At 65.2% G+C, this 54,991-nt stretch carries 58 protein-coding genes and 1 tRNA gene (1 of these 59 cut by a window edge); 36 read left to right on the top strand and 23 right to left on the bottom strand.

What is annotated here, in order from left to right:
* The 6 genes from RXV90_RS00295 to RXV90_RS00270 all read left to right on the top strand — a co-directional run.
* On the top strand, positions 1-151 hold the 3' end of the coding sequence (locus RXV90_RS00295; protein ID WP_316646227.1) for a class II aldolase/adducin family protein. Its footprint begins 584 nt before the window's first position; 151 of the gene's 735 nt are visible here — the last part of the coding sequence; its start codon lies beyond the left edge, outside the window; its stop codon occupies positions 149-151.
* A 2-nt stretch (positions 152-153) separates the two neighbouring features.
* Positions 154-1,419 carry an MFS transporter gene (locus RXV90_RS00290; protein WP_316646226.1) on the top strand — a complete coding sequence of 422 codons (1,266 nt, stop codon included), beginning with the start codon at positions 154-156 and terminating at the stop codon, positions 1,417-1,419.
* Entirely contained in the window at positions 1,406-2,305 is a 900-nt protein-coding gene (locus tag RXV90_RS00285) for an EamA family transporter (protein WP_316646225.1), read from the top strand. Before RXV90_RS00290 ends, RXV90_RS00285 begins: the two co-directional genes overlap by 14 nt.
* A 235-nt stretch (positions 2,306-2,540) precedes the next feature.
* Positions 2,541-3,575 carry a Bug family tripartite tricarboxylate transporter substrate binding protein gene (locus RXV90_RS00280; protein WP_316646224.1) on the top strand — a complete coding sequence of 345 codons (1,035 nt, stop codon included), beginning with the start codon at positions 2,541-2,543 and terminating at the stop codon, positions 3,573-3,575.
* Between the two features lie 71 nt (positions 3,576-3,646).
* A complete protein-coding gene (locus RXV90_RS00275; RefSeq protein ID WP_316646223.1) occupies positions 3,647-5,161 on the top strand; it encodes a tripartite tricarboxylate transporter permease in 1,515 nt (504 codons plus the stop codon).
* Positions 5,151-5,696: a tripartite tricarboxylate transporter TctB family protein gene (locus tag RXV90_RS00270; RefSeq protein WP_316646222.1), complete on the top strand. Its 546-nt coding sequence runs from the start codon at positions 5,151-5,153 to the stop codon at positions 5,694-5,696. Before RXV90_RS00275 ends, RXV90_RS00270 begins: the two co-directional genes overlap by 11 nt.
* Before the next feature lie 9 nt (positions 5,697-5,705).
* Here the strand turns inward: RXV90_RS00270 and RXV90_RS00265 are convergent, their stop codons facing one another.
* Positions 5,706-7,496, bottom strand: a complete 1,791-nt coding sequence (locus tag RXV90_RS00265; protein ID WP_316646221.1) for a thiamine pyrophosphate-binding protein — start codon at positions 7,494-7,496, stop codon at positions 5,706-5,708.
* 174 nt (positions 7,497-7,670) lie between these two features.
* On the opposite strand from RXV90_RS00265, the gene RXV90_RS00260 reads away from it, so the two are divergent.
* From RXV90_RS00260 to RXV90_RS00230, 7 genes are all read left to right on the top strand, one after another.
* On the top strand, positions 7,671-8,879 hold the full coding sequence (locus tag RXV90_RS00260) for a cupin domain-containing protein (protein ID WP_316646220.1): 1,209 nt from the start codon (positions 7,671-7,673) through the stop codon (positions 8,877-8,879).
* Complete coding sequence (locus RXV90_RS00255; protein ID WP_316646219.1) at positions 8,876-10,354, top strand: ethanolamine ammonia-lyase reactivating factor EutA; 1,479 nt, start codon at positions 8,876-8,878, stop codon at positions 10,352-10,354. Before RXV90_RS00260 ends, RXV90_RS00255 begins: the two co-directional genes overlap by 4 nt.
* A gap of 2 nt (positions 10,355-10,356) precedes the next feature.
* A complete protein-coding gene (locus RXV90_RS00250) occupies positions 10,357-10,875 on the top strand; it encodes a hypothetical protein (protein WP_316646218.1) in 519 nt (172 codons plus the stop codon).
* Positions 10,876-10,906: 31 nt separating this feature from the next.
* Positions 10,907-11,863: a Bug family tripartite tricarboxylate transporter substrate binding protein gene (locus tag RXV90_RS00245; protein ID WP_316646217.1), complete on the top strand. Its 957-nt coding sequence runs from the start codon at positions 10,907-10,909 to the stop codon at positions 11,861-11,863.
* 62 nt (positions 11,864-11,925) lie between these two features.
* On the top strand, positions 11,926-13,443 hold the full coding sequence (locus RXV90_RS00240; RefSeq protein WP_316646216.1) for a tripartite tricarboxylate transporter permease: 1,518 nt from the start codon (positions 11,926-11,928) through the stop codon (positions 13,441-13,443).
* A complete protein-coding gene (locus RXV90_RS00235; protein WP_316646215.1) occupies positions 13,440-14,045 on the top strand; it encodes an SAM-dependent methyltransferase in 606 nt (201 codons plus the stop codon). Before RXV90_RS00240 ends, RXV90_RS00235 begins: the two co-directional genes overlap by 4 nt.
* Before the next feature lie 207 nt (positions 14,046-14,252).
* Positions 14,253-15,029 carry a VPLPA-CTERM sorting domain-containing protein gene (locus RXV90_RS00230; RefSeq protein ID WP_316646214.1) on the top strand — a complete coding sequence of 259 codons (777 nt, stop codon included), beginning with the start codon at positions 14,253-14,255 and terminating at the stop codon, positions 15,027-15,029.
* A 224-nt stretch (positions 15,030-15,253) separates the two neighbouring features.
* Here the strand turns inward: RXV90_RS00230 and RXV90_RS00225 are convergent, their stop codons facing one another.
* The 3 genes from RXV90_RS00225 to RXV90_RS00215 form a co-directional block, all read right to left on the bottom strand.
* A complete protein-coding gene (locus tag RXV90_RS00225) occupies positions 15,254-15,823 on the bottom strand; it encodes an EAL domain-containing protein (RefSeq protein WP_316646752.1) in 570 nt (189 codons plus the stop codon).
* Positions 15,824-15,853: 30 nt separating this feature from the next.
* Positions 15,854-16,138, bottom strand: coding sequence for a GGDEF domain-containing protein (locus RXV90_RS00220; RefSeq protein ID WP_316646213.1), 285 nt, complete (start codon positions 16,136-16,138; stop codon positions 15,854-15,856).
* A gap of 256 nt (positions 16,139-16,394) precedes the next feature.
* Complete coding sequence (locus RXV90_RS00215) at positions 16,395-16,721, bottom strand: non-heme iron oxygenase ferredoxin subunit (protein WP_316646212.1); 327 nt, start codon at positions 16,719-16,721, stop codon at positions 16,395-16,397.
* Positions 16,722-16,860: 139 nt separating this feature from the next.
* Between RXV90_RS00215 and RXV90_RS00210 the strand changes: the two genes are divergently transcribed.
* The 3 genes from RXV90_RS00210 to RXV90_RS00200 are packed head-to-tail and all read left to right on the top strand — an operon-like array spanning position 16,861 to position 19,083.
* Entirely contained in the window at positions 16,861-17,490 is a 630-nt protein-coding gene (locus RXV90_RS00210) for a cupin domain-containing protein (RefSeq protein ID WP_316646210.1), read from the top strand.
* Between the two features lies 1 nt (position 17,491).
* Positions 17,492-18,094, top strand: a complete 603-nt coding sequence (locus tag RXV90_RS00205) for a cupin domain-containing protein (RefSeq protein ID WP_316646209.1) — start codon at positions 17,492-17,494, stop codon at positions 18,092-18,094.
* Between the two features lie 20 nt (positions 18,095-18,114).
* Positions 18,115-19,083 (top strand): EamA family transporter, encoded by a 969-nt coding sequence (locus RXV90_RS00200; protein WP_316646207.1) that lies wholly within the window; start codon positions 18,115-18,117, stop codon positions 19,081-19,083.
* Positions 19,084-19,142: 59 nt separating this feature from the next.
* Here the strand turns inward: RXV90_RS00200 and RXV90_RS00195 are convergent, their stop codons facing one another.
* The 5 genes from RXV90_RS00195 to RXV90_RS00175 all read right to left on the bottom strand — a co-directional run bounded on the left by RXV90_RS00195 (position 19,143) and on the right by RXV90_RS00175 (position 23,408).
* A complete protein-coding gene (locus RXV90_RS00195; protein WP_316646206.1) occupies positions 19,143-19,373 on the bottom strand; it encodes a hypothetical protein in 231 nt (76 codons plus the stop codon).
* 103 nt (positions 19,374-19,476) lie between these two features.
* Positions 19,477-20,496 carry an amidohydrolase family protein gene (locus RXV90_RS00190; protein WP_316646205.1) on the bottom strand — a complete coding sequence of 340 codons (1,020 nt, stop codon included), beginning with the start codon at positions 20,494-20,496 and terminating at the stop codon, positions 19,477-19,479.
* Complete coding sequence (locus RXV90_RS00185; RefSeq protein WP_316646204.1) at positions 20,493-21,191, bottom strand: 4-carboxy-4-hydroxy-2-oxoadipate aldolase/oxaloacetate decarboxylase; 699 nt, start codon at positions 21,189-21,191, stop codon at positions 20,493-20,495. Before RXV90_RS00185 ends, RXV90_RS00190 begins: the two co-directional genes overlap by 4 nt.
* 12 nt (positions 21,192-21,203) lie before the next feature.
* Complete coding sequence (locus RXV90_RS00180; RefSeq protein ID WP_316646202.1) at positions 21,204-22,181, bottom strand: CobW family GTP-binding protein; 978 nt, start codon at positions 22,179-22,181, stop codon at positions 21,204-21,206.
* Positions 22,182-22,304: 123 nt separating this feature from the next.
* A complete protein-coding gene (locus RXV90_RS00175) occupies positions 22,305-23,408 on the bottom strand; it encodes a zinc-dependent alcohol dehydrogenase (protein ID WP_316646201.1) in 1,104 nt (367 codons plus the stop codon).
* A 117-nt stretch (positions 23,409-23,525) separates the two neighbouring features.
* On the opposite strand from RXV90_RS00175, the gene RXV90_RS00170 reads away from it, so the two are divergent.
* Together RXV90_RS00170 and RXV90_RS00165 are read left to right on the top strand one after the other, a co-directional pair.
* Complete coding sequence (locus RXV90_RS00170) at positions 23,526-23,819, top strand: hypothetical protein (protein ID WP_316646200.1); 294 nt, start codon at positions 23,526-23,528, stop codon at positions 23,817-23,819.
* Positions 23,820-23,829: 10 nt separating this feature from the next.
* Positions 23,830-24,771 carry a type 2 periplasmic-binding domain-containing protein gene (locus RXV90_RS00165; RefSeq protein ID WP_316646198.1) on the top strand — a complete coding sequence of 314 codons (942 nt, stop codon included), beginning with the start codon at positions 23,830-23,832 and terminating at the stop codon, positions 24,769-24,771.
* On the opposite strand, the gene RXV90_RS00160 is transcribed toward RXV90_RS00165, so the two are convergent.
* Genes RXV90_RS00160 through RXV90_RS00135 form a run of 6 tightly spaced genes read right to left on the bottom strand, consistent with a single transcriptional unit; the run spans position 24,768 to position 31,048 of the window.
* The gene (locus RXV90_RS00160) at positions 24,768-25,622 is read right to left on the bottom strand and encodes an alpha/beta fold hydrolase (protein ID WP_316646197.1); all 855 of its coding nucleotides are present in this window, start codon (positions 25,620-25,622) and stop codon (positions 24,768-24,770) included. The two genes, RXV90_RS00165 and RXV90_RS00160, sit on opposite strands and share 4 nt — an antisense overlap.
* 3 nt (positions 25,623-25,625) lie before the next feature.
* Positions 25,626-26,441 (bottom strand): 3-methyl-2-oxobutanoate hydroxymethyltransferase, encoded by an 816-nt coding sequence (locus tag RXV90_RS00155; RefSeq protein ID WP_316646196.1) that lies wholly within the window; start codon positions 26,439-26,441, stop codon positions 25,626-25,628.
* Positions 26,438-27,424, bottom strand: a complete 987-nt coding sequence (locus RXV90_RS00150) for a substrate-binding domain-containing protein (protein ID WP_316646194.1) — start codon at positions 27,422-27,424, stop codon at positions 26,438-26,440. Before RXV90_RS00150 ends, RXV90_RS00155 begins: the two co-directional genes overlap by 4 nt.
* Entirely contained in the window at positions 27,424-28,413 is a 990-nt protein-coding gene (locus RXV90_RS00145; RefSeq protein ID WP_316646193.1) for a 2Fe-2S iron-sulfur cluster-binding protein, read from the bottom strand. Before RXV90_RS00145 ends, RXV90_RS00150 begins: the two co-directional genes overlap by 1 nt.
* Positions 28,414-28,422: 9 nt before the next feature.
* Positions 28,423-29,415 carry an IclR family transcriptional regulator gene (locus RXV90_RS00140; protein ID WP_316646192.1) on the bottom strand — a complete coding sequence of 331 codons (993 nt, stop codon included), beginning with the start codon at positions 29,413-29,415 and terminating at the stop codon, positions 28,423-28,425.
* Positions 29,318-31,048 (bottom strand): ethanolamine ammonia-lyase reactivating factor EutA, encoded by a 1,731-nt coding sequence (locus tag RXV90_RS00135; RefSeq protein ID WP_316646191.1) that lies wholly within the window; start codon positions 31,046-31,048, stop codon positions 29,318-29,320. Before RXV90_RS00135 ends, RXV90_RS00140 begins: the two co-directional genes overlap by 98 nt.
* Positions 31,049-31,160: 112 nt before the next feature.
* Here RXV90_RS00135 and RXV90_RS00130 point away from each other — a divergent pair, with 112 nt between their 5' ends.
* The 8 genes from RXV90_RS00130 to RXV90_RS00095 are packed head-to-tail and all read left to right on the top strand — an operon-like array spanning position 31,161 to position 38,315.
* Positions 31,161-32,288 carry a cupin domain-containing protein gene (locus tag RXV90_RS00130; RefSeq protein ID WP_316646190.1) on the top strand — a complete coding sequence of 376 codons (1,128 nt, stop codon included), beginning with the start codon at positions 31,161-31,163 and terminating at the stop codon, positions 32,286-32,288.
* 15 nt (positions 32,289-32,303) lie between these two features.
* Positions 32,304-33,590, top strand: coding sequence for an aromatic ring-hydroxylating dioxygenase subunit alpha (locus RXV90_RS00125; RefSeq protein ID WP_316646188.1), 1,287 nt, complete (start codon positions 32,304-32,306; stop codon positions 33,588-33,590).
* Positions 33,591-33,594: 4 nt separating this feature from the next.
* Positions 33,595-34,179, top strand: coding sequence for a hypothetical protein (locus tag RXV90_RS00120; RefSeq protein WP_316646187.1), 585 nt, complete (start codon positions 33,595-33,597; stop codon positions 34,177-34,179).
* Entirely contained in the window at positions 34,176-34,964 is a 789-nt protein-coding gene (locus RXV90_RS00115; RefSeq protein ID WP_316646185.1) for a sulfite exporter TauE/SafE family protein, read from the top strand. Before RXV90_RS00120 ends, RXV90_RS00115 begins: the two co-directional genes overlap by 4 nt.
* A 15-nt stretch (positions 34,965-34,979) precedes the next feature.
* On the top strand, positions 34,980-35,399 hold the full coding sequence (locus RXV90_RS00110) for a hypothetical protein (RefSeq protein ID WP_316646184.1): 420 nt from the start codon (positions 34,980-34,982) through the stop codon (positions 35,397-35,399).
* 7 nt (positions 35,400-35,406) lie between these two features.
* A complete protein-coding gene (locus RXV90_RS00105) occupies positions 35,407-36,015 on the top strand; it encodes a hypothetical protein (protein WP_316646183.1) in 609 nt (202 codons plus the stop codon).
* A 1-nt stretch (position 36,016) separates the two neighbouring features.
* Entirely contained in the window at positions 36,017-36,526 is a 510-nt protein-coding gene (locus RXV90_RS00100) for a hypothetical protein (RefSeq protein ID WP_316646182.1), read from the top strand.
* 34 nt (positions 36,527-36,560) lie between these two features.
* The gene (locus RXV90_RS00095) at positions 36,561-38,315 is read left to right on the top strand and encodes a thiamine pyrophosphate-binding protein (protein ID WP_316646181.1); all 1,755 of its coding nucleotides are present in this window, start codon (positions 36,561-36,563) and stop codon (positions 38,313-38,315) included.
* 69 nt (positions 38,316-38,384) lie between these two features.
* Here RXV90_RS00095 and RXV90_RS00090 read toward each other — a convergent pair whose 3' ends face one another.
* The 3 genes from RXV90_RS00090 to RXV90_RS00080 all read right to left on the bottom strand — a co-directional run bounded on the left by RXV90_RS00090 (position 38,385) and on the right by RXV90_RS00080 (position 41,104).
* Positions 38,385-39,848 carry a Bug family tripartite tricarboxylate transporter substrate binding protein gene (locus RXV90_RS00090; protein ID WP_316646180.1) on the bottom strand — a complete coding sequence of 488 codons (1,464 nt, stop codon included), beginning with the start codon at positions 39,846-39,848 and terminating at the stop codon, positions 38,385-38,387.
* A gap of 72 nt (positions 39,849-39,920) precedes the next feature.
* A complete protein-coding gene (locus RXV90_RS00085; protein ID WP_316646179.1) occupies positions 39,921-40,514 on the bottom strand; it encodes a cupin domain-containing protein in 594 nt (197 codons plus the stop codon).
* A 14-nt stretch (positions 40,515-40,528) separates the two neighbouring features.
* Positions 40,529-41,104 (bottom strand): cupin domain-containing protein, encoded by a 576-nt coding sequence (locus tag RXV90_RS00080; RefSeq protein ID WP_316646178.1) that lies wholly within the window; start codon positions 41,102-41,104, stop codon positions 40,529-40,531.
* A 214-nt stretch (positions 41,105-41,318) separates the two neighbouring features.
* On the opposite strand from RXV90_RS00080, the gene RXV90_RS00075 reads away from it, so the two are divergent.
* Positions 41,319-41,777 (top strand): hypothetical protein, encoded by a 459-nt coding sequence (locus RXV90_RS00075; protein WP_316646177.1) that lies wholly within the window; start codon positions 41,319-41,321, stop codon positions 41,775-41,777.
* A gap of 184 nt (positions 41,778-41,961) precedes the next feature.
* Here the strand turns inward: RXV90_RS00075 and RXV90_RS00070 are convergent, their stop codons facing one another.
* Positions 41,962-42,825: an NAD(P)-dependent oxidoreductase gene (locus RXV90_RS00070; protein WP_316646176.1), complete on the bottom strand. Its 864-nt coding sequence runs from the start codon at positions 42,823-42,825 to the stop codon at positions 41,962-41,964.
* Positions 42,826-43,050: 225 nt separating this feature from the next.
* Here RXV90_RS00070 and RXV90_RS00065 point away from each other — a divergent pair, with 225 nt between their 5' ends.
* The 8 genes from RXV90_RS00065 to RXV90_RS00030 are packed head-to-tail and all read left to right on the top strand — an operon-like array spanning position 43,051 to position 50,819.
* Positions 43,051-44,565: a tripartite tricarboxylate transporter permease gene (locus RXV90_RS00065; RefSeq protein ID WP_316646175.1), complete on the top strand. Its 1,515-nt coding sequence runs from the start codon at positions 43,051-43,053 to the stop codon at positions 44,563-44,565.
* Complete coding sequence (locus RXV90_RS00060; protein ID WP_316646174.1) at positions 44,555-45,001, top strand: tripartite tricarboxylate transporter TctB family protein; 447 nt, start codon at positions 44,555-44,557, stop codon at positions 44,999-45,001. Before RXV90_RS00065 ends, RXV90_RS00060 begins: the two co-directional genes overlap by 11 nt.
* Positions 45,002-45,006: 5 nt before the next feature.
* Positions 45,007-46,098, top strand: a complete 1,092-nt coding sequence (locus RXV90_RS00055; RefSeq protein WP_316646173.1) for a hypothetical protein — start codon at positions 45,007-45,009, stop codon at positions 46,096-46,098.
* 1 nt (position 46,099) lies between these two features.
* Entirely contained in the window at positions 46,100-47,089 is a 990-nt protein-coding gene (locus RXV90_RS00050; protein WP_316646172.1) for a substrate-binding domain-containing protein, read from the top strand.
* The gene (locus tag RXV90_RS00045; protein ID WP_316646171.1) at positions 47,089-47,829 is read left to right on the top strand and encodes a class II aldolase/adducin family protein; all 741 of its coding nucleotides are present in this window, start codon (positions 47,089-47,091) and stop codon (positions 47,827-47,829) included. Before RXV90_RS00050 ends, RXV90_RS00045 begins: the two co-directional genes overlap by 1 nt.
* Before the next feature lies 1 nt (position 47,830).
* On the top strand, positions 47,831-48,496 hold the full coding sequence (locus RXV90_RS00040; RefSeq protein WP_316646170.1) for a class II aldolase/adducin family protein: 666 nt from the start codon (positions 47,831-47,833) through the stop codon (positions 48,494-48,496).
* Entirely contained in the window at positions 48,493-49,347 is an 855-nt protein-coding gene (locus RXV90_RS00035) for a shikimate dehydrogenase (RefSeq protein WP_316646169.1), read from the top strand. The genes RXV90_RS00040 and RXV90_RS00035 overlap by 4 nt, the downstream gene beginning before the upstream one ends.
* Before the next feature lie 11 nt (positions 49,348-49,358).
* Positions 49,359-50,819, top strand: coding sequence for an aldehyde dehydrogenase family protein (locus RXV90_RS00030; RefSeq protein WP_316646168.1), 1,461 nt, complete (start codon positions 49,359-49,361; stop codon positions 50,817-50,819).
* A gap of 18 nt (positions 50,820-50,837) precedes the next feature.
* On the opposite strand, the gene RXV90_RS00025 is transcribed toward RXV90_RS00030, so the two are convergent.
* Both RXV90_RS00025 and RXV90_RS00020 read right to left on the bottom strand, forming a co-directional pair.
* Positions 50,838-51,284, bottom strand: a complete 447-nt coding sequence (locus tag RXV90_RS00025; RefSeq protein WP_316646167.1) for a universal stress protein — start codon at positions 51,282-51,284, stop codon at positions 50,838-50,840.
* A 191-nt stretch (positions 51,285-51,475) separates the two neighbouring features.
* Positions 51,476-51,565: transfer RNA gene (locus RXV90_RS00020), tRNA-Ser, on the bottom strand.
* A gap of 132 nt (positions 51,566-51,697) precedes the next feature.
* On the opposite strand from RXV90_RS00020, the gene RXV90_RS00015 reads away from it, so the two are divergent.
* On the top strand, positions 51,698-52,528 hold the full coding sequence (locus RXV90_RS00015) for a DUF2059 domain-containing protein (protein ID WP_316646166.1): 831 nt from the start codon (positions 51,698-51,700) through the stop codon (positions 52,526-52,528).
* Between the two features lie 154 nt (positions 52,529-52,682).
* On the opposite strand, the gene RXV90_RS00010 is transcribed toward RXV90_RS00015, so the two are convergent.
* Both RXV90_RS00010 and RXV90_RS00005 read right to left on the bottom strand, forming a co-directional pair.
* The gene (locus RXV90_RS00010) at positions 52,683-53,801 is read right to left on the bottom strand and encodes an acyltransferase family protein (protein WP_316646165.1); all 1,119 of its coding nucleotides are present in this window, start codon (positions 53,799-53,801) and stop codon (positions 52,683-52,685) included.
* Positions 53,798-54,457 carry a sterol desaturase family protein gene (locus RXV90_RS00005; RefSeq protein WP_316646164.1) on the bottom strand — a complete coding sequence of 220 codons (660 nt, stop codon included), beginning with the start codon at positions 54,455-54,457 and terminating at the stop codon, positions 53,798-53,800. Before RXV90_RS00005 ends, RXV90_RS00010 begins: the two co-directional genes overlap by 4 nt.
* Between the last annotated feature and the right edge of the window lie 534 nt (positions 54,458-54,991).

Below are 54,991 nucleotides of genomic sequence, written 5' to 3'. Positions count from 1 at the left end.
GCAGCTGGGGCCGGTGAAGTTCCTCTCCGATGGCGAGATCGACCTGATCCAGTCGCGGCTAGGCGATGCGAAGCCCGGCGAGGGCTATGACCGGACCTGGCAATACTGGGCGCGGCGGGCCGGGATGGCCGGTGACGCCCCCGTGCCCTGAGCATGACGGAGCCCACCGCCCGGGGCGGGTTTGCCGCGTTCCGCGATCCCGGCTTTTCGGGGTATTTCGGCGCGCTGCTGGCGACAGGCTTTGCCGTGCAGATCCAGACCGTGGCCGTGGGCTGGCAGGTGTATGACCTGACGCGCGATCCGCTCGACCTCGGCCTGATCGGGTTGTCGCAGTTTCTGCCCGCCCTGCTTCTGGTCGTGGTGACGGGCACGGTGGCGGATCGCTATCCGCGCCGTGCGATCATGGGCATCTGCCTGTCGGTGATGGCGCTGGTGGCGACGGGACTGTTTCTTCTGGCGCGGAGCGGGAGCCCGCCGGTGCTTCAGATCTTCGCGCTGATCGCGCTGTTCGGGGCGGCGCGGGCCTTCTACAACCCCGCGCGGCAATCGATCATCGCCAATCTCGTGCCACCCGAGCGGCTTGCCGGGGCCGTGGCGCTGAATTCGAGCGCGAACCAGTTCGCGATGATCTGTGGCCCCGTGGCGGGCGGGTTGCTTTACGGGCTGGCGCCCGAGGCGGCCTATGGGGCGAGCCTTGGCCTGTTCGGTGTTGCGGCCGTGATGGTCGTGATGATCCCGAAACCCGCGCAGCGGATCACGAAGGCGCCCGCCACGCTGGAAACCCTGAGCGCGGGCTTCCGGTATATCTGGCGGGCGAAGGTGGTGCTTGGGGCGATTTCGCTCGATCTGTTCGCCGTGCTTCTGGGCGGGGCGATGGCGCTGTTGCCGGTCTATGCCCGCGATGTGCTGGAGATCGGGCCCACGGGGCTTGGCCTTCTGCGCGCGGCCCCCGCGATCGGGGCGATCGTGATCGGCGGCTGGCTGATCGCGCGGCCGATCACCGACAATGCGGGGCGGACGATGTTTGTGGCCGTGGCGGCCTTCGGGGCGTTCACGGCGCTCTTCGCGGTGTCGGAGATCGTCTGGATCTCGATCGTGGCGCTGGCCTGCATCGGGGCGGCGGACATGGTGAGCGTCTACGTCCGCAGCACGCTGATCCAGCTTTGGACGCCGGATGAGCTGCGCGGGCGGGTGAATGCCGTGAACCAGGTGTTCATCGGTGCGTCGAACGAGGTGGGCGCGTTTCGCGCGGGCACGATGGCGGCGCTGATCGGGCCGGTTGCGGCGGTGTTCATCGGAGGCGCGGGCGCGCTGGTGGTGGCGGGGCTCTGGCGGAAGCTGTTCCCCGAGCTTGCCGCGATCCGGCGGCTGGACGCGCCGGGCCGCGGGGCAGGGGAGGGGCAGGGTGTTTCTGGGTGAGATCCTGGCGCTTCTGTCGGCGCTGGCCTTCGCGCTGTTCAACGTCACGGTCAGCGCCACGTCGGGGTCGCGCGGTGACAAGGGGGTTCTGTTCTCGGTCATCGTGACGATCGGGTTTTCGGCCGCGGTGTTCCTGGTGCTGGAAGCCGGGCGCGCGCCGATCCCCACGGGCCCGGACACGTGGTGGGGGCTTGCGTTTTTCGCGGGCGCGGGCGTGTCCGCCATGGCGTTCGGGCGGTCGCTTGTCTTTTCGTCGATCCGGCGGCTGGGGCCGACGCGGGCCTCTGCCGTCAAGCGGCTTAACCCGTTCTTCTCGGTGGTGCTGGCCGCGCTGATCCTGGCCGAGCCCGTCACCGCCCTGGATGGCTGGGGACTTCTGGCGATCGCCTGCGCGTTTGCGCTTCTGGTGAGCGACAGCCTGCGGCGGGCCAACGCGGCGCAGGCGAGCGTGACGCCCCTGGCCTACGGGATCGGGGCCGCCGCGGCGCTGGCCTATGCGGTGGCCTATGTGGGCCGCAAGGCGGGGCTCGACCTCGTGGACGCCCCGGCGCTCGGGACGCTTGTGAGCGCGCTTGCGGGCTTCGCGGCCTTCGCGCTGCTCGCCCTCGTTTCGCCGGTTTACCGGGGGATGTTCCGCGGCGTGTTCCGCAATATCGACCGGCCGGTCCTGTTCTCGGCGATCCTCGTTTCCGTGGGCCAGATCCTGATGTTCGCCGCGCTCGCCCATGCCCCGGTGACGACGGTCGTGATGATCTCTTCCCTGGAGATCTTCTTTTCGCTGTTCCTGTCGTGGCTTGTCTTCGGCACGGAGCAGCGGCCGGGCCTGCCGGTTTTTCTGTCTGCCGCGCTGGCCGTTACGGGCGTTGTCCTGGTGGCCGCGGGGTAGGCCGCGGATGTAACCGTTCCTTTATACAGAACCGTGTCCCATTGACGGAAAGCCCCGTTCCGCCTAGCCTTTCATGACATCATTTCCGACGGAGCCGGGGAGGCGGCTGCCAGGACATGTGTGACAGGGAAATGCCGAATGGCAGAAAAGAGTGACCCCGCGACAACCGGGGCCCCCGGCGCCAAGACGAGCCGATGCCCCGGGCCGGACATTCGATGAACACTCGGGAGGTATCATGAGAAGAACGTTTCTGAAGACCGTCGCCGCAGCCGCGGGGCTTGCCGCGCTTGGCCTCGGCAGTGCCGCGTCGGCCCAGTCGGCGGCGGAGTTCTACAAGGACAACGTGATCAAGTGGATCGTGCCCTACGATCCCGGTGGAGGGTATGACGAATACAGCCGCATGCTCGCGCCCTATTTCGAGAAGTACACGGGCGCGCGCGTCGATATCGTGAACATGCCCGGATCGGGCGGCATGAAGGGCGCGGTGGAGATCTTCAACTCTCCGAATGACGGCACCTATATCGGCATCATCAACGGGTCGGCGATGGTGACGAACCAGCTGGCCCAGATCGAGGGCGCCAACTACAAGGTGGGCCAGTACGAATATCTTGGCCGGATGGTGGCTGACCCCCGCGTGATGGTCGTCAGCGCGCTGTCGGGCATCGAGAGCTTCGAAGACATGATGAACAATGGCCGTCCCGAGATCGTGGGCGCGACCGGGCTTGGCGGCTCGACCTATGTGGACGCCGTGATCATCGGTGACGCCTTCGGGATCGACCAGCGCGTGGTGCACGGCTTCGACCGGTCGGGCGACATCCGGACCGCGATGCTGAGGGGCGATGTGCAGGCGATGTGGGGCTCCCTCGGATCGGCGCTGAAGGGCATCGAATCGGGCGATCACAAGGTGATCCTACATGCCGAGAAGGAAGACCGGCCCGAGCTTGGCGGCGCGCCGTCGATCTATGATGTCGCCAAGACCACCGAGAATCCCGAGCGGGCGACGAAGATCCTGAGAAGCTGGGAAGCGCTGAACGCTGTGGGCCGCCCGGTGGCCGCGCCTCCGGGCATTCCGGAAGACCGGCTTGCGTTCCTGCGGGAAGCCTTCGCTGCGTCGATGAACGACGCTGAGTTCGTGAGCCAGATGGAAGAGGCCGGGCGCGACCTTCTTTACGCCTCGGGCGAGGAGATGTCCGAGATCGCCAAGGCCGCGACCGAGCTTGAGCCGGATATCGAAGCGCTGTTCGTCCGCGCGATCCGCGGCGAGATCTGACGGCACTTCGAAAGCATCACTGCCCCCGCCGGGCGACCGGCGGGGGTTTTTGAGGGGCAGGGCGCTTTCACATGACAGTCATCGAGGGGATGATCAGCGGCTTCGCGCAGTCGATCAGCTGGGCGGTGTTTCCCTATCTTTTCGTCGGGTCGATCTTCGGCCTGATCATCGGGGTGATCCCGGGGCTTTCGGGCCATTTCGCCATGGCGATGGCGGTGACGTTCCTCTACCAGATGGAACCCGCCGCGGGCATTGCCTTCATCCTGGGCGCCCATGCGACCGTGGCGCAGGGCGGCGGGCTGACCGCGATCCTGTTTTCCACGCCGGGCACGGGGCAGAACGCGGCGACGCTTCTTGACGGGCCGCCGATGCGCGACAAGGGCGAGGCGGGGATCGCCGTGGGCGCGGCGATGGCCGCCTGCTTCCTGGGCGCGACATTCGGGGCGGTGGTACTGGGGCTGCTGATCCCGGTGCTTCGGGAGGTGGTGCTGTTCTTCGGCCCGCCCGAAGTGTTCGTGCTGGCCTTTCTTGCGCTGACATTCGTGGCCGTTCTCGGAAAAGAGGACATGACGCGCAGCCTGATCGCCGCGCTTCTGGGCCTTCTGCTGGCGATGATCGGCGTGGACAACGTGACGAACACGCACCGCTTCACGCTGGGATCCGACCGGCTGGCCGACGGGTTGCAGCTTGTGCCCGTGATCCTTGGCCTCTTCGCGGTGGCGGAGATGATCGACCTCTGGGTGCGCGGCGGGTCGCTGGCGCGGGATGTGCCGAAGGCGCTGTCGGCCAAGGACACGCAGTTTCAGATCTTCAAGGGCATCGGGCTGGCGTTCAAGCACTGGTGGCTGGTGATGCGCTGTTCGGCGATCGGAACGACCATGGGGCTTATTCCCGGGCTGGGGTCTGCCCCGGCCTCGTTCGTGGCCTATGGCCATGCCAAGCAATCCTCGCCCGACCGGGACACCTTCGGCACGGGCAACGTGAAGGGCGTGATCGGGCCCGAGGCGTCGAATGACGCGGTGGAGGGTGGGGCGCTTGCCTCGACCATCGCCTTCGGCATTCCCGGCTCGTCCTCGATGGCGATCCTTCTGTCGGGGCTTTTCATCCTCGGCCTCGATACCGGGCCGCAGATGCTGAACCAGAATGTCGACATCATATTCGTGATGATCTTCACCATCATCATCGGCAACCTGATCGGCACGATCGTGGGCATGTTCCTCGTCAACCCGCTGAGCCGGGCAACGTCGATCCGGGCCTCGGTGATGGTGCCTGTCCTGATGGCGGTGATCGCCACGGGGGCCTTCGCCGGCGAACGCGCGATCTTCGATATCGGGGTTGCGGTGGTATTCGGCATCCTAGGCTACGTGATGAAGGTGCTGAACTACTCGCGCGCCGCGCTTCTGATCGGCTTCGTGCTTGGCTTCGCGGTGGAGAAGAACCTGTACCTCGCGCTGCTGCTCGACGGGCCGTTCTTCGTGATGCAGCCCATTCCGCTCGTCCTGATGCTGATCACCGTGGCGTTCCTCGCGTGGAACATCTGGGTGATCGTGCGCGACAAGAAGAAGGTGATCCCCGGTGCCAAGTGATCCCGAAACCACCCCGGAGGCCGCGGAGGCGGCCAAGACGCGGCATGGCAACATGTTCGCGCTGGAGATCTGTTTCCTGGCCTTCATCGCCGTGGTCACGGTGGCCGCGTTCTTCGAGGCGCTGACCTACAAGCTGGTGTCGTCGCGGACGCCCTTCGTCATCATGGTGCCGCTTCTGATCCTGATCGCGATCCATGCGCGGCGGCTGTGGCGGGTGCGCGAGGGGTTCGACCCGCGGGCGCGGATTGCCAAGGCGTTCGGCGGGCAGGTGGGGAATTTCAACAAGGTTCTGGGGATATCGACCTGGATGGTCGGGATGGTCCTGATGATCCTCGTTCTCGGCCACTATGCCGGCGTTTTCCTGTTCTGCGTGATCCTGATGCGGATGCTGGCGGGCGAGGAGTGGATGCTGACGGTTCTGACGGCGGCCGGGGTGACGCTGTTCATCTGGGGCGTCTTCGAATTCATCTTCGATATCAGCCTCTACCGGGGCCTGATCATCCGCTACTTCCTGGGCTTCCGGGATTTCGGATAGGGCGGCGTTTCAGCCGCCCTTCGTGGCGCGGCGGACCGCCTGCTCGCGGCCCTGTCGCGGATCGATCCAGACATCGATGAGGTAGGGGCGTCCGTCGCGAAGCGTGGCCGCCGCCTCTCTGACAGCCGCGCCGAGACCGGCCTGCGTCTTGATCGGGCCGGTCGCGTCGACGCCCTGGCCGCGGGCGAGCATGGCGATGTCGGGGGCGGGATCGTCGAGCCGCTGGCCCACCCAGGCGTTCGCCTCGTTGCGGCCGCGGCGGCGGGCCACGGCTTCCTGGTGCAGTTCGTCGTTGAAATACGAGCGGTTGTTGCCGACGACGATCAGCAGGGGCAGCCGGTACTTCGCCGCCGTCCAGAGCGCGGTGATGCCCATCAGCGTGTCGCCGTCCCCGAGCGTCGCGACGACGTGCCGGCCCGAGCCCTTCAGGGCGAGTGCGGCCCCGACGGCGAGGCCGGGGCCCGAGCCGATGCCGCCCCCGCCATCCTTGCCGAGGAAATCGAGCGGGCTGCGTTGCGGCCAGAGATCGTGGGGCCAGCTGCGGGACAGGGCGGGGAAGGTGACGGGCGTGTCGCCGAGTTCGGCCTTCAGCGCCGCGGCCACATCGCGCATGGTGAGCGCGTCGCCCGCCGCGGGCTTGGGCGCCGGGGCGGGCGGCAGGGCGGGCGCGGGTTTCGCCGGGCCGGGCAGGGCCGCGAGAAGATCCGCCACCACCGGATCGGCGGGGCAGAGAAATTCGATATCGACGGGCGGGAGGCCGAAATGTTCCTGTCCCCAGCCGCGGTGCAGATGGCTGTCGTCGCCTGCGTGGATCACCTTCGCCGGTACCGGGCCGTCGCCGAAGGCCTGCTTCAGGATGCCGCCCAGGTCGATCCAGCCGAGGCTCAGGATCACGTCGGTCCGGGTCAGGACCTCTGCCGCCATCGGGTTGAGCTTGTTGATCGGCGGCCCCGCATGGTTCGGGTGATCGCCCGGCACCATGGTGCCGGCCTTGAGATCCGACAGCATCGCCGCGCCGGTGCGTTCAGCGAGGGCCACGCGCGCCGCCATGGCCTCTTCCGTGCGCAGGCCGCGCCCGAAGAGGATCACCGGGTGCGTCGCGCCATCGAGAAGATGCGCGGCCTTTTCGATCAGGTCCGGGTCTGGCCGGGGCGGGGCTGGAGGCGCATGACGCGCGGCATCGGGCCAGGTCAGGTCGCCCTCGACCGGGGCCTCCTGCCAGCCCGCGTCGAGATTGATGTAGACCGGGGCCGCGGGGCTGGCATTGGTGAGCTTCCAGCCGCGGGCCATCGCCTCGATACAGGCCTGGGGCGAGCCCGGCTGATCATCCCACTTTGTGAAGTGACGGGTCAGCGCGCCCTGATCGAGCGTGGTGTGCAGCCAGTCGATCCAGGGCCGCCGCTGGGCCGCGTCGACCGGCCCGGTCGCCCCGAGGATGAGCATCGGTGCGCGATCGCCCCAGGCGTTGAACATCGCCATGGAGCCGTGCAGCAGGCCGACATTGGAATGAAGCGCGACGGTCATCGCGGTGCCGGCGACCTTGGCATACCCATGCGCGATGGCGACCGCGTGTTCCTCGTGCAGGCAAAGCAGCATCTCGGGCCGGTCGTTGCCGAGGTGGTTGACGAGGCTGTCGTGGAAGCCCCGGTAGCTCGCGCCTGGCGTCAGGGCGATGTAGGGCACGCCGAGGCGGCGCAGCATCGCCGCGGGCACGTCTGAGCCCCAGCCGATCCCCTCATCAAGCGGCCCTTCGACCGGTTCGGCCTTCCAGTTGTCCCGCGCGCCGCCATCCTCTGCCATGCCGGTCCTCCCCTTGCGCCCGTGTTTGACCGTGACAGTAGGGCGGGGGCACGGGCGCTGTCACAAGGCTGCGGCAAGCGTTCCGTCATGTGGAACTCCATTCCACGAAAGTTGACCTTCGGCGCGCCCTGCGACATGTTGTCGGGCACGAAAAAGAGGTCGGGGAGGAGATCCATGCCGCACGATATGGACGGCACAGTCCACTGGCACGAACCGAAGCGGGGCGAGCGGGCCGGGTATGGCAAGTTCGGGCAGCCCCTGTCGGATTACGACAAGTTCATGGAAAGCGAGGGGATCCCGATCTTCCGTGGGATCGGCATCCGCACCGTGCGTGACCTCGAACTGGCCGACTGGCCCCGGATGGGCGGGCGCGGCAGTTACATCCAGCTGCACGGCACCGAGGGCAAGTGGGGCCAGTACGTCGTCGAGGTGCCCGGTGCGGGCGCGCTGAATGTCGAGCGGCATCTTTATGAAGAGATCTATCTTGTCGCCGAAGGGCGCGGCACGACCGAGGTCTGGCTTGAAGAGGGCGGCAAGAAACACGTCTTCGAATGGCAGAAGGGATCGCTTTTCTCGATCCCGGTGAATGCCTATCACCGGATCGTAAATGCCACCGCCGAGCCTGCCCTTCTGATCGGGGGCACGACGCATCCCAACCTTCTGAACCTGATCGGGGATAACGAGTTTCTCCACAATTGCCCCTATGAAATGACGTCGCGGTTTTCCGGCTCGGAAGATTTCTACAAGTACAAGGAAGATCTTGAGCCTGATCCGATCCGGGGGCTGGCGATGCGGCGGACGAACCTTGTCCCCGACGTCGTGAATTGCGACCTGCCGCTCGACAACCGCCGCAGCCCCGGCTGGCGTCGGGTGGAGCCGTTCATGACCGGCAACAAGTTCTACCTCTGGCTGGGCCAGCACGAGACGGGCAAGTATTCGAAGGGCCATGCGCACAGTTCGGCGGCCGTGCTGATCTGTGTGAAGGGCAAGGGATACACCTATACCTGGCCCGAGCGCTGCGGGGTGAACCCCTGGAAGGACGGGCATGGCGACCAGGTGGAGCGCTGCGATTACGAGCAGTTCGGCATGGTGACGGCGGCGCCGGGGGGCGATCGCTGGTATCACCAGCATTTCAACTCGTCGGCAGAGCCGTTCCGCCTGACCGCGTGGTTCGGTCCGAACCATCCGACCCTCGTGACCGGCCTGCCGCCGGGCGCGAAGCAGATCGACTATACCGCGATGGATGTGACCGAAGGCGGCACGTCGATCCCCTACTGGATGGAGGACCCGAAGCTTCGGGCCGAGTTCGAGGCCCATATCGAGGCCAATGGCGGGGCGACGCGGATGGATCCGGCCCTGTACGAAAAACCGGCGGACCAGTGAACGCGGCGCTGCACCCCGACGAGCTTGATCCCGGCGGGCGGATCCACTTTTCCGGCGCGGACCGGTCGCTGATCGAGGAAGACCAGATCGAGCTGACGAGCATCGGCGTCGATATCGGATCGTCGACCTCGCATCTTCTGGTGTCGACGATCACGCTGGAGCGGCTTGATACGGCCTATGTGGTGACGGGGCGGGAGGTGCGGTTTGCCTCCGATATCCTGCTGACGCCCTATGCGGGGGACAACACGATCGATGCCGGGGTGCTGGGCGACTTCATTCACCGGCAATATGCGGCCGCCGGAATCCTGCCCGAGGATATCGACACGGGCGCGCTGATCCTGACAGGGGTGGCGGCGCGGCGGGCGAATGCGCGGGCGATCGGCGAGATCTTTGCTGCCGAGGCCGGGAAATTCGTGGCGGTGAGCGCGGGCGACGCGCTGGAAACGCTGATGGCCGCCCATGGATCGGGCGCAGTGGCCCTGTCTGAGCAGGGGGATGCGGTTCTCAACATCGATATCGGTGGGGGGACGACGAAGATCGCGCTGTGTGAGGGCGGCGAGATCGTTTCGCGTACGGCCGTGGATGCGGGCGCGCGGCTGATCGTGCTTGATGCCGGTGGGCGGATCGATCGGATGGAGCCTTACGGGGCCAAGCATCTTGCGGCGGCGGGTATCGCGGCTGGCGTTGGCGACGTGCTGAGCGATGAGGAACGCGCGGCGGTGGCGGCGGTGATGGCGGAGTGCATCATGGCCGCGGTCGGCGGGGCTGCAGTCGATGGGTTCATGCGGCTGCCGCCCCTTGGCCGCGCGGGTGCCGCGCGGGCGGTGTTTTCCGGCGGAGTGTCGGAATTCATCGCGGGGCAAAGGGAGGAGACGGGCGATCTTGGCCCCGACCTGGCGCGCGCCATCGCGGCGCGGGCGGAGGCAACTGGGCTGACGGTGGAGCCTGCGCGACAGGGGATCCGGGCCACGGTTGTGGGGGCGTCGCAATACACGGTGCAGGTCTCGGGTTCGACGATCTTTCTTGATCCCGAGGATGCGCTGCCCTTGAGGAACCTCGCGGTGATAGCGCCCGCGCTGGAGCTTGGCGACGAGATCGATGCCGATGCCGTGGCACGGGCGGTGCGCGAGGGTCTTGACCGGCTGGACCTCGGATCGGGGGAGACGCCGGTGGCCGCCGCGATCCCGTGGGAGGGTTCGGCGAGCTATGCGCGGCTTTCGGCGCTTGGGCGGGGCCTCGTTGCCGGGTTGAGGCCCGTGCTCGATGCCGGACACCCCTTGGTGATCGTGACCGACGGCGATATCGGCGGCCTGATCGGGATGCAGTGCCGGAGCGAGGAGGATGTGCCCGGCGCGATCATTTCGATTGACGGCATCGCGCTGTCGGAGTTCGACTTCATCGATATCGGCGAAGTTCTTCGCGCCACGGGCGCGGCGCCCGTCGTCGTGAAATCGCTTTTGTTCCCGGTGGAGTAGCCATGGCGCAGAGTGACATGTCCGAGGCCCCGCGCGCCGTCACGTCGATCTGGCCGCCCGTCGTGCTGCTGGTCTTCGCGGTGACGATGCTGGTGATTGCCTGGGGCTATCCGGCCGTGGCGGCGCGGTTTCCGGTGATGGTGTCGGTCGCGATGATCCTGCTGCTGATCCTCGATATCTGGAGCCGGACGCGCCTTCCCGGCGCGGCGGCCGTCGAGGCGTTCGGCGGCACCGGCTTCCGGCGGCGCGAGATGATGCACAACCCGAGTTTCGCGAACCAGGCCGAATGCATCGGCTGGATCGCGGGATCGTTCGCGCTGATGGCGACGGTGGGCATCCTCGCCGCTTCGCCGATCTTTGCCGCGGCCTATGTGCGGCTGCGCGGGAAGCGGAGCCTTGCGGTGGCCGGGGGTGTCGGCCTTGGCGTGCTGGCGTTCCAGATCGGTGTTTTCGAATGGGCCCTGGATTACGAGCTGTACCGGGGCCTTCTGTTCACAAAAGGAGGGGTTTCGGCGTGGTAGCGTCGGACAGGAACAACCAGGGAGGAAGACCATGAAGAAACTCTTTGCCACAGGGCTGGCCGCGGCAGCGCTGGCCGCATCGCCGGCGCTGGCCGATTTTCCGGAAGACGGGCCGATCAGCTTCGTCATCCCCTACAGCCCCGGCGGCGGGTTCGATACGATCGTGCGCCAGTTCGCCCCGGCGCTTGGCGAGGCGATGGGCGCGACGGTCGTGCCCGAGAACATTTCGGGCGCGGGCGGCACGCGGGGGGCGCAGTCTGTCTTCCGGGCCGACCCCGACGGCTACACGATCGGGATCTTCAATATTCCCGGTTTCACCGTGAACGAGGTTCTGGGCCGGGATCAGGGATTTGCCCTGTCGGAAGTGACATGGCTCGCGAACCTTGCGATCGCGCGCTATGCGCTGGCGGTGCCGGCGAGCAGCGATATCAACTCGGTCGAAGATCTGTGCGCCGGCGATGACCCGGTGAAATTCTCGGATACCGGCGCAACCTCGACCGCTTCGGTAACGACGCGGATCGCGATGTCGATCATCGGCTGCGATATCATCGACGTGACCGGGTATTCGGGTTCGAATGATGCGATGATCGCCGTAATCTCGGGCGAGGTGGACGCGACGATCAAGCCGATCTCGTCGCTGGCGAAATACCTTGAGGGTTCGGGCTCGGGCGATCTGAAGCTGATCCTGACCCTGTCGGCGGGCGAGCTTGTGGAGGGTGTGCAGAACGCCACCGATATCGGCTATCCGCAGCTTGCGAATTTCACGCTTGCGCGTGTGATCGGCGGCCCTCCGGGCATGCCCGCAGAGGTCGTTTCCGCACTTGAGGAAGGGCTGCGCGCCGCGGGCGAAAGCGAGGCCGTGACCTCCTGGGCCGAGGGCGCGGGCGTTGACCTCGAGTTCATGGGCGCGGCCGACACGACCGCGATGATGAACGAGCTGTCGACCTTCTATCAGCAATACGCCGACATCGTCGCCGTAGAGCAGTAAGGCAAGGCTGCGGCGCGCCGCGGAAGTTCGCGGCGCGCCGGCTTCGAGGGGCAGGCAGGCGCATGGGGCTTGACGCATTACTGGAGGCCTTTCTCGCCGTTCTGAACGGCGGAAGCTTCCTTTACCTGATGACCGGGGTGCTTCTGGGGCTGACCTTCGGGGTGATCCCGGGGCTGGGCGGGACAACCGCGCTCGCGCTTCTGATTCCGGTGACCTATACGCTCAACCCCCTGAACGCGATGTACCTCGCGGGCGGGGTGATGGGGGCCACGTCCTTCGGAGGCTCGATCTCGGCCATTCTGCTGAACACGCCGGGGACGGCGCCCAATGCCGCCACCACCTTCGATGGCTATCCCCTTGCGCGGCAGGGAAAGGCCGGGCTCGCGATCGGGGCGGCGGCCACGGCCTCGGCCCTCGGTGGGCTGATCGGGCTTTTCACGCTTCTGCTGTTCATTCCCGTCGCGCGGGAGGTGGTGCTGAGCTTCGGGTCGTCGGAATTCTTCCTGCTGACCGTGCTGGGCCTTGCCGCGATCGCGGTTTCGGTGAAGGGCAAGCTTCTGCGCGGGCTGATCGCGGCCTGCATCGGGCTTCTGATCGCCTTCACGGGCGCGAACCAGTTCACCGGTGACACGCGGTTTACCGGGGGGATCGATTACCTTTGGGACGGGATTCCGCTGGTGCCCGCCCTGACCGGGCTTTTCGCGATCTCGCAGATGATCGAGCTGGCGCTGAAGGGCGGGTCGGTCGCCGAGGAGGGCGGCACGGGCGAGGCGCTGAAGATGAAGATCACCGGCGTGGGCGCGGGCATCCTATCGGTGTTCCGGCACTGGACGGTGCTGTTGCGCGGATCGATCATCGGCACGGTGATCGGCGCGGTCCCCGGCCTCGGCGGGACGGTGGCGGCGTTCCTGAGCTATTCCTCGACCGCCCAGACCGCGAAGGACCGCGACACGTTCGGGACCGGCAACATCAAGGGCGTTATCGCGCCGGAATCGGCCAACAACGCGAAGGACGGGGGATCGCTGATCCCGACCGTGGCCTTCGGCATCCCGGGGTCGGCGGAAACGGCGATCTTCCTCGCCATTCTCGTACTGCACGGGATGGAGCCGGGACCGACGATCCTGCTGCAGCACGAGAAGGAAGTCTACGGGCTGATCGTGGCGCTGACGGTGTCCGCCGTGGCGGCCTCTGTGATTGGGCTTCTGCTGAGCCGCGTGCTTGTGCTGATCACGCGGATCGACGTGAACATCGTGGTGCCGGTGGTGGTGCTTCTGTCGCTGACGGGCGTCTACGTGCTGGAAGGCCGGATGGCGGATGTGCTTCTGGCGGTGGCCATGGGGATCTTTGGTTACCTGATGATCCGGTTCGACTATCCGCGGCTGACGCTGGTCATCGCCTTCGTCCTGGGGGAGACGGCGGAGCGGAGCTTCCATCAGGTGCGGTTGATTTCGGACGGGGAGGTGTTCGGCTACATGGTGGGGCGGCCGATCTCGATCATCCTGATGGTGGCGATCGTGATCACCTTCCTTCTGCCGACAATGCGGAGCGTTCTGGGACGGCGTGAAAGGATGCGGGGATGAACGAATACGACCGCTGGGAGGGCCGTTTCGCGGCCGAGCATTTCGTCTTCGGGACGGAGCCGAACGCGTTTCTGGCCCGCACTGCGGGGCGCATTCCGCCGGGATCGCGGGTTCTGTCGGTGGCCGATGGCGAGGGCCGGAACGGCGTGTGGCTGGCGGAGCAGGGCCATGACGTGCTGGCGCAGGATTTCTCGCCCACCGCGCAGGACAAGGCGCGGCGGCTGGCGGCCGAGCGCGGGGTGACGCTGGAGTGGGAGCTGTCGGATATCACGGCGCGCGACTGGGCGCCGGAGGCGTTCGACGCGGTGGTGGGGATCTTCTTTCAGTTCCTGCCGCCTGCGGCGCGGAGTGACGTGCTTGCAGGCATCGTGCGGACGGTGAAGCCCGGGGGGATCGTGCTGATCGAGGGGTACGGGCCGAAACAGCTTGACTACGGGACGGGCGGGCCGAAGGCGCTGGAAAACCTCTATACCGAGGCACTTCTGCGCGAGGCCTTCGCGGGGTTCAAGGAGGTCGAGACGGCGGCCTATGACGCGGAGATCGAGGAGGGGCCGGGGCATTCTGGGATGTCGGCGCTCGTCGATCTGATCGCGCGGAAGTAGGGGCCGCAACCGGCCCCGGACGGCCCGAAACCTGCGCGAGATTGCCTTGCCCGGCCCATGATCGGCATGTGTCGGACGTGCCGGAAAACGGCAGGATAGGCTGCGTGGTGTAAGGCGGCATGGGCCCATGAGGCCCTACTCACTTCAAAAAATCGGCAAAACGTGTTAGGACCCTTCAGTTAATAAGACGAATTTGGGGGACATTTCATGCGTAAAATCTTGGTTTATGCTGCCTGTCTTGTTCTGTCCGGCGTCTTGCCGGCGCAGGCTGTGACGGTGAACTGGATCGACTGGGAGACGTCCTCAGTCAGTCCGGATGGAACGTTTACGGCGACGGGGACGATCACCTCGGGTTCGGAAACGATCGGAGTGACCTACACCAACACCCAGGGCGTCGGGTTCTTTCAGAACGGCGAGTCGGGGAATACGATCGATTACTTCTCCGCCCAGGGCTCGAATTCACCCTATGAAAGCGGCGGTCCGGATGGCGTCGATAACCGTCCCCCCGGCGCAGAGATGATCGCGCTCGACACGGCCGGGCTTCAGACCCTGGAGTTTTCGCAAACGGTTGAGAACCTGTACTATTCTTTCGTGAGCATGAACGGGAACGGGTATTCGTTCAGCCAGGAGTTCGAGATCCTCAGCTATACGCGCGCCGATGTCGACGGTAACGGAACGGACAGCGATGGGTACTGGGGCGGCGGCCTTGTCGAAAAGGTCGACAACCTCGACGGGACGTTCTCGCTGAATGCGATTGCGGGGAATGGGACCGAACCCCACGGGACGATCCTGTTCACGGATACGTTCGACACGCTCACATGGGTCAGCCTGACCAGCGAGTTCTGGAACGGGTTCACGATCGGTGTCGAAGGAACGGACGCGCAGGTGCCCGACGATCCAACCAACGCCGTGCCGCTGCCGGCGGCCGCCTGGTTGCTTCTCGGGGCTCTTGGTGGCCTGGGGCTGGTGCGGCGTCGCGCCTGAGCGCGGGGCCGTATTCGGCATCGCTTCACGTGCTTGAACCTGTGGCGCCGGAGAGATCCGGCGCCGGGCCGCACGGAAGGGCCGGGGCATTCGGGGAGGTCGGCGCGGGGAGGCCTGCAATTGTCGATCTGAGCGCGTCGCAGCAGGGGCGCGGCAGCTTGGGCTGGGCCGTGTTGCCGGTCCCGGAGCTTCAGATGAGCTTCCGAGAAGGAGGTCGGATCTGGCTAGGCGGCGCGATTCTGCAGGGCCGTTCGCGGCTCCGGAAATCGGCAGGCCTTGCCGAACAGGTATCCCTGCAGCGTATCCACACCCAACGCCCGCAGGATCTGGGCCTGGGCCTCCGTTTCGACGCCTTCGGCAGTCAGCGGGATCTTCATCGCCCGACCTATGCCGACGATCGTGCGTAAAAGATCTTCACAGGAACGATCGGGCAGAGAGATGATGAATTTCTTGTCGCCCTTCATGCGATCCGGGCGCCGCTGGGTCAGCCCCACAACAGGGGCGTGACCGGTGCCGAAGTCATCGAGTTCGATTCCGATGCCGCGTTCCCGGATGGCGTCGAGTTCCCAGGACGTCAGGTCGTTCCGGTCGTCGAGCAAGACGGCTTCGACGATCTCGAAGACGAGCTTGGTCGCCGCGCCGGGCAGGCGTTCGATGGGCCGGCGCAGATTGGGATCGGTCAGCCGGGCGTAGCTTACATTCACGCTCAGTCTGGGAGGAATGAGGCCCTGATCTTCGAGTTCCCGCATGTAGGCGACGGATTTGGTGAGAATGCGGGAATCGATCTCGCTGATGAGCCCACCGGGAAAGCGCCTCGGCGCCGATCATCCTGTGATCATCAGAGGCGTGCTGGATCTGAAAGAATGGCTCGATCTCGTCACGGTTGAGCGCGTCGGTCGTTGCGAGGCTTTGCAGCTTCCGACCGCCTGAAGCACCGCATCTCCGACCGAGTGACCGCGAGAATCGTCGATTGCCTTGAAACCGTCGAGATCGATGCTGAACACGCTCGCGTCATCGTCCTTGAGCAGGATGTTCAGGGCGTCGCGAATGCCGCGCAGGTTGAGCAGGGCGGTCAGGTCATAATGGACCGCCTTGTGCTGGGCAATCAATCCGTCACGCGCCCAGAAACACCGGGAGCGCCGTGGTGGCGGCGAGAAGCAGAGCCTTAACGTCCATCGACCTATCCGAACCGATCGGCCGGTAAACTCGATGGAAAGCGTTGAAAATGCCCGAAGGTCTTCGTCAGATCCGCGCTTCGGTCGCTGCCGGCGGATCGACGCTCTGTTTCGATACGTCGGACGGTACTGAGGTGCGAACGCCGCGGGTGGCCCAGTCTACCCCGACACCGGGCCGGGGGCCGGCCGGTCACTCATCCGGCGCTTCGATCACCACGGCGGTATCATGGGGGACGACCTTGTAGGTCTTGAGCTTGACGATGCAGGGCGGGGCGACGATGGAGCCGTCGCGGATGTCGAACTTGCCCTGGTGGAAGTCGCACTCGATCACATGGCCCTCGAGATCGCCGTCGGACAGTTCGCCGGGCCCATGGGTGCAGGCGTTGTCGGTGACGTAGAACTGCCCCTCGACATGGTAGACGGCGAGCTCCAGATCCTCGTGTTCGACCTTGATGACCTCGCCTTCGGCGACATCGTCCTTGGCGCAGAGTTCGATCAGGTTCCCGGTGTCGGCCATGGTTCTCCTCACAGGTTGAGTCGGGGCAGATGTAACGTCCCGGGCGATGGGGAAAAGGCCTGAGGCAATACTGTTCCACATAGAGGAATGTTGTTCTGCAAGCGCGACTCTGTTACATCGAATCGCGGGAGGATAGCGCATGGACAAGAAGACGACAGACGACCCTCAGACCGATGCCGAAACGCCAGGGGCGGAGGCCGATGCGCCGGGCCCGGCGGGCTATTACCACAGCCAGAAAGACCGGATCTTCGTTCGCGGGATCCAGGGCGAATACAACCTGCAATGGGAGCTTGACCGGCTGCGGGCCATGCCGCGCGTGCGGAAGGCGCGGGAGATCAAGTTCGTCGACGGCCCGCAGGCCTATTCGCGCCATTACGTCGAGCCGAAGGACGGGATAAGCCAGCTGTTCCATCTGCATCTCGAGGAATACGGGCCGGGCGGGAAAAGCCAGAAGCACGGGCATGTGAACGAGGCCGCGTTCTATATCCTCGATGGCGAGGGTTACGAGATCCACGACGAGCAGCGCTATGACTGGAAGGCGGGCGATGTGGCGATCGTGCACAACAACTGCGTGCACCAGCATTTCAACGCCTCCGACACCAAGCCCGCACGGGCGCTGGTGCTGAAGACGAAGCCGATGTTCGTCTTCATGAACATGCTGTTCCAGAAGACCGTCGAGCCGCGCGAGACGACGCCCGCCCCGGGGGGCGAGGATTTCGAGGTGCGCGAGGAGGAAGAAGATTTCAACCACCCGAAGGAGGGCTATTGAGATGGCGTGGGGGGAAACGAACGCCTGGATCGACGGGACGGAAAACGCGCCGCTCTACCAGGATCTGCTGGATGACGCCGCCGCGCGGCCCGCGCGGGACGCCGAGCGCAAGAAGATCATCCACCCGAACGAGATGCCCTGGGAGATGTCGCGCCAGGGGCTTCTGAAGCACCTGATCAACGAGGCGATGAACACCCGGATGGAAACCGTCGACGCCTATATGCAGATCATCCCGCCCGGATCGAAATCCGGCAAGCACCGGCACCTGGCGGAGGAGTGCCTGTATGTGCTGGAGGGCCGGGGATACGACCTGCACCAGGATTGCGAGGTGGAAATCACCGACGAGTATTTCTGGAAGCCGCAGGACAAGGTTTCGAAGTGGGAATACGAGGCGGGTGACGTGATCTATGTGCCGCCCAATACGATCCACCAGCATTTCAATGCCGATCCCGAGCGGCCCCTGCGCCTGATCTCCTGCATCAACCGGATCTTCAAGAATTCCGGGCTGAACGATCTGGAGCAGATCGAGAATGCGCCGGAATACGACCCCGATGTCACGCTGACACCCGAGCTTGTGCGCGAATTTCTGCGGGGCAAGGGGTGAGGCCGGGCTGAGGCGCTCCGATGCTCGGTGCGCTTCTCGCGCTCGGCTCTGCCGCGTTCTTCGGCCTGAACAACGCCGCGGTGCGCCGCGGCGTCGTCAAGGGATCCGTCCTGCAGGCCATGGCGATCACGGTGCCTTTCGGGGTGCCGATGTTCGTTCTGTTCGCCGCGCTCATGGGCGGGTTCGAGGCGATGTGGGCCTGGGACGTCGCGCCGTGGACCTGGATGACGCTGGCCGGGATCGTGCATTTCGTCTTCGGGCGGTACGGGAACTACAAGGCCACGCAGCTTCTGGGAGCGACGCTGTCAACGCCCATTCAGCAGGTGTCGATCCTGGTTTCGCTGGTGCTGGCCTTCGCGTTTCTGGGGGAGACGGTGAACCTCGTGAACGTGATCGGAATTCTTCTGGTGGTGGTGGGGCCGATGGTGGTGATGCGCCGGCGGAAGGCCACGACGGCGGCGGGGAAGGCCAAGGGGTTCGAGCCGCAATACGGGCCGGGGCTGTTCTGGGGGGCGGTCTGCGCCTTCGGCTATGGGACCTCACCGCTTTTCATCGCGCTCGGGATCGGAGAGGGCGGGATCGCGTCTTCCGTGGGAGGGCTTCTGGTCTCCTACACCGCCGCGACGCTGGTGGTGCTGGTGATCGTGGCGCTATCGGGCGGGTTTGCCGCCCTCGGGCCCTTCCGGCGGGAGACGGCCGGCTGGTTCCTGGTTTCGGCGGCGTCCGTGGGGCTGTCGCAGTTTTTCCGCTATGTCGCGCTGGCGGTGGCGCCGGTGGCGGTGGTGGTGCCGATCCAGCGGCTGTCGGTGGTATTCAGGCTGATCTTCAACGCGATGATCAACCGCGAGCACGAGGTGTTCGACCGCTGGGTGGTGGCGACGATCCTGATTTCGGTGGTGGGGGCGGTGGCGCTTGCGGCCGATACCGGGATGCTTCTGGGTTGGCTCGGGCTGTCGGGCGCCGGCTGGCTGGCGGCGCCTCTGTTCTGAGGGAGCGAGACGCGAACGCCCCCGTGCGGGGGCGTTTCGGGTGGATCGCCGGAGGCCGTTCAGGCCGCGCGGAGGATGTTCACCGCTTCCATGGCCGTGCGGCCCAGGGTTTCACGCTTCAGCCCCATGGCGGCGAGTTCCGCATCGGATTTGGCCGCGAGCGCGGAATAGATGAGATAGGCCTTGAAGCCCGAGACGAGGCCGAGCGGATCGACCCGGAATGCCCCCGGGGCGAAGGCATTGGCGATGGCGCGGATATCGACGCCCTGGCGTGCTGCAACGGCAGTCATGAACCGAATTCTCCTTCTTTGCTGCAGTGCAACATAGGGAGAATCCGTTAATCCTCAATTGATTGAGGTCAAATTCATAGCGGCTATGCCGCAGGTGCATTGCTCAGAGGCCGCGGGATTTCAGATGCCGGTCGAGCCTGGGATAGACCCGGCGTGCATTGCCTTCGAACACCTTGGCACGATCGGCCTCCGACAGATCGAGGGCGTCGATATAGCGCTTGGTGTCGTCGAAGTTGTGGCCGGTTTCGGGATCGACCCCCTTGACCGCGCCGAACATTTCGGAGGCGAAGAGAATGTTCTCGACATCGATCACCTTGAACAGGCAGTCGATCCCGGCCTGGTGGTAGACGCAGGTATCGAAGAAGACGTTCTTCATCACATGCTCGCGCAGCGGCGGTTTGCCCATCATGTCGGCGAGCCCCCGGTAGCGCCCCCAGTGATAGGGCACCGCGCCGCCGCCATGGGGGATGATCAGCTTCAGATCCGGGAAGTCGGAGAAGAGATCGCCCTGCAGGAATTGCATGAAGGCGGTGGTGTCGGCGTTGATGTAATGCGCGCCGGTCATGTGGAAGTTGGGGTTGCATGAGCCCGAGACGTGGATCATCGCGGGCACTTCAAGCTCCACCATCTTTTCGAAGAACGGATACCAGGCGCGGTCGGTGAGCGGCACGCCTGTCCACATGCCCCCCGTGGGATCGGGGTTGAGGTTGCAGCCGACGAAGCCAAGCTCCTCGACGCAGCGGGTGAGTTCCTCGATCGCGTTCTCGATGGGCGCGTTCGGGTTTTGCGGAAGCTGGCAGACGCCGACGAAGTTATCCGGGAAAAGCTGCGTGACCCGGTGGATCATGTCGTTGCAGTGGCGTGTCCAGGTTTTCGACACGGCCTCGTCGCCGATATGGTGGCCCATGCCGGAAGCGCGGGGGCTGAAGATCGTCATGTCCGCGCCGCGATCCTTCAGCGCCTTCAACTGGTTGCTGGCCACGCTTTCGGCGATCTCGTCATCCGAGATCTCGGGGAAGGCGGGCATGGCGCCGCCCGCCTCGAAGGCCGCAATCTGGGCCTTGCGGTACTCCATGAACGGTTTCGGTTCGGTGGTGTAGTGACCGTGGCAGTCGATGATCATGCGCCGTTCTCCCAATCGGCCTGGGTGATATAGGTCAGGCCCTTCGCTTTCAGCCGTTCTCGCATGTTGTAGATGTCGAGGCCAAGCTCGCCCGCGACGTAGCGTGCGCGGTTCGCCTCTTCCTTGTCGATGCGGGCCTGGGCGGCGGCCCTGACCGCGGCTTCGGTGCCCCGGGGGACGACCACGACGCCGTCATCGTCGGCAACGATCACGTCGCCCGGATTGACGATTGCGTCGCCGCAGGAGACGGGCACGTTCACGTCGCCCAGCGTTTCCTTGACCGTGCCGTGGGCGCAGACGGAGCGCGACCAGACCGGGAAACCGAGCTTTTCGAGATCGGCGATGTCGCGGCAACCCGCGTCGATGATAAGGCCGCGAACGCCCCGCGCCTGAAGGACGGTGCCGAGGAGATCGCCGAAATAGCCGGAATGGGCCTCGGCGATGGTGGCGGCGACGAGGATGTCGCCCGGCTGGCACTGTTCGGCGGCGACGTGGATCATCCAGTTGTCGCCCGGGGGCAGGGTGCAGGTGACGGCGGTGCCGGAAATCGCCGCGCCCTTGTAGATCGGTCGCAGGCGCTGGTGCATCAGGCCGATGCGGCCCTGCGCCTCGTGGACGGTAGCGACGCCGAACTCGGCAAGCGACGCCGCGGCTTCGGCATCGGCGCGCTTGATGTCTGTGACGACGACGGGCATGGGCGGGCTCCTTCAGGCTGTGACGTGGGCGCGGGCGGCCAGAAGGCCGTCGCGGATTTCGGTTTCGTCGAGATCGCGGCCGATGACAACGAGCTTCGTGGAGCGCGGGGCAGCGCCCCAGGGCGCGCCGTGGTCGCCTTCATACATCATGTGAACCGACTGGACGATGACCCGGCGATCCTCGCCAGCGATGTTCAGGATGCCCTTGAGGCGGAGGATCTGTTCGCCCTTCAGCATGAGCAGGCGTTCGAGCCAGGCCTCTACGGAAGCTGCGTCAAGAGGGTCGTCCAGCACTATGGAAACACTTGATATTCCACTGGCCGCAACATGGTCGTGGTGATCGTGGTCATGATCGTTCACGGGGGCCAGATCGGCCGCCACGCGATCAAGCGAGAAACTGTCGGTGCCGATGACGTGGGCCGGATCGATGCGGCCCCGGTCAGTGCGGTAGAGGGCCGCGTGCGGGTTCATGGTGCGAAGCGCCGCTTCGGCGGCATCCGCGTCGGGCGCGCCGGTGACCTTGTTCAGGACGATGACGCTGGCGAGTGCCACCTGATCGGCCGCGTCGGCGCTGTCGGCGAGGCGCGCGCCGATGTGATGGGCGTCCGCCACGCAGATCACGGCGTCGAGCCGGGTGCGGGCGGCGATCTGCTGATCGGCGCCGAAGGTCTGTATTACGGGCGACGGGTTCGCGAGGCCCGTCGTCTCGATCAGGATGCCGTCGAGATCGGGGGCGGTCTTCATGAGGCGCCTGAGCGTGCGGATCAGATCGCCCCGAACAACGCAGCAGAGGCAGCCCGAGGCGAGTTCGATAAGTTCCTCTTCGCCACTGTCGATGAGATCGCCGTCGATGCCGATATCGCCGAACTCGTTGACGATGACCGCGAAGCGCCTGGGGGGAGCTTCGGAAAGGATGTGATTGAGAAGGGTGGATTTTCCCGCGCCGAGATAGCCGGTGAGGACGGTGATCGGGGTTCTGGCGTCAGACATGGCGCAACGCTGTGTGATGCGGATAGGGCATGCCCGCGCCGCGAGGTGGGCAATATGCCCGCCCTGGCGGGACGGTGAGGGCATGCCCGATGGTGCCCATCGGGCGGAACGCCTGGGCGGCCCTCAGAGCCATGGCATCAGCGACACGTGGATCACGTCGCCAGAGCCGCCCACCGCCTTGATCGCGTCATGTGTCTGTTCAAGGCCGAAGCGGTGGGTGGTGATCAGATCGAGCGGGAAACGATCGGAATTGAGCTGCTGCAGCGCCTGTTCGCAGGACTGGTAGTTGTGCCCGCGGGCGCATTTCACGGTGACGTACTTGTTACAGAGCTTGGCGAGCGGGAAGTTCGGGAATTCCGCCACTTCCTGCTGCACGAGAAGGGTGCCGCCCTTGCGTTTCAGCGCTTCGAGCCCGAGAAGAAGAGGCGCGGTGCCAGCGCCCGCCGTGCAGTCGAGCGCGACGTCGACGCCCTCGCCCCCGGTGATCTCGGCAATGCGTTCGACCGGGTCTTCCTCTTCCACGTTGATCGTGTAATCGGCGCCGAGTTTCTTCGCCACGTCGAGGCGTTTGGCGTCCTTCGTGGTGCCGGTCACGATGATGAGTTCGGCGCCCGCCTGCTTGCCGGTGACGACCTGGGAAAGACCCTGCTGGCCCGGCCCCTGCACCAGAAGCTTCGTCTGATATCCGACACCGCAATCGAACAGCGCCCACTGGATGCCATTGGCCATGGGCGTGACCACGCCGGCGAGTTCGGGCGAAAGCCCGTCGGGCACCTTGTGGAGGACCGAGTTCCAGGGCAGATACATGTATTGCGCGAAGCCGCCCCAGAGATGCGGCGCGCGCGTCATCGGCGTGTAGCCGAAGCGGATGCCGTCGGGGTTCTTGCGCCAGTCGGTAGCAAGGCAAAGCCGGTAATCGCCCCGGTGGCAGTGTTCGCAATTGTAGCAGCCCACGTAATGCTCGGCGAAGACGCGGTCGCCTTCCTTCAGGCCCCGGCGCTTCTGGAAGGTCTTTCCAGCCTTGGCGATGATGCCGATATTCTCGTGCCCCATGATGACGGGATCGTCGATCGGGGGCTTGGAATAGAACTTCACGTCGGTACCGCAGATGCCCGCGACCTCGATCTTCAGAAGCGCGCCGTCATCGGGAATATCGGGCATGTCGAATTCGCGGAACTCCGTCCGCTCCGGCCCGGTTCTGACGGCGGCGACCACCTGTTCGGCCATCCCTCAACCCTCCCTGGATCGGCTCTCAATAGCCGTTGACCCTTGGCTAGCAAAGCGCCAGACTGCAAGCAAGAACGAAGTTCCGCATGGCGGAACGCGCTGAACCGAAGGCCCGCGATGTTCCTGCGCCGCTTCGACCCGCCGCCCGATCCAGAGGCGCTTCAACGCCTCGAGGCGCTGGTGCGCGCGCGTTACGCCGTGTCGGAGGAGGATATCGTTCTGGTGACGGAGGAGGCGGGCCGGGTGCCGGGATATCCCGAGCGGATGACCACGATCCTGTTCTGGCAGGGCCGCGATGTGCGGCACCGGTTGCGGGTGTTCCGGCCCGCCACCGACATCGGGCCGGGGGATTTGCCGCCCGGCTGGCTGAAAGGGGCGCTTCTCGACGAGGGCGCGGGCGATTGCTGTTGAGGGAGGAATCATGGGCAAGCGGATCCTGAGCGCGGTATCGCGCCTGCAGGGCAACAATCGGGCTGTGAAGGAGGGGCGGATCGGCATGGCCGATTTCGAGTTTGCCTTCGAGGAGGTGAACCCGCTGCCGCGCGCGTTCCGGCGAATGGTGCGGGAAGGGGCCTATGACGTCAGCGAGATGGCGCTGACCACCTATATCACCGCGAAGGCCTATGGGGCGAAGATCACCGCGATTCCGGTTTTCCTCGTGCGCGGGTTTCATCACGGGGCGATCGTGGCGAGCCGGGCCGCGGACATCGCGGGCGCGGGCGACCTGAAGGGCCGCCGTGTGGGGGTGAAGCGCGGCTTCACGGTGACAACCGGGGTCTGGGCCCGGGCGATCCTGACCGAGGAATATGGCATCGCGCCCGGTGACGTGCGATGGGCGCGGTCGGATGACGAGCATGTGGAAGGCTGGCGCCTGCCGCCCCATGTGGAGGAACTGGCCGGCGAGGGCACGCTGGAGGAGCAGCTTGCGAGCGGCGTTGTCCCGGCGGCCGTGGGGCTGACGGAGGACGACACGACGCGGGCGCTGATCGAGAACCCGTTCGCGGCGGGGGTGGCGGCGCTGAAGGCGAGCGGACTCTACCCGATCAACCATCTCGTGGTGATCCGCGACGATGTTCTGGCGGAGGCGCCGGAGGTGGCCGAGCAGGTCTTCGGCGCCTTTGCCGCGTCGAAGCGGGCGTATGTGGATGAGCTTAAGGCGGGGCGGGTGGGGGAGCCCACCGCCGCCGACAAGGTGCACCTGGCCGCGCTGGAGGTTATGGACGACCCCTTGCCCTACGGCGTCGAGGCGAACCGCGCCACGCTTGAACGCCTCATGGGGCACGCGTTGGCGCAGGGGATCATCGACCGGCCGATGGCGCTTGAAGAGTTGTTCGCCGCCGGGACGCTGGATCTGGCGGGCTAGGCGCCGACGGACGTGAGGAAATCGAGGACGCGGGGCGGTGCCGCTTCCTCGGTCTGTTCGTCCGGGGGCACATCCCAGTACTCCGAGCCCTTGAGGCATTCCTGGAAGTAGCGCGCCGCCGAGGTGGCGTGGAAGCCATCGGCGCCGGGCACGATCAGGGCCGGGACATCCAGCTGCATCAGGTCTTCGGGCATCGCACCGGGCGCGGTGTCGCGGTCGAACAGCCCCTCCATCATGCCGCGCGCGGTCAGCAGGTAGCGCGGCAGGTCGAGCGCGGCATAAGCCTTTGCGAAATCGTCCGAATTGCGGATCGGCTGGCCCCATGGCCCGCCCCGGGGATCGGCGCTGAAGTTCTTGTCGTGGGAACGGACGAGATCGACCACCGCTTGCAGCCCGTTCTCCTCGGCGAAGGCTAGGTGGCGGGCGAAGCGCTGGTGCGAGGAGATGCGGTAATTGGCGCCGCCCACGGGCCAGTAGAGCACCATCGAGAGCACGCGGGCCGGGTGCCGGACAGCGAAGGCCGCGACGGGCGAACAGCCCATGCACCCGCCCATGAGGTGCGCGCGGTCGATGCCGAGATGATCGAGGAGCCCCGCACCCTGCGCCACGTAATGATCCCAGGTGATCCGTTCGACGCGCCCGCCGGAGCGGCCGTTCTCGCGCCGGTCGAAGAGGATGCAGGTGAAATGTTGCGGCAGGTGATCGAGCAGTTTGATGCGCTTGTAGACGCCCAGATCCGACCATTTTGAGATCTGCGCGTCGAAGCCTCCGGGCGCGTACATAAGAAGGGGCGGGCCGTCGCCCGTAACCTCGTAATGCGTCTCGATCCCGTCGATATCGGCTGTGGGCATCGGCTACCTCCCCGGCTGGCCCTTGATCTGGCGGCCTGCGCGCACGTCACCGGCGCATTCCGCCAGCGCGTCGTGAATGACGCGGGCGACGTTGGCGTAGCCCGAGGGTTCCTTGTCGAGCGCGGCGGCGTTGTAGCCGACGGCAGCTTGGGCCAGACGCACGCGCCCGTCGAGCCAGGGGCCGCCGCCGAAGCCGCCGATGACGGGGATCGTCACGGCCTCGACGACTTTCGGGCCGATCACGGGGCCGGAATTGGTGAAGTCGAGAAGGACGGCGCCGGCGGCCTCGAGTTCCTTCGCCTCGGCAATCAGGCGCTCTTCCATGCCTGGCGCGGCCTCGGTCTTGCCGGCCTGGTTCTCGTAGGGGATGCCGCTGGCCAGCGCGGTTTGCGGCGTCAGCCCGAACTGCGCCCAGACGGGGATGCCCGCGCGCGTCAGCGCGGTGACGGCTTCGGGGTAATCCGCCGCGCCGTCGAGTTTCAGAAGGTCGATCCCTGCCTCCTTCACCAGCCGGATGCCCGCCGCGACGGCGGCATCGACTCCTTCCTGCAAGGGGCCATAGGGGAAATCGGCCGAGACGAGGGCGTGTTTCACCCCGCGCCGCACGGCTTTGGTGACGATCACCATTTCGTCCATGGTGATCTCGAACATTGTATCGTGGCCCCAGAGGTTCTTGCCCACCGTATCGCCGACCGAGACGATATCGACGCCCACGCGGTCGGCTATGGCCGCCATGTGGGTATCCCAGGCGACGACGCCGAATATCTTTTCGCCGTTCCGCTTCTTGGCGTGGAGGGCCGGGATGGTGACCTTCGTCATATGACGAACTCCTCGTAGGTCTCGGGGGCGAACATCTCGTCGACGTCGAGCTTTCTGGGGGAGAGCCCCTGTTCGTGGTGGTAGCGCAGGAAGACGTCGAGGACATGGCGGTTCTTTTCCACCCCGTAGGGCCAGAAATCCGCGCCCATCAGATCGAGCGTCTGTTCCACATGGGCGTTGAACCAGGGCAGCATGCCCTTCAGGGCCGCGGTTTCCCGAAGCCCTTCGTAGCAGAGCGCCTGCGCTTCGCGGAACGCCTTGAAAAGGTTCATGGCGATCCAGCGGTTGGCCTCGTACACCTCGCGGCGGATGGCGATGACATGCATGATCGGGAAGATCCCGGTGTCGCGCCAATAGGCCTCTTCGACGGCCTGGTAATCGGGGAACAGCCGCTTCACGCGCTGGCCGTCATAGGTCGAGGGTTTGCGCGCGGTGTGGAAGGCATCGATCCGCCCCTCGGCCAGCATCTGCGCCAGTGTATCCTCGGGCCCGATCCGTTCCAGCCGGAAGTTGGGCGGCAGGTCGAGCGCGATCTTTTCCGAGCGGTTCGGCGTTTCCTCTCCGCCGGTGACATAGGTGGGGCCGTCGACCGGCACGCCGTAGTGATCGGAGAGGATTCCGCGAATCCAGACCGGGGCCGTCATCTGGTATTCGGGGCAGCCGAAGCGCTTGCCGATCAGATCCTTCGGTTCCTCGATCCCCGCATCGGCATTCACGTAGATGCAGGAATGGCGGAAGAAACGGGAGGGAAAGACCGGGATCGCGACGAAGGGGTGATCGTGCTTGAAAAGCGAGACGACGTAGGAGGACATTGACATTTCCGAGACGTCGAACTCACGGTTCCGCGCCATGCGGAAGAAGGTTTCCTCGACGATCATGTTGAGGAACCTCAGGTCGATGCCATCGGGGCTGACGCGCCCGTCGATGAGCGGCTGCACGCGGTCGTAATCCCAGCAGCCGAGGGTCAGGGGCAGATCGGACATCAGTAGAACTCGTCGAAGAACAGCCGGTCCATCGGCATCCCCGCCTCGTGGGCCATCTGCTGGACGGCCGCCGACATGACGGCGGGGCCCGCGAAGTAGAGGTCGCAGTCTTTCAGTGCCTCGCCCATCTGATCCCGGACGACATCGTGAAGGAATCCCGTGGGGCCCTCCCAGTCGGCGCCGTCCTCGGGATCGGAGAGGGCGGCGGTGAAGCCGACCTTGCCTTGCGCCGGGCCGAGGACATCGGGGGTGCAGAGATCGGCGGTTTCGCGGCAGCCGTAGAACAGGTGGATCTTCCGGTTGTCGTGAAGCCCGGCGGCAACGGCGCCAAGGGCGATGGACACCATGGGCGAGAGACCGGAGCCTCCGGCGAGAAGTACGATATCGCGGTCGCTGTCCTCGCGGAGGAAGGCGGTGCCGAAGGGGCCATCGATCTCGAGCGTGGCGCCGGGGGCCGCGTCGAAGAGCCAGCCGGTGGCGGCGCCGCCGGGGGCGCGCTTGATCATGAAGCGCCAGGTGTCGCCCGCGAGGTTCGACATCGAGTATGCGCGCGCGCCCTCGACACCGGGCACGGTGAGCAGCGCGTACTGGCCGGGGCTGAACGCGCCCGCGCCATCGACGCGGAAGGCGAACTCGCTGATGTCGCGGGTGATAGGCTCGACCGATTGAAGTTCTGCGCCGCGCCGGGCCGGGGTGACCGGGGGCACGTACTGATCCATCGTCCGGAATTTCACCTGGCAATCGCCGCCCGGCACCGCCTGGCATCCGAGCCAGCGGTTCTTCGCGCGGTCCTTCTCGCTCAGGCCCGGCGGGTCGTCGCGCAGATGGCTGACCTCGCCTTCCACCAGATCGAAGCGGCAGTTGCCGCAGGAGCCGGTGTTGCAGGAATAGGGCATTCCGATGCCGGCCCTCAGGGCGGCGCGCAGCACTGTGTCGCCGGGCTCGCAGAGAAATCGGGTGTCGTCGCGGGTGTTCGTGATTGTGGGCATGGGCTGTGTTCAGACGTAGATCGGCTGGCGCTGGATGAAGCCCATGCGCTGCGAGATTTCGTCGCCGGCGGCGATCACCTTCTGGGCGAGGCCCGGCACCTGGCTTTTGCGGATCCGGCCGCGCGGGCCTGCGACCCCCACGGCGGCGACGATGCGGCCCTCGGCGTTGAAGATCGGTGCGGCGACACAGCGGGTCCCGGGGTCGCATTCCTCGTCTTCGAAGGCATAGCCGCGACGCTTGACGTGGCGGATGCGCTGAAGAAGCGCCTCCTCGTCGGTTTCGGTCTGTTCGGTGCGCGCGGGGCGCGGGAACTTTAGGAAATGGGTCAGCTGCGGGCCGCGCAGGCCGGAGAGAAGGCAAAGCCCCTCGGCGGTGCAGAAGGCGGGGCGCAGCTGGCCGGTGGAGGAGCGCAGGCGCAGGGTTTGCGGCCCCTCGAAATCGTGCAGAAAGACCGCGTGGTCGCGTTCGAGAACGGCGAGGCGGACGTTTTCCTCGGTCTCCTGACGGAGCGCATTGAGGACAAGTTTGGACTCTGTCGTGACGTCGAGCCGGGCGCGCACGAGCGAGCCGAGGGAGAAGAGCCCGACCCCCAGCCCGTAGCGGCCGGTTTCGGGGTTCTGCTGCAGAAGGCCTTCGTCGAGGAGTGCGCTGGCAAGCCGGTGGACGGTGCTTTTCGCGACATCGAGCCGTTTGGCGAGTTCGCTGATCCCGAGCTCCTGATCCGCTTCGGTGAAGGTTTTCAGGAGGTGGATTGCGGTGGTGACCGATGACAGCCGCGTGCTGTTGCGGCGGGGATTGCGGTTAACCTCCTTGCGGGGCGGCTTCTGCTGGGTGTCTGTCATCGCGCTCCTCGTTCCGCAAGGAAGAACCATGTTCCGGTTTGAAGGGTGGCGGCGCGGGCTGTCAACCGTCCGCGCCGTCGCCGTGGTGGTGATGGTGGTGATCGTGGCCGCCGTGATGGTGATGATGGTGGTGGCCGTCATGATGGTGGTGATGGCCATGCGCCTGCGGCACGAACTGGATCTTCTCCTGTCGGCGGGGGCCGCGCGGATCGTCGGAGAAGAGAAGCGATTTCACAGTGACCGGCACGGTGAAGGAGGGAAGGCGGATCTTGCCCAGGTCGATATAATCGAAGTCGCGCAGCGAAATCCCGTCGAGCACGAGAAGGTCGTTCCCGATCCCGAGTTCCTCGCGCAGGATGCCGCCGAGGGTCTGGGCAATGTCGCCGTCGATCATGAGGTAAAGCCCCGCGCCGGTTTCGATCCGGTCCGTGAGGGCCGAGGCGATGCCTTCGGCGAGGGTGCGGATGCGCCCGTAGCCAGGCGGGCCGGTGAACTCGAAGGCCAGCACGGCCTCCTGCGCGACGGGATCGAGATCGAAGGCCTCGTAATGGTCGAGGATCGCCGCCGCGATGGCCGGGGCGTCGGGGCTGGCCGAGAGATCGAGTGCCGGCTTCAGAACCTGCATGTTGCGGCGGGGAAGGCTGCGCCCCGGGGCCGTCACGGTGCTGGTCTGGCCCGAAAGCTGCACGGAGTATTCCGATGCGCCGAGCGCCGTGGCGCGGATCGCGGAGCCGCCGGGCAGGATCGGCGCACCGAAATCGCCGGCCCCGGCGCGATCGCGCAGGATGGCGCCCAGATGGATGCCCAGATCGCCGAAATCGCGGGTTTCCTGTCCGCCGACATAGGCGCCCACGCCGCCGGAGAAGACGATGCCTTCGATTTCGGCGAAGTCTTCGGGGATGTCGGTGAGGAAAAGCTGGGCCACGTCTTCGGCCAGCGGCCGTTCGGTGATCGCGCGGACGAGGATGTCGGCGATGGTGCGGGCGATGGCCTGCATCTGATCGGCGCCGGCCGGCCCGCCCGGCGCAAGATCTATGCCCGCCGCGCGGGCGAAGTGCCGCCCGGTGGGTTCAAGCCGGGTAACGCGCCCGTCTTCGACGGCGATGAGGCGGCCGCCGGCGTGCAGGGCGGCCGTCCAGATCACCTCGCCCCGGTCGGCAAGGGCAAGTTTCGTGGTGCCGCCGCCGATGTCGACATTCAGGACGCGCGCGCCCTTCTCGTGGCTGAGCTTCGCCGCGCCGGAGCCGAAGGCGGCCAGCATCGCCTCCATGTGGTTGCCCGCGGTGGCGGTCAGAAAATCGCCGCCCTTGTCGGCGACGATGCCCGCGATCGCCTCGGCATTCTCGCGCCGGAGTGCTTCGCCCGTCAGGATCACGACACCGGTGTCTATATCGGAGGGCCTGATCGCCGCGCCATCATAGGCCTCGTCGATGATGCGCCCCAAGGCGGCGGCGTCGATCGCCGTTTCGCTGGCGAAGGGAGTGAAGCGGATGGGGGATTCGTGCGCCGTCTTGCGATCGACGATCACGTAGCGCGAGGCGTGGCTGTCGGATTTCCGCTGCAGGTGGATGGTAGAGAAGATCACCTGGGTGCCCGACGATCCGATGTCGATGCCGACGGAGGTGAGGGCCACATTATCCCTAAGCCAGATCGGGTTCTCCTCGAGCGGCCCCGGATCGATATCGTCGTGATCGTGGTCGGCATCGGGCCCGTGTTCATGGGCAAAGAAATCGCCGAACATGTGGTCGTCGATGGTGTGGCGCTTCGGGCTTTCGGCGTCGTTGTCCGGCAAATGGCGTTCCCCTATGCGGACCGTCGGTCCATTGACGTAACACTAGCCGGAACGTATTCTTTCGGCAACGTCAAAGGTGCAGCAAGAGAATGCTGCCGTTGGGAGGATATCCATGAACACCCGAGCCGTTGTTTCCGATCAGCTTGCCGCAAAATTCAAAACCGAGAAGGAAACGCCCTATACCCGGTTCATCGCCGGAGAGGGGCTGGACATCCTGAACGGCAATTACGTGCCCTCGCTTCACGAGATCGAACTGAAGCCCTGGGCGCGGCGGGGCGGGAGCGCGGTGTTCCTGAACCATGATGCATCGCGCACGACGAACGACTGCTATGTGATGGAGATCCCGGCGGGCGGCGAGCTGGCGCCCCACCGGCAGCTTTTCGAGGAAACCGTGCTGATCCTGTCGGGGCGCGGATCGACCGTTGTCTGGGACGACAAGGGCAACCGGGTGAGTTTCGAATGGGGCCCCGGCTCGATCTTCGGCATCCCTCTCAACGCCCATCACCAGCATTTCAACGGGCAGGGCGACAAGCCCGCGCGCTACGTGGCGGTGACGAACATGCCGCCGATCTTCAACGTCTTCGAGGATCCGGAATTCATCTTCGGCACCACTCACGATTTCGCGGGGCGCTTCTCGGGCGAGCCTGACTATTTCACCGAAAGCGGTGAGCACAAGGGCCTGCTGCTGGAAACGAACTTCGTCCACGACGCGGTGAACCTGCCGCTGATCGAGGCCGGGGAGCGCGGTGCGGGCGGCGGGCATATCCGCTTCCAGCTCGCCAAGTCTTCGCTCAACAGCCATATCAGCCAGTTCCCTGTAGGCACCTACAAGAAGTGCCACCGGCACGGGCCGGGCGCGCATGTGATCATCCTGTCGGGCGAGGGCTATTCGCTGATGTGGCCCGAGGGGGCGGAACCGCGCCGCTACGACTGGAAGCCGGGCGCGATGGTTGTGCCGCCCAACATGTGGTGGCACCAGCATTTCAACACCGGCACGACGCCCGCGCGGTACCTTGCGTTCAAGTACGAAGGCGTCGCGATCCGGAACGAGCAGGGCGTGCCGAAAGCCTGGATCTCCACCCGGATCGGCGGCGACCAGATCGATTACGCCGACGAGACTACCGAAGTGCGCTCGATGTTCGAAGACGCGCTGGCCGAGAACGGGCTCGCCTCGAAAATGGCGCCGGCCTACGAGGCCGAGAAGGCCGATCTTCCGCCGAAACCCGGCGAAGCGGCCTGAGGAGGAGGAAGACCGATGCTCAAGAAGGAAATCAACGAGCTTCTGACTCAGACCGATGCCGGTACGCCGATGGGCGAGATGTTCCGGCAATACTGGATTCCCGCGCTTCTGGCGCGCGAACTGCCCGAGGACGATTGCCCGCCGGTGCGGGTGAAGCTTCTGGGCGAGCGGCTGATCGCGTTCCGCGATTCAAAGGGCCGCTACGGGTTGATGGACGAGTTCTGCGCGCATCGGGGCGTGTCGCTCTGGTTCGGGCGGAACGAGGAGGGCGGCCTGCGCTGCCCCTATCACGGCTGGAAATACGACTATACCGGACAGTGCATCGAGGTGCCGTCTGAGCCCGAGGAATCGGGGTTTTGCGAGAAGATCAAGCTTCGCGCCTATCCGCTGATCAAGATCGGCGATGTTCTGTGGACGCATATGGGCGACAAGGAGAACCGGCCGCCCGAGCCGGTCTGGGAATTCGCGACCGTCCCGGCAGAGCAGACCTACACGTCGAAGCGCTGGCAGGAGTGCAACTGGCTTCAGGCGATGGAAGGCGGGATCGATTCAAGCCACGTCTCGTTTCTGCATTCGGGGGCTCTGAAAACCGACCCGCTGTTCAAGGGTGCCAAGGGCAACCAGTACAACCAGCAGGACAAGAAGCCGGTCTTCGAGGTGGTCGAAAGCGACGGGGGCCTGCATATCGGGGCGCGGCGGATGGCCGAGGAAGGCCATTACTACTGGCGGATCACGCCCTGGATCATGCCGTCGTTCACCATGGTGCCGCCGCGCGGCGATCACCCGATGCACGGGCATTTCTGGATCCCGATCGATGACGAAAATTGCTGGGCCTGGTCGTTCGACTACCACCCGGTGCGGGCGCTCACACCCGAAGAGCGGCAGGCGATGATGGACGGATACGGCGTGCATAACAAGTACGTCCCCGGGACGTTCCGCCCGCTTCAGAACAAGGACAACGATTACCTGATGGACCGCGAGGCCCAGAAGCGCGGGGAAACCTATTCCGGCGTCTGGGGAATCGCGATGCAGGATGCATCCCTGCAGGAAAGCATGGGGCCGATCATCGACCGGACGAAGGAAAACCTCGTTTCGACCGATAACGGGATCATCATGGCGCGGCACCGGCTGCGGAAGGCCTGCGAGGCGCTTCGCGACAAGGGGGTTTTGCCGCCGGGCCGGGAGCCCGAGCATCAGAAGGTGCGGTCTGCGGCGCGCGTGCTGCCGCCTGACGAGGCGTTCAAGGAAGCGATGAAGGAAGATCTGACGGCGCGGCCGGGCGTGAAGCAGACGTCGGTCTGAGGCGATGCCGCACGATTCCGACGACATGTTCGAGGCGGACAACGCCACGCGCGCGGGGCGGGGGCCGATCGACCACCCGACCATGCTGTCGAGCTGCGCGCGGGCGGCGACCGCCGCCGAGGCGCGGTATCGGGTGAACTACCCGAACTCGCGTACGCGCACGTCGCGGATCGTGGCGCTGGACGCGACCGCCGCAGAGGCGATGTTCCGGATCACCGAAGACCCGTGGAACAACGCCCATTTCCTTGCGCTTTCGTCGGCGGGCGATGTCGATCCCGCAAAGACCGCCGCCCCGGACCTGCCCCTGTCGCATCCAGACGGGGCGGCTGCGGATCTGGGCGTGGAACTCGACGGCGCGGACCTCGTGGTGCTGATCGCGGGCGAAGGGCGAAGCGCCGGCGCGGCGGAAGTGATCGCGCGGGAATGCTTCGGGCGGAACATCATGTGCGCGGGGCTGGTACTTGCGGAAGGGAAATCGGAGGCCGCGCTTGACCGCGTGGTGAACTCGATCCGGGCGTTCACCCGGGTGCTGGTGGTGGCGCGCGATGGCGATTATGTGCCCGCGATGCTGACGGCGCTGCGCGCATGAGGTGGCTGGCCGCCCTGGCGCTTCTGGCGGTCGCCGGGCCGGCGCTGGCCCATGGCGGTGGCGCGCTCGATGCCCATAGCGCCTTGCCCTTCCTGCTTCTCGGTTTCGCCGTCGGCATGGCCCATGCGCTTGATGCCGACCACGTGGCGGCCGTCGGCGCGCTTGTTGGGCAGGGCGGTCAGCGGCGCAGCATCGTTGCACGCGGGGCGGCCTGGGGGCTGGGGCACACATTGGCGCTTTTCGCGATCTGTTCGGCGGTTCTGCTGCTGGGGCTCTCGATTTCCGACCGCCTGGGCGCAGCGCTGGAACTGGCCGTCGGGCTGATGATCGTCGCACTCGGGCTGAAGGTGTTCTGGACGCTCTGGCGCGCGCGGATCCATATCCATGTGCATGAACATGACGGTTTGCGTCACATCCATGCGCATTCCCATGCGGGCGAGGGCGCGCACGAAAGATCGGCCCATGCGCACCCGCACGGCGCGCGCGCGCTTCTGCCGACGCTGGGCGTCGGGCTGGTGCACGGGGCGGCGGGATCGGCGGGGTTGCTGGTCCTGATCGTGGCAAGCGCGGACAGCACGGCGGAGGCGCTTCTGGCCTTCGCGGTGTTCGGGCTCGGATCGCTGATCGGGATGACCCTGCTGACAGCGGTGGCGAGCTATCCGCTGGCCTACATCAACCGGGGGGCGGGGTGGATGCGCACCTCGCTGGCGGTCAGCATCGGGTGCCTCGCGATCTTCGTGGGGTCGGGAGTTGTGGCCGAGAGCCTTGGCGGCCTCGGGCTTTAGGGAGGGAATGGCGATATGTGCGGCGAAATCGACGAACAGGTGCTGATCGGCCAGGAGTTGATGGACCGGGCGCGGGCCATGGCGAAGACGCTGGACCTGCCGGAGCCCGGCAGCGAAGGGCAGGGCCCGACGGGGCTGGCGGAGGCCGAAGGGCGCGCGGCCTATATGGAGCAGCTTTTTCGCGACGCGCTGGCGCGCGCGCTGGCCGATATCGGGCGGGCCGAGGAGGACGAGACGGTCGATGCGCTGGCCGCCCAGGCGATCGCGCTGTCGCGGGTGGCCGGGTTCCTCGCGGGCCAGCTTCCGGCGGAGGCGGATCTGTACCGCGCGCTGATCGAGTCGGCGACGGAGGGCCATGCCGAGGCGCGGCAGATGGCCGAGGCGGCCTCGGACCACCATCACCATCACCACCACGACCACCATCACCACCACTGACATCCAGGTGCGGATCGGGTCACAGAATTTCGATTACATCTATGATCCCGCCTGGCGGGCGGGCCTTGTGCAGAACGCTTTCGGGAAGAGCTTTTGGGCCTTTCTGGCAGGCGCGGTGATCCTTGGACTGATCTGCTGGGGGGTGCTGGGTGCGGAAACCGTTCTTGTCGCCCTGAAGGAAGACATCAGGCTTCTGATCGGCCTGATGCCGCGGGTTTTGGTGGCCCTGTCGATCGCCGCGCTGATCTGGGTCCTGCTGCCGCGGGACAGGATGGCGGGCCTCGTGGGCAAGGATTCCGGCATCCGCGGCCTCGTGATCGCGACGCTGGCCGGGACGGTGACGCCGGGTGGGCCGTCTTCGGCCTATTCGCTTCTGGCCGTGCTCGCGGTCTCTGGCGCGGACCGGGGCGCCCTGATCGCCTATATCACGGCCTGGGCCACGCTCGGAATGCAGCGGATCCTGATCTGGGATGTGCCCTTCATGGGCGAGGAATTCGCCTTCCTGCGCTTCATGGTCAGCCTGCCCCTGCCGGTGCTCGCGGGGCTTCTGGCGCGGAAACTGCCGCTGACGCTGACGGTGAACGATCCGGACGCGAAGAAGCGGGGGGAGGCCTGAGATGGGGTTCTTCGTGCTCGTCGCACTTCTGGCCGTGCTTCTGGGGATCGCGCTTCGCCGGGGCGAGGATTTCGGGCCGGTGGTGAAGCGGTTCGTCGAGCAGTTCGCGATGCTGGTGCCCCGCATGCTGTGCGCGCTGGTGGCGGCCGGGTTCATCGCACAGCTTCTGCCGAAGGAGGCGATCGCGCGGCTTCTGGGCGACGAGGCGGGGCTCATGGCCATTCCGCTTGCGGCCGCCGTCGGGCTTCTGGTGCCCGCGGGGCCGGTCATCACCTTCGCAATCGCGGCGGTCTTCGCCAAATCGGGCGCCTCGACGGCGGCCCTGGTGACCTTCGTGACCTCGTGGAGCATCTTTGCCGCGCACCGGATCATCATCTACGAACTGCCGCTTCTCGGCCCAAGCTTTCTGCGGCTGCGCGTCGTCTCGGCGGCGATGGTGCCGCTTCTGGCCGGGGTGATGGCATTTCTTGTCGGGCTGATCACGGCCTATGGCACGGCGACACCGATGTGAGGGCCTTGCGCGCAACACCGATGGGAGGACGACGATGACAGAGCTGCCCGAAGGCTACCGCAAATGGCAATCCGACGTGATCGTCGACCTTCTGCAGGCCTATGACGTCGAATATATCGCGATCAATCCGGGCGCGAGTTTCAGGGGTCTGCATGACAGCCTGGTGAATTACGGGGGCGACAACCCCAAGATGCTGGTGTGTCAGCACGAGGAGACGGCAGTGCAGATCGCCCATGGCTATGCCAAGGCGACGGGCACGCCGATGGCCTGTATCCTGCACGACCTTGTGGGGCTACTGCATGGGCAGATGGCGGTTTACTACGCCTTCGCGGACCGGGCGCCGGTGTTCATACTGGGCGCGACGGGGCCGATGGACGAGGCGAAGCGGCGGCCCCGGTCGGACTGGCACCACACAGCGCAGAGCCAGGGGGATGCGGTTCGAAACTTCACCAAGTTCGACTACCAGCCCCATGCGATCGAGGGCGTGCCCGACAGCTTCATGCGCGCTTGGTCGGCTATGGTGACCGAACCGGCAGGGCCTGTTTACCTCTGCTATGACGCGATGCTGCAGGAGATGCCGCTTACGACGGAGGTGTTCATTCCGGGGCCGGAGATCGAGAAGGCGCCGGCCCCCATGGCCGCCGATCCCGCGAAGCTCGAGGCCATCGTGCGCAAGCTTCTATACGCGGACGCGCCGTGGATCATGGCGGAATTCACCGGCCGTCATCCAGGGAACTTCGAGAAGCTCGTGACGCTGGCCGAAACCCTGGGTGTCGCGGTGTGGGATGTGAACTCTGCGCTTTGTTTCCCGAACCGGCACCCGCAGGCCCTGTCGATGGATACCGACAGCCTGAAGACGGCGGATGCGATCCTTGCGCTCGACGTGGTCGATTGGGAGAAGGCAACCGCGAAACTCAATTCGACGACGCGGGAGCTGACCTCCTATCTCGCCGATGATTGCGTCTGGATGGAGGTGGGGTTTCACGAGACGGGGATCGGATCCTGGTCGCTCGACTATGGCCGGTACCTGCCGAAGTCGCTGTCGGCGCTTGGCGACCCGCGGCTCGCGATGCCGCAGATGACGGAAATCGCGGAACGGCTGATCGCAGAGGACGCCGCATTGCCCGCGAAGATCGCCGCCCGGAAGGCGCGGATTGCGGCGCGCCATGACGAGATCTTCACGCGTTGGGCAGAGGAGGCGAAGGAGGATCGCGACGCCTCGCCGGTGACGCCGGCGCGCCTTGCCGAAGAAGTCTGGTCCGTCATTCGCGACGAGGATTGGGTGCTGGCCGCAGGCACGCTGCGGCAGTGGACGCGGAAGCTTTGGGATTTCGACGCGCCGCACCGGCACCCCGGCAAGGGGCTTGGCACCTCGACCCAGATCGGGATCGGCCTCGGCGTGGCACTGGCGCACAAGAAAAGCGACACGGTGGTGGTGACGTTCCAGCCGGACGGCGACCTGATGTATGACGCGGGTGCGCTGTGGACCGCGGCCAAGCACGAGATCCCGCTTCTGATGGTGATGTACAACAACCGCGCCTATTACAACGACTGGCACCACCAGATCCGCATGGCGCGGATGCGCGGAACCGACGAGAACCGGGCGCATATCGGGATGGATCTGTTCGGCCCCGAACCCGATTTCGCGGCGATGGCCCGCAGCATGGGTGTCTGGGGCGAAGGCCCGATCGACCGGCCCGAAGAGATCGCGCCGGCGGTGGCACGGGCGCTTGAAGTGGTGAAGTCAGGCAAGCCCGCGCTGGTCGACGTGATCTGCCGGCATCGGTGACGGGGGGCAAAAAGCCCTGCGCCGCCAGGGTGTCCCGAGGCGGCGCAGTGTTTCGGTTGTCTCGCGGGATCAGTTCGTGGTGCAGGCCACGGTCTTGAACTCGATCTCCGCCCCGTCTTCATAGGCGAATTCGCAATTCATCCCGACGGTCAGGGCGTCGCGTTTGGCTTCCGCCCCGTCGATGCTGAGCGCCGTGCGGGAGCCCGAGACTTCGCCCATCTTCTCGCCACCGTCGGTCATGAAGGTGACTTCCTTGCCGCCATCGGCGAGGCCGATGATATCGGTCTTGACGGTCATCACCTCGGCAGCCGCCACCGTGGCCTCGCCGGTGCAGGCGACGGCGGTGAACTCAGGCGGGGTGCCGGCGGGATCGTAGGTGAGTTCGCAAGTCATGCCGACGGCGAGATCGCCACGCCCGGCTTCGGCCCCGTTCAGCGTCACGAGGGTGCGCGACCCAGAGATTTCACCCATCGTCTCGGCGCCATCGGCCATGAAGGTGACTTCCTTGTTGCGGTCGGCCAGGGCCAGGATCTCGCTTTTCACGGTGACCGTCGGGATCTCGACCTCAAGCGCGGCCGCGATGATGTCGATCGTTTCGGGGCTTTGCTTCATCGCCGCCTCGACGAGGCCCTGAACCGCGTCGCCGCGCGCCGCCTCGATCGGCAGGCCAAGCTTCGCGGCTTCTTCAAGGAAGTCCGGATCGGTCATCACGCTCATGTAGGCGTCGCGCAATTCCTCGACGACTTCGGGGGCCACGCCCGGGGGCGCGGCGGTCAGGCGCCCGAGGCTCGACAGTGCGTCGATCAGGCTGACGATCGAGCGCGCCTTGTCGGTGGTGGCGAATTCCGATGCCTGGGGCGTCACATCGCCGCCGATGCCAAGCGCGATCACCGCGTTGCCCGCGTCGATGAAGGGCGCGAGCGAGGAGAGGGAGCCGACCTGGCCCGCGATCTCGCTGCGGAGCATCGCCATTTCCGCCGCGTTGCCCTGATAGCCCGGGATGAGCTCGATGTTCAGATCGAGCGCGTCGGCGAGCATCCGCGTTTCGGTGTAGGAGGCGGAGCCGATGCCGGTCGAGGCGAAGCGCACAGGATCGGCAGAGCCGGCCAAATCCTCGAAGGTTGACAGGCCAGAGGTGTCGGCCAGGACCATAACGCGCGGGTCGGCGGATGCCTTGCCGATCCATTCGAATTCGGTGAGGTCGAACTGGATGCCTTCGCGGCCGAGGATCTGGGCATAGATCAGCCCGGTGTTGAAGGTGCCGATCGTCAGCCCGTCGGGATCGGAGGCGTATAGCGTGTTGGCCCCGATGATGTGGCCCGCGCCGGGAAGGTTCTTGAACACGACGCGGCGTGCACCAAGCTCTTCCTCCAGATGTTGCCCGATCAGGCGGCCATAGGCATCGTAACCGCCGCCGGGATTGGTGGCGATGATATAGGTGACGGTCTTGCCTTCGAAATAGCCCTGCGCCTGTGCCGACAGGGCCGACGCGCCGGCGATGACGGCCGCTCCGATAATGGTGGTCAGTCTCATTCTACCCTCCCTGGGTCATGGCCGGGGCGGGGGCGTTCCTTGCGACCCCCGTCCTCCGGGTGTCGTCTCCGGTCAGTCGGCCGGAGGTATCCAGAATTCCTCGAACCCTTCGGCGGGTTCGAGCTGGTCGAACCAGTCGAGCCCGATCGCCTTCATCACCCGACTGTTGCAGACGATGACGCGGGCCTCGATATCCGAGGTGTTCACCCGCTTGTGCGCGACATAGGGCGGGACGTAGATGAAATCGCCCGGGCCCCATTCGTAGGTTTTGGGCGTGGTGTCCCATGTCCATTCGAATTCGACGTTGCATTCGAAATGCACATCGTAGTGCAGGTCATGGCCGGTGCCCTCGATCACGAAGGCGATTTCCTCGGAAAGATGGCGCGAGGTGCCCGTGGCCTTCCCGGCCTCGATGAACTGCATGTAGATGTCGACGCAGCACTCCTTGGTGTCCATGCGCTCGTTGATGATGTGCTTGATCAACCCATCCGCGGAGCGTTCCATGGGCATCTGATCCCATTTCACGACATTGATGCGGTCCTGGTATTCGGCGCGGAATTTCTGGCTTTGTTCAAGCGCTTCTCGGTAGAAGCTTACCTCGGGCGCACTGGATTTGGCGCGCTGGCGTTCGATGGCGTCTGCGAAGGTGGTCGGATCGATACCCATCTGTCTGTCTCCCCTCAAAGGCTCGCCGGCGGGGCGTAATCTTCGTGGCCCGGCACCGGTTCCTCGGGCGGGAACTTCACCATCTTCTGGAAGATCATGTGCATGAAGAGGAACAGTGGCTTGGCCTTCAGGACGAGGACGAAGGTTTCATCGTCGCTGTCGTTCAGGTGCTGGTGGACGCAGGCGTTTTCGACGATCAGCGCGTCGCCTGCCTCCCAGTCGAGCCGGCGGCCGTCGTGGATGTCGTGGCCCTTGCCTTTCAGAACGAAGAAGACGGCGGAGTTCATGTGCCCATGGATCTGGCCATAACCCTTGGGGGCGAAGGCATCCACATGCGCCTCGATCGACTGGGCGATCTTGTTGGCCTGCGGGTTGATGACCTTCTTGCCGAAGTTCTGCGGCCCGCCTTTCCACTTCATGTCCGACGTGCGATAGACGCGCGGCTGGGAATAGAGCTCTTCCTTGAGCTGGCCATAAGTGCCTTCGAGGGCGCGGACGAAGGTGCGTTTCTTGGTCCAGCGTTCCCAGACAACCTTTTCGCGTTTTTCGCTGTTGTGGCCGACGCCCGCTTCGGTCGATGGCTCCGACATCGCGTTCCTCCCGGTTTTTCCGGAAGCGTAAAGGGTCGCAGAGGTTCCCGTCAACGGCACGGCGTTCCGGATGGGGGAACGTGGCGGTTGGTGAGGCGGGTCTGGCTTTGCGACGGGGTGGGTGCCCGTGTCTTGCCGCCGCGCGCGCCGATTGATCCTGATCAGTTCTTTTCTGCCACTTCGAAGTGAAATGGGGTTAGGGAGGGACCTTGCGATGCAATCACCTTTTACGCTCAAAGCTGCAGGCGGCTCGGTCGGGCGGCTGATCGGCCTCGTCGTTTTTCTGATGTCCCTGATCGCCGCAAATCCAGTGGGTGCACTTACCGGCAGAACTGTTACCGGCGATTGGTTTGACCACGAGATCCGATGGGTCGACGGGTACACGAGCTATCGCGCCAAGTGGAAGGTTTTCGATGTGGATGGCGAAGTTGTCGTCTGCGGCGCAGGTCAGAATGTCGGGCACCAGTACAGCGAGAACAAGCGCATCCTTCGAGATCTTGGATTCTTCATCGGCGGCAAGCTCGTCATGAGGGATCTGAGGTTCTTCAGCAAAGTCGGCAAGCGCGAGCCATTGCTCGGGGCTGTTGCCCACTGCAAATCCACCGGCCGGAGTGCAAGCGAGTTCTCGTCGAAATCCGTGCGTCTTGGTAAGGCGGTTTCGCGCCGGTACTGATCAGAGCCAATCGCTGGCAATTTCTTGTGGAGCGCATGGTGATCCATCATGCGCCGTTGCTATCACCAAGGCTGACGGCGCCGGCTGCGGTCATCGACCATTCCAGCTTGCGCGTCCTGCGTTGAAACCGCCCCCGGGGCAACACGCCAGCCTGCGCCAAAGGCTTGCCGCTCGCCGCCGGCACTCACCCCTTCACAACCTCCTCGAGTGGGCGCACCGGGATCGGCAGGCCGAGGTATTCCGCGCTGTCCTCGTGAAGGAGTTCGCGCACCCGGTCGGGGCCGATGCGTTTGACGAGCTGATCGACGAGCCCGAAGAGGGGCAGGGGAACGCCGGCCTGCTGGCTGAGATCGAGCACAACGTCCATGTCCTTCTCGTGCCAGGTGAATTTCGACGTGTCCCAGCGTTCGAGCGTCGTGTTCCGGGCGGGGCATTTCAGAAGCGTCTCGCGCATCGCCTGGGCGTCGATGCCGCAGGATTTCGCAAGCGCGAGCGTTTCGTAATTCGCCACGCAGGCCGCCCAGTGCATCATGTTGTTGCAGGCCTTGCCAAGCTGGCCGCAGCCGGTGGGGCCCAGATGCTCCACGCTTCGGCTGTAGGCCATGAGAACGGCGCGCACGCGATCGATATCCTCCTGCGTCCCGCCGCAAAGCGAGATCAGGTTGCCCTGCTTCGCGCCCTGCAGCCCGTAGCACACGGGCGCATCGACGAAGCCCACGCTGGCCGCGCGGCAGGTTTCGGCCAGCTCGATCATCGTGCCGGGGTGGTTCGTGGCGGCGACGACGATGACCTGTCCTGCCTTGGGCCCGGCCTCCAGAAGCCCGCCGACGACGGCGCGGGATTGATCGTCGGTGCTGACGACGCAGATCACGACGTCGGCGGACCCGGCGATCTCTGCCAGCCCCGTGGCGGCCACGACATCCCCCGAGGTTGCGGCGAAGAGCGTGTCTGGGTCGGTGTCATAGGCCAGAACATCGAACCCGGCCTTTGCGCAATGCCCGGCCATGGCGGCGCCCATCGCGCCCACCCCCACAAATCCAACCTGCATGATCCGCCCTCCCTGGCCCATTGTCAGACAGAGAATTGCCCGCACGGGAAGCCTTTCAACCGCGCGGTCGGTATTGTTCCCGCATATGGAACGGCGGTCCAAACACGCTTCACCACCTCCGGGTGCCTGTCATAGGCTGAATTGCGCGGCCAAGATCGGGCCGCCGGGGCGCCGTTCGAGGGCAGGCCGTCAAGAGCCGCCGGACGCGCACATCGGGAGGAGCGAATGATCGGTTTCGATCAGATATTTGCGCCGCTTTTCAATATTCTGACCACCCCCTATCTGATGGGCCTGATCCTTCTTGCCATTCCGCTGGGGATGTTCTTCGGCGCCGTGCCCGGGCTTGGCGGAAAGCTGGGGATCGTGCTTCTGATCCCCTTCGTTTTCGGGATGGATCCGCTGGCGGGCTCTGTCTTTCTTCTGGCGATGCATGCGGTCGTGCATACCGGGGGGTCGATCCCATCGATCCTGTTCGGGGTGCCGGGGACGGGGCCCGATGCGGCGACGATCGTCGATGGCTATCCTATGGCGCAACGCGGCGAAGCGGGGCGCGCGCTTGGGGCCTCGCTTGGCGCGTCCGGAATTGGAGGGGTGATCGGTGCGGTCTTCCTCGCCGCGATGCTCCCTGTTCTGAAGCCGGTGATCCTGTCGTTTTCCCCGGCGGAGTTCTTTCTGCTCGCGCTCTTCGGGATCACCTTCATCGCCATGCTGTCGGGCCGCAGCCTGATCAAGGGCGTGGCGGTCGGGTTCCTGGGGCTTCTCGTCTCCCTCGTGGGCCTCGATCCTCATACGGGATCGGAGCGGTTCACCTTCGGCCAGCTCTGGCTCTGGGACGGGGTGAGCGTGGTGGCCGCCGTGCTGGGGATCTTCGCGATCCCCGAGATGATGTCGCTTGCCGTGAAGGGCGGGGCGATCGCCAAGGTCGAGGGCAAGGCCAAGGCCTATGACCTTGGACAGGTGTTACAGGGGATCTGGGATGTGTTCCGCCACCCGTGGCTTACGTTCCGCACCTCGGTGATAGGGGCTGCGATCGGGGCGATCCCGGGGCTCGGAGGCGATGCGGCGTCGTGGATCTGCTACGGCCACGCGGTGCAGTCAGCCAAGGACCAGTCGATGTTCGGCAAGGGCGATGTGCGGGGCGTGATCGCGCCCGAGACCGCCAACAACTCGAAGGAAGGCGGGTCGCTTCTGCCGACGCTGTTCTTCGGGGTGCCGGGCTCGTCGGGCATGGCGATCCTGATCGGGGCCTTCATCATGCTGGGCATCCAGCCCGGGCCGCATATCGCGCTGACGGGGATGGATCTTGTCTGGTCGCTGATCTGGGCGCTGGCGCTGGCAAACCTACTGTCGATCCCGGTCTTCATGCTGATGGCCCCGGCGTTCTCGCTGCTCGTGTTCGTCCGGGGCGCGCTTCTCATTCCCTTCGTGCTCGTCCTCGCCTTCCTCGGTGCCTACCTGTCGGAATCGGCCTGGGAGAATATGCTGATCCTGATCGGCCTCGGGATCCTCGGCTATTTCCTGAAGAAATACGGCTGGCCCCGCCCGCCTTTCGTGATCGGGCTCGTGCTGGGCCATATCGCGGAGGATTCGATCCACAAGGCGCTGGCGATCTGGGGGCCGACCTTTTTCCTCAGACCGCTCAGCCTCGTCTTCATCGCGATGATCCTTGCGACGATCGGGGCCTATATCTGGCGGCAGCGGAAGGCGCGTGACGGCAAGGAGGTGCATTTTGACATTTAACGCCCGCACCGCCACGTCGCTTGTGATGTTCGCCCTGTTCGCGGGGGCCTGCGTTCTGGCGCTTGGCCTGCCGCAGAAGGCAGCCTTCATGCCGCTCCTCGTGGGCATCCCGGGGGCCCTTCTGTGCTTGTGGCAGCTGGTGCTGGATCTCCGGCGGCCCGCGGACGCGCCGCCGGACAAGGACGAGGCGGCGGAGGGGAAATCGGAAATCGAGGTGTTCATCTGGCTTGGCGCCTTCGCCATCGCGATCATCGGGTTCGGCTTCATTGTGGGCGGGCCGCTGATCGTGCTCGCTTTCGTGAAACTGTCGCGCGATGAGACATGGGTGAACGCCCTGATCGCCGGGGCGGGAACCTTCGCCGTGGTCTATGGCGTGTTCATCCTGCTTTTGGAACTGCCCCTGTTCCAGGGCCTGGTTCTCGAAGCGATCCTGTAGCGCCGATGCTTCTTCTCTCCAACGCCGATGTCGCGGAGGTTCTCGACATGGAAACGACCATGGCGGCGCTGGAAGAGGCCTATCTCGGCGTGGCCGACGGCGGGGCGACGTGCCGGCCAAGGATCGACGTGAACATTCCGACGTCGGATCCCGAGCGTGTGTATCGCTGGGGCACGATGGAGGGTGGCGCGCGGGACGGGTATTTTGCGATCCGGATGAAATCGGACGTGCTGCATTGGGAAACGGCGGCGGACGGCACGGTGACGCGGGAAAAGTTCTGCGGCCGGCCCGGGCTGTTCCTCGGGCTGATCCTGCTGACCTCCACCGAAACCGGGCTGCCGCTTGCGCTGATCCAGGACGGGGTGCTGCAACACATGCGCGTGGGCGGCGACGGCGGGCTTGGCGTGCGGTACATGGCGCGCACGGATGCCGAGGTGGTGGGCATGCTGGGTTCGGGCGGCATGGCGAAAACCCATGTTGCCTCTTTTCTCACCGCGCGGCCGGGGATCCGGAGGCTGAAGGTCTACAGCCCGACGCGCGCGCACCGCGAGGCCTTCGGGGCCCGGGCGGCCGACACCCACGGCATCGAGGTGGAGGTGTGCGACCGGCCGGAGGCGATTTACGAAGGGGCGGCGATCGTGGCGGCGCTGACGGACGCGACCGCGCCCGTGCTTGACGGCGACAGGCTGGAGCCTGGCACGCATGTGGTGAATATCGGCGGCGGCGGCGTGCCCGATCGTCGGACGCTCGAGCGGGTGGACGTTTACCTCAGGATGGGCGACGCGCCCGCCCCCGAAGGCCTGCCGCCCTTCGAGCAGGAATACCTGTCCTGGCGCGTGGGTGCGCCGCCTGCCAGGCGCCCCAAGGAAAAGGCCCATGGCAACATGCTGCCGGGCCGCAGGGTAAGCCTGAAGGAGATCCGGGATGGCAGCCACCCGGGCCGCACATCGGACGATCAGATCACCTGGTCGGAACGCGGCAACCTTCAGGGGGCGCAGTTCTTTTCCGTCGCGGGCCGGGCCTATGAGGCGGCGCGCGACAAGGGGCTTGGCCGCGAAATACCCGACGACTGGCTTTTGCAAACGATCCGGAACTGACATGACAAAACTGCCATTGACCATCGCCACCACCGATTACGATCACTTCCGCGATATCCGGACCGGGGCCGTTCAGCCCGAGGGGATCGACCTCAACTGGCTGCTGCTGGGCCATCACGAATGCTTCGCGCGGATGACGGCGCATCGGGAATTCGACCTCTCCGAAATGAGTTTCGCCAAGTTCTCTACCCAGGTGACGCGCGAGAACAGCGATCTGATCGGCCTTCCGGTGATCTGTTCGCGGCTGTTCCGGTTTTCGTCTTTCTACGTCAATCGCAAGGCGGGCATCGAAAAGATCGAGGATCTTTACGGCAAGACGGTGGGCAGCCCAGAATGGGCGCATTCCGCCGCTGTCTGGATGCGCGGCTGGATGCAGAACGATGTCGGGATGGACATGACGAAAATCCGCTGGGTGCAGGCGGGGGCCAATGCGCCGGGGCGCGAAGAGAAGGTGGAACTGAACCTGCCCGACGGCATCGAGATCACGCGCGTGAAGGACAAGTCGCTGTCGGAGATGCTGGCAAGCGGAGAACTTGACTGTGCGATCATCGCGCGCCCGCCCACATGTTTCCTCGAAGGCCACCCCGATGTGGTGCGGCTGTTTCCGGATTTCCTGGAACGTGAGGAACAGCAATATGCCGACACCGGCGTCTGGCCGATCATGCATATCGTGGCGATGAAGAAATCGGTGCTGGAGGCGCATCCATGGGCGGCGCGGAACCTTTATGCGGCCTTCGACGAAAGCCGGCGGCGCAGCGTGGAACGGATCCTCGACCCGGCGGTGTCGCGCTATCCGGTGGCCTGGCTGCCGATCTATGCCAGAAAGATGCAGCAGACATTCGGCAAGGAGCTGTTTCCCTTCGGGATCGAGGCAAACCGGAAGACTTGGGAGATGATGGGGCTTTACACCTACCAGCAGGGGATCGCGCACCGGCAATTCGCGCCGGAGGAAATCTTTCCCGACACGATCGAAACGAAGGTGATCATCTGATGCCCGCGAGTGGAGGACCTGTTGCCCCCGAACGCATCGCCGATGTCGCGGCGGCGGCGCGCATTCTGGCCGCGCGGGGCGTGGTGGACGGCTTCGGCCATGTCTCGATGCGCCACCCCGATGCGCCCGACCGCTACCTGATGTCCCGCGCGCTGGCGCCCGCTCTGGTGATGCCCGAGGATATCGTGGAATACGACCTTGAAAGCGAGGCCTGCGATCCGGACGCGCCGAAAGGTTTTCTCGAACGTTTCATCCACGGGCAGATCTATGCCGCGCGGCCCGACGTGAACGCGGTGGTGCACAGCCATTCGCCCTCTGTGATCCCGTTCGGGATCGCGAAAGCCCCGATGCAGGCCTGCTTTCACAACGCGGCATTTCTTGCGGGCGGGGTGCCCGTGTTCGACATCTGGAAGCATTACGGGGCAACCGACATGCTGGTGTCGGACAACGAGAAGGGCGGGAAGCTGGCCGAATGCCTCGCCGACCGGCCCGTGGCGCTGATGCGCGCGCATGGATCGGTGGCCTGCGGCCGATCGCTCGAGGTGGCGGTGTTCCGGGCCGTCTATACCGAGGTGAACGCACGGGTACAGCACTGGGCCGGCGCCCTGGCCGAGGAGGGCGAGGAGCTGGCCGTTCTGCGCGACGAGGAAGGCGTACTGGCGGATGTGCCGAACCAGACGGCGGGGATGCGGGCCTGGGATCTCTGGCGGCGCGAGATACGCGATACAGCGGGGTGGTGAGATGAGCGAGAGAGACGATCTGGCCCTGTGCCTGAGGATGCTCGAGCATCAGGGCATCATCGATTTCAACGGCCATGCCTCGATCCGGACCGAGGGGGGGATGTTCATCAACATCGGCTCGGCCCAGCGAAGCCGCCTGACGGCGGCGGATATCTGCACCGTCGATCTCGACGGCACCCTGATCGAGGGGGCCGGTAAGCCGCCGCTCGAATTCCACCTCCATGCCGGGATCTACCGCGATCGGCCAGAGGTGGGGGCGATCGTGCACGCCCATCCCTCGTGGTCGACCTTCCTGACGATGACGGGGCATGACTACCTTCCGGTCTTCGCGCAGGGCACGCTGGTGCATCCGGTGCCGGTGCTCGATACACCCGACTCGATCAACAGCCCCGAGATGTCGGCAAGGCTCAACAAGGTGATGGGGGAACGCCCCGCGGCGCTGATGAAATCGCACGGCGCAGTGACGGTGGGAGCCGATATCGTCGAGGCCTTCGTTCTGATCGTCTACCTCGAAGAAAACGTGCGGCGGCAATACATGGCCCGCCAGATCGGCGAGCCCTACGCCTTTTCCGAGGCGGAGGCCGAGGCGGCGCGCAAGAAGCTCTGGACCGAGGGGCTATTCCGGCGGACCTGGGAGCATTACCGCGCCAAGCTGGAGGATGCATGAGCGACACGCAAAGCTATCACCTGATCGGCGTCATGGGCTGGCCCGTGATGCATTCGCGCTCGCCCTTGATGCACAATTACTGGTTCCGGCAGACCGGGCTGCAGGGCAAATACGTCTTCCTGCCGCTCGAACCCGCGCGGCTCGAGGCTGCGCTGCGCGCGCTTCCGGCACTGAATTTCGCGGGCGCCAACCTGACGATCCCGCACAAGCTTCAGGCCATGGAGATCGTGGATGAGATCGATCCGGTCGCCCGTAAGATCGGGGCGATTTCCTGCGTCGTGGTGCGGGACGACGGATCGCTCTGGGGGACGAACAACGACTGGCTGGGCTTCCTCGGCAACCTGAAGCAATCGGTGCCGGGTTGGCGCGGCGATGCGGGGCCCGCAACGGTGATCGGGGCAGGGGGCGGATCGCGGGCGATCTGCCACGCGCTTCTGTCCGAGGGCGCGCCGGCGGTGCGGCTGGTGAACCGGACGCGCGCGCATGCCGACCGACTGGCGGCCGATATCGGTGGGCCGATCGAGGTGGTGGGCTGGGAGGAACGGCACGGGGCGCTTGAAGGGGCGGCGACGGTCGTCAACACCACGAGCCTTGGCATGGTGGGGCAACCGCCGCTGGATCTTCGGCTTGATGCGCTCGGGCCAGACGCAGTGGTGGCCGATATCATCTACACCCCACTCGAGACGCCGCTTGTCGAGGCGGCGCGGGCGCGGGGGAACGCCGCCGTGGGCGGGCTTGGCATGCTTATCCACCAGGGCCCGCCAGCCTGGAAACTGTGGTTCGGGCTGAAGCCCGAGGTGACCGATGAACTTCGCTCGATGATGGAAGAGAGCATTCTGGGCGACCGCTGAAGGAGGACGACATGGCGAAGGACGAAGGCGGCCTGATGATTGGCCGGATGCTGATCGGCGGTGAATTCGTCGAAAGCGAAGGCGGCGGCTGGATCGAAACGATAAACCCCGCGACAGAGGCGCTGATCGGGCGGGTGCCGGAGGGCACGGCGGCGGATGTGGAACGCGCGGTCGCAGCGGCAACCAAGGCGCAGAAGGCCTGGGCTGCGCTCGATATGCAGGCGCGGGCGGGGTACCTCAACCGGCTGGGTGACGCGATCCTCGAGCGGGCAGACGAACTTGCCGAACTCGAGGCGATCGATACCGGCAACACCATCGGCAAGATGAAGGCGGACGTCGAGAAATCGGTGGAGCGGATCCGGCTGGCCGCGGGCCTCGCCTTCGAGATCAAGGGCCAGACGATCCCCGCAACCGCCAAGGGCCTGCACATGACGCTGCCCACGCCCTACGGGATCGTGGGGCGGATCATCCCGTTCAACCACCCCTTCGGCTTCGCCGCCTCGCGGCTGGCGAGCGCGATCATTCCGGGCAACGCGATCATCATCAAGCCTTGCGAGACCTCGCCGCTGTCGGCCTGCGTGCTGGGCGAGATCGTGACCGAGATCCTGCCCGCCGGCGTCGTCAACATCGTCACCGGCGGCCCCGCGACAGGCGAGGCCATCGTCAGGCACCCGAAGATCAAACGCATCGCCTTCATCGGCCATGCGGCGACGGGCATGGCGATTCAGCGCGCGGCCGCGGACGTGGCGGTGAAACACGTGACGCTGGAGCTTGGCGGCAAGAACCCGATGATCATCTGCCCCGACGCCGATCTCGACGCGGCGAGCGCGGCCGCCGTCCGGGGCATGAACTTCGCCTGGCAAGGCCAGTCCTGCGGCTCGACCTCGCGGCTGATGCTGCACGAGGACGTCTATGACACCGTACTCCCCCGGGTGATCGAGAAAATATCGACTATGAAGGCCGGCGATCCGCTCGATCCGGCTTCCGACATGGGGCCGATGAACTCGAAGATGCAGTACGACAAGACGATGAAGTATATCGATATCGCCAAGGCGGACGGGGCAACGCTGGCCGCGGGCGGCAAGCGGCCTGAGGGCCCCGAATATGAAAAGGGCTTCTGGGTGGAGCCCACGGTGTTCACCGATGTAACCACGGATATGCGGATCGCTCGGGAAGAGGTGTTCGGCCCGGTCCTGTCGGTCTTCAAGTGGCGCGAGATCGACGAGGTGATCGAGATGGCCAACGCGATCGACCTCGGCCTCACGGCGTCGATCTGGACGCGCGATCTCGATCTTGCCCTCAGGCTCACGCGTGAGGTCGAGGCGGGTTATGTCTGGATCAACGGCTGCGGCACGCATTTCCGCAACGTGCCCCACGGCGGGTTCAAGAACTCCGGCACCGGGCGCGAAGAGGGGATCGACGAGATCCTGAGCTACACCGAGGTGAAGGCCGTCAACATCATGGCGGGGTAGGCGGGGAGGGCCGGACGGCTACCTCAGGACGAGAACGGGACGCTTGCTCAGCGCCAGAACCTCCGCCGTCTGGCTGCCGATCAGCATCTTGCGCACGCCGCGCCGCCCGTGGGTGGCCATGACGATCAGGTCGCACTCCTCCCTGTCCGCCGTCTCCATGATTCCGTCGGCGGGGTGCCGGTCGGGCACGTGAACCGAGGTGGCGGTGACGCCGGCGGCCTTCGCGCGCGTTTCGAAGGCTTGAAGCACATCTCTGGCAGAGGCTGCGGCGGCGGCCTCGTAATCAGGGATCGCGCTCAGGTCGCCGCCTTCGTATTGGCCTGCGACTTCGAGAGCGGACCAGAGTTCGGTCACGGTGACGAAGACGAGGTCCGCACCGACGGCCTTTGCAAGCGCGATGCCATGCTCGACGGCGTGACCCGCAAGATCCGATCCGTCGGTCGCCACGAGAATTCTTTCATACATCGGATCTTCCTTTCCCGCCGGAGCTTAGGCCGCCGCACAGCCGGGCATGGCCTTTGAAAGAAGTATGATGCGGGAACGCGCCCTGCGACTTGATCCGGATCAATCCCGTTGCAACTGCGGCATGGCCGGTGCCCCGGGCGATTGCCGGGACCGCAGCGAACCACATTGTTTCAACGGGTTATCGGGGGTAGTGGCGGAGAGACAGGGATTCGAACCCTGGGTGGGCTTGCACCCACAACGGTTTTCGAGACCGCCCCGTTCGACCACTCCGGCACCTCTCCGCGAAGGGTCGCGCGACCGATTAGAAGATCGGCGCGGTGGACGCAACCATTTTGCGTCATATTCGCGTGGCCCCGCCTTGGAAATCGGCCGGAGCGACACTAGCCTAACGAGGGGAGAGACCGGAGTTCGTCATGTCCAAAGTTTTGTCTGCCTTCGTGATCGCGGCCGCGATCGTCACCGCACCGCCCGCAATGGCGGATCGGGCGGAGGATCTGCGCAGCCTGGGCGAGGCGATTGGCCTGCCGCGGATCATCGCACTGATGCGCGAGGAGGGGCTCGCCTATGGCGACGATATCGCGAACGACATGTTCGGCGGTGTGCCGAGCGCATCCTGGCAGGGGACGGTGGACGAGATCTACGACACCGACGCCATGCTGGAGGCCGTCGAGGCCGGGCTAGAGGACGGGCTCGCGGAAACCGACCTCGATCCCCTTCTCGAGTTCTTCACCTCCGAACGCGGCCAGCGGATCATCGATTTCGAGATCAGCGCGCGCGCGGCGCTCATGGACGAGGATATCGAGGCGGCGGCCGAGGAAACCTATCTCGGGTTGCGGGATGCGGGCGATGCGCGGCTCGACCTGCTGGACCGGTTCGTTGAGGCCAACGACCTTGTCGAATCGAACGTGATGGGCGCGATGAATTCGAATTATGCGTTCTACGAGGGGTTGGCCGACAGCGATGCGCTGCCCCCCAGCATGACCGAGAACGACATGCTGCGCGAAGTCTGGTCGCAGGAAGATCTGATCCGGGAAGACACGACGCTTTGGGTTTTTTCCTACCTTTCGATGGCCTATCGTCCGCTCGATGATGCGGACCTGGAGGCGTATATCGCGATTTCCGAGACCGAGGCAGGGCAGGCGCTGAACCGCGCGTTGTTCGACGGGTTCGACGATATGTACGTCGCGATCTCCCGCGCGCTCGGACAGGCGGCGGGGCGGCTGATGGGCGGGCAGGATATCTAGGGCCACATGATCTGACGAACTGGTAAAGCCTCGATATCAGCCAGATTAATGAGCCGATTGCGCGCGATGGGTCCAATTCGGAATGGCGGGCGACCAGCAGAATCGAAGTCAAGGACAGGATTTCAACCATGCCCGTTTGCGGCAAGGTCTTTTGTCACGAGCGCGGTGGGCCATGGTTCCAGGATGGCATGGCGTTCGAAAGCGCAGCCCGGATGCGCGGTAAGGGCCGCTCGAAAACAGCAGCAAACAGAACGGCGAAAAGGATCGGGCCAACAAAAAAGACGGCCACTTTGGCCCGCAGGTCTTCCGGCAGCACCGCATCCATCAGGTGCAGGACCGGGTAGTGGGTGACGTAAAGCGAGAAGCTCGCCCCAGCCGACCAGCGCACCGCCCGCGCAACGCGGTCTGGCAGTTTCCACGGCCTTGGTCTCCTTGCCAGGGCAAAAACTCCGATAAGGTGCAGCGCCACCAACAGGGCCAAGATCGAATTCCAAAGTACCTCGTCCGAATACACCATAGCCCGCTGTACCGTTCCTGGCGGCAAGAGCGCCTCGGTTGCCGCGAGGAGTGTGGTGTGAACGCCCATGGCCTTTGCGAGTACCGCAACCACGGGTGCGCCAACCGCGCAAAGCATCGCCGCCACGGGGGATAGCGCCACCTTCCCGGAGCGAACGATGTTCCAAACCCAAACCCCGAGCACCCAAGCCGGAAGCAATAGAAGGATCGGCAGGCCTGCCAGAACAACAACAAGCGTCGCGAGCAGCAAGCGAAGTGCCCCGCGGGCAAAGACGACGATCGCGAAGAGCGTGTAGTAAGCCGCCTCGTAGCTCAGCGACCATAGCGGTCCATTCGTACCCGGCCGAACCCAGTCCCAGATGCCCTGCCACTGATTGGTGAAGGTGAGGCTGCGCAGGAGCAGGTCGCTTGGCGGCAATGGCCAGTAATAATCCAGCGGGTATGCTTCTGGATTGATCGAGAGACCGATCCTGTCGAAGAGCAGGGTGATCAGCACGGCGGGAATCATTACCGACCAGAGCCTGGTCAACCGGTTGAAGGCGAAGCGACCGGCCGTACCGTCGCGCTCGGTCGCGTAGGCAATGACCACGCCGGAGAGGACAAAGAACACCACGACAGCGTCAGAGGCCACATTCCAGGTGCGCAACTCCACAATAGCCCCGTCTGTAAAACGCTGATGCGCCACATGACCCATAAGCACCAGCAATGCAGCACTAAGGCGCAGGAAATCCAGCCAGAGGGAGAATCCGCGTATCATGAGCGCGTGTCTGCCTCGGCCTCGTGCTGTGATTGGATGGAGCGTCGTCCTGCCTTGCGCTGCATGACAGCCCAGCTCTCCGTGAAGGGGTTGAAGAGTGCGGCAGTGAGGGTCTCATGGGGCTGTCCCAATGGACGACCCTCTTCATCTGCGACGCCGAACCGAAGCTGCTCTTGTCCATTGCGCGGCACGTAGAGCGTACCAAACATCCAGTCCCAGATCGCGAACATCGAACCGTAGTTCTTGTTGTGATGACGCTTGTCCATAGAGTGGTGAACCTGATGCTGGGCGGGAGAAATGAAAATGTGTTCAATCGCTGGCCCGAAGCTTAGCCAGACCTGACTGTGTCGAAGATTGGCGCCGAGAGCGTTGAAAACGACGTAGAAAGCGTTTGCGCCCCCTATGACTAGCAGGCTGGATTGTCCTACCAGCGCAAACACCATCGCGCCCTGAATCAAGCCGACCAATAATGAGATGAATACGTTGCGAAAGAAGGTCTCAAAAGGGTGCGCACGCATCAGTGTAAGTGGCGTCAGCACCTCTGCCGAGTGATGGACCGCGTGGAACGGCCACAGTACCGGCCATTCGTGGTGCATGCGGTGAGCCCAGTATTTGCAGAAATCCGTAGCCATGACGGCGATCAGCGTGACGGCCATCATCTCGCCAAAGACAACGCTGTCGCCGCGGGGGGGCGGAGAATTACCCGTAAGCCCGGTGATCAGTAGGGTCGTCTGGTGGGCAACGTAGCTGACGAAAAGGGTAGCACCCGTTACTCCGAAGATAGTCAGTACCCTGTGGACGGCAAAGAGCTTAACATCCAGCAGATTGGAGCGGTGCAAGTAGAAGGATCGCGGTTAAAGAAATGCTATGAAGCCCTGCGTCGGCCCCCTGATTATCCATATGAAAAAGGCGAGGATGATCGCACTCGCCAGGTAAACCAGCGCAAGACGGGACCCCAATCCCGTGAAAACAAACTGAAGATCGTTCGCGATGCTTTGGTAAATTTCCATTGCCAGATCCGCCACATATCTGTGTCGTCAATAGTGTGTGTGTATGGCGCTTCCGCGGCGCTTCGAGGACGAATTTCTGAAGGCTCGCCTCCCCTAAAGCATCCGACTGAAAACCTGAATCGCGGGGATTCCTGTTGGAGCTGATTTGTGATTCATCCTGTCTGGGAGGATGGATCATGT

Origin of the sequence: Ovoidimarina sediminis, from assembly GCF_032586175.1 — a bacterium.
Lineage (GTDB): Bacteria > Pseudomonadota > Alphaproteobacteria > Rhodobacterales > Rhodobacteraceae > Ovoidimarina > Ovoidimarina sediminis.
This window is presented reverse-complemented; position numbering and strand designations above follow the sequence as displayed.

Excerpts from the sequence above, each read along its gene's own strand:
- RXV90_RS00290 (WP_316646226.1), top strand. The coding sequence starts at position 154 with ATGACGGAGCCCACCGCCCGGGGCGGGTTTGCCGCGTTCCGCGATCCC.
- RXV90_RS00280 (WP_316646224.1), top strand. The coding sequence starts at position 2,541 with ATGAGAAGAACGTTTCTGAAGACCGTCGCCGCAGCCGCGGGGCTTGCC.
- RXV90_RS00275 (WP_316646223.1), top strand. The coding sequence starts at position 3,647 with ATGACAGTCATCGAGGGGATGATCAGCGGCTTCGCGCAGTCGATCAGC.
- RXV90_RS00265 (WP_316646221.1), bottom strand. The coding sequence starts at position 7,496 with ATGGCAGAGGATGGCGGCGCGCGGGACAACTGGAAGGCCGAACCGGTC.
- RXV90_RS00260 (WP_316646220.1), top strand. The coding sequence starts at position 7,671 with ATGCCGCACGATATGGACGGCACAGTCCACTGGCACGAACCGAAGCGG.
- RXV90_RS00250 (WP_316646218.1), top strand. The coding sequence starts at position 10,357 with ATGGCGCAGAGTGACATGTCCGAGGCCCCGCGCGCCGTCACGTCGATC.
- RXV90_RS00245 (WP_316646217.1), top strand. The coding sequence starts at position 10,907 with ATGAAGAAACTCTTTGCCACAGGGCTGGCCGCGGCAGCGCTGGCCGCA.
- RXV90_RS00240 (WP_316646216.1), top strand. The coding sequence starts at position 11,926 with ATGGGGCTTGACGCATTACTGGAGGCCTTTCTCGCCGTTCTGAACGGC.
- RXV90_RS00235 (WP_316646215.1), top strand. The coding sequence starts at position 13,440 with ATGAACGAATACGACCGCTGGGAGGGCCGTTTCGCGGCCGAGCATTTC.
- RXV90_RS00230 (WP_316646214.1), top strand. The coding sequence starts at position 14,253 with ATGCGTAAAATCTTGGTTTATGCTGCCTGTCTTGTTCTGTCCGGCGTC.
- RXV90_RS00215 (WP_316646212.1), bottom strand. The coding sequence starts at position 16,721 with ATGGCCGACACCGGGAACCTGATCGAACTCTGCGCCAAGGACGATGTC.
- RXV90_RS00210 (WP_316646210.1), top strand. The coding sequence starts at position 16,861 with ATGGACAAGAAGACGACAGACGACCCTCAGACCGATGCCGAAACGCCA.
- RXV90_RS00205 (WP_316646209.1), top strand. The coding sequence starts at position 17,492 with ATGGCGTGGGGGGAAACGAACGCCTGGATCGACGGGACGGAAAACGCG.
- RXV90_RS00200 (WP_316646207.1), top strand. The coding sequence starts at position 18,115 with ATGCTCGGTGCGCTTCTCGCGCTCGGCTCTGCCGCGTTCTTCGGCCTG.
- RXV90_RS00195 (WP_316646206.1), bottom strand. The coding sequence starts at position 19,373 with ATGACTGCCGTTGCAGCACGCCAGGGCGTCGATATCCGCGCCATCGCC.
- RXV90_RS00190 (WP_316646205.1), bottom strand. The coding sequence starts at position 20,496 with ATGATCATCGACTGCCACGGTCACTACACCACCGAACCGAAACCGTTC.
- RXV90_RS00185 (WP_316646204.1), bottom strand. The coding sequence starts at position 21,191 with ATGCCCGTCGTCGTCACAGACATCAAGCGCGCCGATGCCGAAGCCGCG.
- RXV90_RS00180 (WP_316646202.1), bottom strand. The coding sequence starts at position 22,181 with ATGTCTGACGCCAGAACCCCGATCACCGTCCTCACCGGCTATCTCGGC.
- RXV90_RS00175 (WP_316646201.1), bottom strand. The coding sequence starts at position 23,408 with ATGGCCGAACAGGTGGTCGCCGCCGTCAGAACCGGGCCGGAGCGGACG.
- RXV90_RS00170 (WP_316646200.1), top strand. The coding sequence starts at position 23,526 with ATGTTCCTGCGCCGCTTCGACCCGCCGCCCGATCCAGAGGCGCTTCAA.
- RXV90_RS00165 (WP_316646198.1), top strand. The coding sequence starts at position 23,830 with ATGGGCAAGCGGATCCTGAGCGCGGTATCGCGCCTGCAGGGCAACAAT.
- RXV90_RS00160 (WP_316646197.1), bottom strand. The coding sequence starts at position 25,622 with ATGCCCACAGCCGATATCGACGGGATCGAGACGCATTACGAGGTTACG.
- RXV90_RS00155 (WP_316646196.1), bottom strand. The coding sequence starts at position 26,441 with ATGACGAAGGTCACCATCCCGGCCCTCCACGCCAAGAAGCGGAACGGC.
- RXV90_RS00150 (WP_316646194.1), bottom strand. The coding sequence starts at position 27,424 with ATGTCCGATCTGCCCCTGACCCTCGGCTGCTGGGATTACGACCGCGTG.
- RXV90_RS00145 (WP_316646193.1), bottom strand. The coding sequence starts at position 28,413 with ATGCCCACAATCACGAACACCCGCGACGACACCCGATTTCTCTGCGAG.
- RXV90_RS00140 (WP_316646192.1), bottom strand. The coding sequence starts at position 29,415 with ATGGCCATCACCACCATCATGACGGCCACCACCATCATCACCATCACG.
- RXV90_RS00130 (WP_316646190.1), top strand. The coding sequence starts at position 31,161 with ATGAACACCCGAGCCGTTGTTTCCGATCAGCTTGCCGCAAAATTCAAA.
- RXV90_RS00125 (WP_316646188.1), top strand. The coding sequence starts at position 32,304 with ATGCTCAAGAAGGAAATCAACGAGCTTCTGACTCAGACCGATGCCGGT.
- RXV90_RS00120 (WP_316646187.1), top strand. The coding sequence starts at position 33,595 with ATGCCGCACGATTCCGACGACATGTTCGAGGCGGACAACGCCACGCGC.
- RXV90_RS00115 (WP_316646185.1), top strand. The coding sequence starts at position 34,176 with ATGAGGTGGCTGGCCGCCCTGGCGCTTCTGGCGGTCGCCGGGCCGGCG.
- RXV90_RS00110 (WP_316646184.1), top strand. The coding sequence starts at position 34,980 with ATGTGCGGCGAAATCGACGAACAGGTGCTGATCGGCCAGGAGTTGATG.
- RXV90_RS00100 (WP_316646182.1), top strand. The coding sequence starts at position 36,017 with ATGGGGTTCTTCGTGCTCGTCGCACTTCTGGCCGTGCTTCTGGGGATC.
- RXV90_RS00095 (WP_316646181.1), top strand. The coding sequence starts at position 36,561 with ATGACAGAGCTGCCCGAAGGCTACCGCAAATGGCAATCCGACGTGATC.
- RXV90_RS00090 (WP_316646180.1), bottom strand. The coding sequence starts at position 39,848 with ATGAGACTGACCACCATTATCGGAGCGGCCGTCATCGCCGGCGCGTCG.
- RXV90_RS00085 (WP_316646179.1), bottom strand. The coding sequence starts at position 40,514 with ATGGGTATCGATCCGACCACCTTCGCAGACGCCATCGAACGCCAGCGC.
- RXV90_RS00080 (WP_316646178.1), bottom strand. The coding sequence starts at position 41,104 with ATGTCGGAGCCATCGACCGAAGCGGGCGTCGGCCACAACAGCGAAAAA.
- RXV90_RS00075 (WP_316646177.1), top strand. The coding sequence starts at position 41,319 with ATGCAATCACCTTTTACGCTCAAAGCTGCAGGCGGCTCGGTCGGGCGG.
- RXV90_RS00070 (WP_316646176.1), bottom strand. The coding sequence starts at position 42,825 with ATGCAGGTTGGATTTGTGGGGGTGGGCGCGATGGGCGCCGCCATGGCC.
- RXV90_RS00065 (WP_316646175.1), top strand. The coding sequence starts at position 43,051 with ATGATCGGTTTCGATCAGATATTTGCGCCGCTTTTCAATATTCTGACC.
- RXV90_RS00055 (WP_316646173.1), top strand. The coding sequence starts at position 45,007 with ATGCTTCTTCTCTCCAACGCCGATGTCGCGGAGGTTCTCGACATGGAA.
- RXV90_RS00050 (WP_316646172.1), top strand. The coding sequence starts at position 46,100 with ATGACAAAACTGCCATTGACCATCGCCACCACCGATTACGATCACTTC.
- RXV90_RS00045 (WP_316646171.1), top strand. The coding sequence starts at position 47,089 with ATGCCCGCGAGTGGAGGACCTGTTGCCCCCGAACGCATCGCCGATGTC.
- RXV90_RS00040 (WP_316646170.1), top strand. The coding sequence starts at position 47,831 with ATGAGCGAGAGAGACGATCTGGCCCTGTGCCTGAGGATGCTCGAGCAT.
- RXV90_RS00035 (WP_316646169.1), top strand. The coding sequence starts at position 48,493 with ATGAGCGACACGCAAAGCTATCACCTGATCGGCGTCATGGGCTGGCCC.
- RXV90_RS00030 (WP_316646168.1), top strand. The coding sequence starts at position 49,359 with ATGGCGAAGGACGAAGGCGGCCTGATGATTGGCCGGATGCTGATCGGC.
- RXV90_RS00025 (WP_316646167.1), bottom strand. The coding sequence starts at position 51,284 with ATGTATGAAAGAATTCTCGTGGCGACCGACGGATCGGATCTTGCGGGT.
- RXV90_RS00015 (WP_316646166.1), top strand. The coding sequence starts at position 51,698 with ATGTCCAAAGTTTTGTCTGCCTTCGTGATCGCGGCCGCGATCGTCACC.
- RXV90_RS00010 (WP_316646165.1), bottom strand. The coding sequence starts at position 53,801 with ATGATACGCGGATTCTCCCTCTGGCTGGATTTCCTGCGCCTTAGTGCT.
- RXV90_RS00005 (WP_316646164.1), bottom strand. The coding sequence starts at position 54,457 with ATGGCCGTCACGCTGATCGCCGTCATGGCTACGGATTTCTGCAAATAC.